This window comes from Curtobacterium sp. SP.BCp, assembly GCF_051903255.1.
Taxonomy (GTDB): Bacteria; Actinomycetota; Actinomycetes; order Actinomycetales; family Microbacteriaceae; genus Curtobacterium.
In genome coordinates, this window is sequence record NZ_CP194338.1 from 946,713 (window position 1) to 1,004,383 (window position 57,671).

Sequence of the window (57,671 nt, forward strand, 5' to 3'; positions counted from 1 at the left end):
GAGCGGGAGCGCGCCCGACCGACCTGCCCGAGCGACGGTACGCCGACTCGGGGATGCAGTGGGGACCGGACGGACGCGCGACGGCCGCCGACGACGCCCCGGCGGACTCGCTCACGATGGCCGACCTCGGCGAGGTCGTGGACGACGTCCGTGCCGCGATCCGGTCGACGATGGCGGACGCCGTCGTGAGCTACGCGGACGACGGCGGCTACGGGCACCCCGACCACGTGCGGGTGCACCACGCGGCCCGGTACGCGGCGCGCGCCGAGGAGGTCCCCTTCTCGATGATCGTCACGCCGGAGTCCGGGCAGGCCGACCTGACGGTCGACGTCCTCCCGGTGCGGGCGAAGGTCCGTGCCGCGCTCGAGCAGTACCGCTCACAGCTGACGGTGGACCCGGTCGACCCGTCCGACCCGATCGCGCTCTCGTGGATGATGCCGCACGGCGAACGGCAGCACGCCCCCGCCGTCGAGGCCTTCCGCCACGACGCCGACCCGGTGCCACCGGCACCGCAGACCTTCGCCGAGTTCTCGCCGCAGGGCAAGGCCACCGCGGTCGTCGTGTCGTTCGTGCTCGGACTCGTCGCGGGTGGCCTGGGCTCCGTCACCCACCAGCAGACGATCGGCACGTTCCCGATCGGCGTCTTCCTGCCGACGCTCGTCGTGGTCGGGCTGCTCGCGGGCATCCGACTGCTGTACCGCTCGCGGGTGCTCGTCGTGGCGGTCTGGCTCGGCATCGCGCTCGCGACGACCTTCCTGCTCCAGCTCGTGCTCGCGAACGCCGCGGGCTACACGTGGATGATCGCGCCGACGGCCGTCGCGTTCGTCGTGCTCGTCTGGCCGGACTTCGGCGACACCCGTCGTCCGGGGTCCGCGGCCGCCGTGCCCGCGGAGTCCGCTCCCGGCGCGGCGGGGTCGGCTGGCGGCCTGTCCGGATCCGCCCAGGGCCGCGAGTAGGATCGACCCGTGACGTACGTGATCGCTCAGCCCTGTGTGGACGTCAAGGACCGCGCCTGCATCGACGAGTGCCCGGTCGACTGCATCTACGAGGGTGACCGCTCGCTGTACATCCACCCCGACGAGTGCGTCGACTGCGGAGCCTGCGAGCCGGTCTGCCCGGTGGAGGCGATCTACTACGAGGACGACCTCCCCGAGGAGTGGGCCGACTACTACAAGGCCAACGTCGAGTTCTTCGAAGAGGTGGGCTCGCCCGGCGGCGCCGCGAAGGTCGGAGTGATCCACAAGGACCACCCGGTCGTCCTCGCCGAGCCCCCGCGCGGCTGACCCGGACCCGCCCGTGGCGCTCGACCTCCCCGACTTCCCCTGGGACCAGCTCGTCCCGTTCAAGCAGCGCGCAGCAGCCGTCGAGGGCGGCATCGTCGACCTCAGTGTCGGCTCGCCCGTCGACCCGACGCCCGAGCTCGTCCGCCGCGCCCTCGCCGAGGCCACCGACGCGCACGCCTACCCGCAGGTCGCCGGCACCCCGGCCCTGCGCGAGGCGATCGCCGACTGGTACGGCCGCCGGCAGGGCGTGACGCTCACGGCCGAGCAGGTCCTCCCGACGATCGGCTCGAAGGAGTTCATCGCCGGACTCGCGCTCTGGCTCGGCATCGGCCGCGGTGACACCGTCGTCTTCCCGGAGGCCGCCTACCCCACGTACGAGCTCGGTGCTGCCCTCGTCGGCGCGACCGCACTCGCCTCGGACGACCCCGCTGCGTGGCCGGCGACGACGAAGCTCGTGTGGCTGAACTCCCCGGGGAACCCCGACGGTCGCGTGCTGTCGATCGAGCAGCTGCGGGCCGCGGTCGAACGTGCCCGCGAGCTCGGCGCCGTGATCGTCGGCGACGAGTGCTACGCCGAACTCGGGTGGGAGCCGCCGTACGACACCGCGCCGACGCCGACCATCCTCGACCCGCGCGTCGTCGGCGACTCGGTCTCGGGCGTCCTCAGCGTCTACTCGCTCTCGAAGCAGTCGAACCTCGCCGGGTACCGCGCCGCGTTCGTGGCCGGCGACGCCGAGTTGCTCGCCGAGGTCCTCGCGGTCCGCAAGCACACCGGGATGATGCCGCCGCTGCCCGTGCAGCAGGCGATGATCGTCGCGCTCGAGGACGAGACGCACGTGCAGCAGCAGAAGGCGCGGTACCGGGCGCGCCGGAACATGCTCCGACGGGCACTCGACGGCGCCGGCTTCCGCGTCGACCACAGCGAGGCCGGACTCTACCTCTGGGCGACCCGCGGTGAGCCCGCGTTCGACACCGTCGCGTGGCTCGCCGATCGCGGGATCCTCGTCGCCCCCGGGACGTTCTACGGTCCCGCCGGGGCCGAGCACGTCCGTGTGGCCCTCACCGCGACCGACGAGCGCATCGCCGCGGCCGCGCAGCGGCTCGCGAGTGCGCGGCGCACCAGCCGGGTGGACGCGGACTGAACGGTGCCCGTCGGGCGGGTGTCGTGCCTCCCGGCAGTCGCCACCACGCAGTGCGCTACCAGCGCAATCCGTGGTTCCCACCAATCCCGGAGCACCTGGGTGTGCACGACCGACAGTGGGCGCGATTAGGCTGTCACCGTGACTGACACTGCCAACGACGCTCAGAAGACGGCCACACCGCCCACCACGCCCGTCCCCGTGAGCCCGGCTGCGGAGCAGCAGACCGAGACCGCGACGCTGACGTTCCCGGGCGGCTCGGCGGAGTTCCCGATCCTGCCGAGCGTCGACGGCGCGTCCACCGTGGACATCTCGACCTTCAAGAAGCAGACGGGGATGAACACCCTCGACTACGGCTTCGTGAACACCGGCTCGACGAAGAGCGCGATCACGTACATCGACGGCGACCAGGGGATCCTGCGCTACCGCGGCTACCCGATCGACCAGGTCGCGTCGAACTGCACCTTCCTCGAGGTCGCCTGGCTCCTCATCTACGGCGAGCTGCCGACAGCCGCCGAGCTCGAGTCCTTCGACGCCCGCATCCGCCGCCACACGCTGCTGCACGAGGACCTCCGTCGTCTGTTCGACGCCCTCCCGCACTCGGCGCACCCGATGTCGGTCCTGTCGAGCGCCGTCAGCGCCCTGTCGACGTACTACGAGGACGACATGAGCGTCGACGATCCGGAGAAGGTCGAGCTGCAGACCGTGCGGCTGCTCGCGAAGCTCCCGGTGATCGCCGCGTACGCGCACAAGAAGTCGATCGGGCAGGCGTTCCTGTACCCGGACAACTCGCTGTCGTTCGTCGACAACTTCCTCCGGCTGAACTTCGGCACCATGGCCGAGACGTACGAGCCGAACCCGGTGCTCTCCAAGGCGCTCGAGCGGCTGCTCATCCTGCACGAGGACCACGAGCAGAACGCCTCCACCGCGACCGTGCGGCTCGTCGGCTCCACGAAGGCGAACATGTTCGCGTCGATCTCCGCGGGCATCAACGCGCTCTACGGTCCGCTGCACGGCGGAGCGAACGAGGCCGTGCTCGAGATGCTCCAGCAGATCAAGGACTCCGGCGAGCCGGTGTCGCGCTTCGTCGAGCGGGTGAAGAACAAGGAGCGCGGGGTGAAGCTCATGGGCTTCGGGCACCGCGTCTACAAGAACTACGACCCGCGCGCCAAGCTCGTGAAGGAGTCCGCGCACGAGGTGCTCGAGGCGCTCGGCGTGCAGGACGACCTGCTCGACATCGCGATGGAGCTCGAGGGCATCGCACTCGAGGACGAGTACTTCGTCAGCCGCAAGCTCTACCCGAACGTCGACTTCTACACGGGCATCATCTACAAGGCGATGGGCTTCCCGCCACGGATGTTCACGGTCCTGTTCGCGATCGGGCGGCTGCCGGGGTGGATCGCCCAGTGGCGGGAGCTCAACAACGACCCGCTGAACAAGATCGGGCGCCCGCAGCAGCTGTACGTGGGGTATCCCGAGCGGGATCTGCCGGCGCGCTGACGGGCCGCGGGCGGCGCGGCGCTGCCGGAACCAGGTTCCGGACACAGCACCGTGCCCCTCCGCGGTGCTGTGTCCGGAGCCTGGTTCCTCGCGCCGGTCGCCGCCCCGCGGTCGAGCGGTCGCGCCGCGGTCGAGCGGCTACGTCGCTCCGAGCTGTGCCCTTGACGGTGCTGACGCGGCGGCGCACGGTGACGCCATGGACACAGCACTCGCTGCGTACTGCAGCTACCGGGACGCGGACGCCGGCCTCGCTTGGCTGACCGCGGTGGGGTTCACCGTCGTCGCGCGACAGGACGGTGATGACGGTCGACTCGTGCACGCCGAGGCTCGCTGGGGCGAGGCTGTGCTCATGATCGGTACGGCGGATTCCGGGTACGTCACGCCGCCACTCGTCGGGACGTCGACCGGTTCGGGCTGCTACCTCGTGGTCGACGACGTCGACGCGGTCTTCGACCGAGCGGTGCTCGCGGGCGGGACGCCGGTGTTCCCTCCTGAGGATGCCGGCTGGGGTGCGCGACGCGCCCGCGTGCTCGACCTGGAGGGCCACGAGTGGAGCTTCGGGACCTACCGTCCGGGCGGCGCCTGAGGGTGATTCCTGGTCATCCACTCTGCTGCGAGGTCGAGGGCGGTGTCCGAGTCCGGCGTGCCCGGACGGTTGAGGAATGCGTGTCGGGCACCCGACAGCACGTGTCGTTCGACGTCGACACCGGCGGTCCGCAGTTCCGTCACGAACCGATCCTCGGACGGACGCATCGAGTCGTGTTCGGCGTCCACCATCAGGACGGGCGGGAACCCCGTCAGGTCCTGCCCTCCGGGGAACGCGGTCTCCGTCGGGGCCCCGCGACCCACGAAGTTGCGGTTCGCCCGGTCGAGCAGCGCGGGGTGGTGGGTCACGCGACGATGGCCCCGGACGGAGCTCGCGACGGCGGGGTCGCGCGGGGTCACTGCGTGGAAGAAGCCGTAGGCCAGGAACAGGCCGTCGGGTCGGGACTCCGCAGGCAGCGTCCGGGTGACGGCCGCGGCGAGGCACGCTCCGGCGCTCGCTCCGCCGAGGAGCAGCGGTCGTTCGTCCAGGGTCCGGAACGCCGTCAGCACGGCGCGGACGTCGTCAGCGGCGACCGGGTGACGCTGCCGGCCGCGGGGCCCACGGCGCCCGACGAACGGCAGGCCGGGCAACGGTGCGAGACGGTAGTCGACCGTGACCACGTCGATCCCGCGGTCCGCCAGGGTCGTCGCCACCGCGTGTGACTCGGGGAGGACGAGGTCGCCGCGGAAGAACCCGCCGCCGTGCAGCCACACGAGGGTGACCGCAGATCCCGACCCGTGGCGCCGGACCGGGACCGGACCGTGTGGGCCCTCGATCGTCGCCCCCACGGGCATCGGCTAGGCGTGCAGGGCGGTGTTCAGCTGGATGCCCTGGCCCTGCCGCTGGAGGGCCTCGACCGCACCGGTGACCGAGTTGCGGCGGAACAGCACGTTCGGGGTGCCCGAGAGCTCCGCGGCCTTGACGGTCTTCGGGGTGCCGTCCGGGTTCGGGGCGGCGCCGACGAGGACGACCTTGGTGCCCGCGGTCACGTAGAGGCCGGCCTCGACCACGGAGTCGTCGCCGAGGGAGATCCCGAGGCCCGCGTTGGCGCCGAGGAGCGCCCGAGCGCCGAGCGACACCCGGTGCGTCCCGCCGCCGGAGAGCGTGCCCATGATGGAGGCTCCGCCACCGATGTCCGTGCCGTCGCCGACGACGACGCCCTGGGACACGCGCCCCTCGATCATCGCGTCGCCGAGGGTGCCGGCGTTGAAGTTCACGAAGCCCTCGTGCATGACCGTGGTGCCGGGGGCGAGGTGCGCGCCGAGACGGACCCGGTTCGCGTCGCCGATGCGCACACGGTCGGGCACGACGTAGTCGACCAGGCGCGGGAACTTGTCGATCGCGTGCACCGCGATGCCCGCACGCTGGAGGGACGGACGGAGGCGTGTGAGGTCGGCGGGGGAGACGGGGCCGGCGTTCGTCCACGCGACGATCGGCAGGTGCGCGAAGACACCGTCGAGGTTGACCTCGTTCGGGCGGACGTGCAGGTGACTGAGCAGGTGCAGCCGGAGGTAGGCGTCCGGCGTGCTCGTCGGGGCCGCGTCGATCGTGACCTCGGTGGTGACCGCCTCGATCCGGACGGCGCGTCGCGGGTCGTCGCCGACGTGTGCCAGCAGTTCCTCGGGGAATGCGGCGTCGGACGGCCGCGCGCCGAGGTGCGTCTGCGGGTACCAGGTGTCGAGCGTCGTGCCGTCGGCGGCGATCGTCGCGAGGCCGTGGCCCCAGGCGGTGGTCGGGCGGGCGGAGGCGGTCGTGTCGGTCACGTGGACAAGGGTAGCGAGGTGCGAGCGGCGACCACCGTCCGGCCGGACGGCCTGTGGAGAACGCGCCACGGGCCTCCCGTCCGGCACGCGCGGAACGGGATCGGCGCCTCCGCACCGGCCTGGAGGCACGCCCCTGTGAACGGATCCCTCGCCGTCCACGGGGCGGCCGGCTCGGCGGCGACCGGCAAGGGTCGGCCGGTAGGCTGCCCGCATGCCGGAGCAGCTCGACCTCACCGCCTCGTCCATCGACATCACGCGCGCCATCTGCGACATCGAGTCGGTGTCGGGCAACGAGGGCGCGCTCGCCGACGCCGTCGAGGCGGCGCTCACGCCCCTGCCGCACCTCGAGGTCGTCCGGGACGGCGACGCGATCGTGGCGCGGACGAACCTCGGCCGTGACCGCCGCGTCGTCATCGCCGGGCACATCGACACCGTGCCGCTGAACGACAACCTGCCCACCGAGTTCCGCACGACGGAGGACGGCACCGAGATCCTCTGGGGCCGCGGCACGGTGGACATGAAGGCCGGCGTCGCCGTGCAGCTCAAGCTCGCGTACGACCTCGCCGAGCCGACCAACGACGTGACCTGGGTCTTCTACGACCACGAAGAGGTCAGCGACTCGCTGAACGGTCTCGGCCGACTCGCGCGGACCCGACCGGAGCTCCTGGCCGGTGACTTCGCGATCCTCGGCGAACCGTCCGGTGCGCAGATCGAGGGCGGGTGCAACGGCAACCTCCGTGCGGAGATCCGTACGTTCGGCAAGCGGTCGCACAGCGCCCGGAGCTGGATCGGCGACAACGCGATCCACAAGACGGCGCCGATCCTCGCGACGCTCGCGGCGTACGAGCCGCGGACGGTGACGGTCGACGGACTCGACTACCGCGAGGGGCTGAACGCGGTGGGCATCTCCGGCGGGATCGCCGGCAACGTCATCCCGGACGAGGCCATGGTCCACGTGAACTACCGGTTCGCGCCCTCCCGCAGTGCGGACGAGGCCGTCGCGCACATCCGCGAACTCTTCGACGGCTACGACGTGCAGATCGTCGACCTCGCCGCCGGAGCCCGTCCGGGCCTCGACGCACCGCTCGCGCAGGAGTTCGTCGCCGCGGTCGGTGGTCCGGAGCCCCGCCCGAAGTACGGCTGGACAGACGTCGCACGCTTCTCGGCCCTCGGCGTCCCCGCGGTCAACTACGGTCCGGGAGAGCCCGTCTTCGCGCACCACGACGACGAGCAGGTGCCGCTCGCGCAGATCACCGCGGTCGAGGACGGCCTCCGTCGGTGGCTGACCGCCTGACCACCGGCGGGACCCTCCGCTCCCGGTCTGACGCAGCCGTCCGGTGGCGAGCCCGCTACCGAGCGGTGCCGTGGTGGGCCCGCATCACCGTCGTCTACGTCCTCGCACGGATCGTGACGGGCGCGATGATGCAGGGCTTCGCGGCCGTGCAGTCGGCGAACTCCTTCACGTCGGACCACCCGTCGTACCTGTCGTTCGCCGCGATCTGGGACGGTGCCTGGTACCGCGTCATCGCCACCGGCGGGTACCCGTCGGCGCTGCCGGTGGACGCCGCCGGACACGTCACCGAGAACGCGTGGGCGTTCATGCCCGCCTACCCGTTCCTCGTGCGCGGTCTCATGCTGCTCACGGGGGCGTCGTTCGAGGCCGTGGCTGTCTCGGTGTCCCTCGTGGCGGGCCTCGGTGCCGCACTGGTCTTCCGGCGGCTCGTCGGACGCTTCCTCGATGCGCCGCGGGCGACGTTCGCCACGGTGCTGCTCTGCGTCGCACCGACGTCGGTGATGTTCCAGGTCGCCTACGCCGAGTCGATGGGACTGTTCCTGCTCTTCGTCGCCCTGCTGCTCGCGGTGGACCGTCGCTGGTGGACCATGCTGCCGGTGGTGCTCCTGCTCGGCATGACGCGGCCGACGGGGCTGGCGTTCGCGTTCTTCCTCGCGCTGTTCCTGGCCGTGTGGTGGTTCCGTCCCGCCTGGGTCCGCGAGGGCGTTCGACCCACGCTCCGCACCGGTCTGCCCCCGTTCGTGGTCGCCGTCGTGTCCGGGCTCGTCGGGCTGGCGTGGCCGGCGATCGCCTGGGCCGTCACCGGGGTGCCGAAGGCCTACACCGACACCGAGCTCGCCTGGCGGTCGTCCTACGTCGGCTGGGGGGAACTGCTCCCGTTCTCACCGTGGGTCGAGGGCTTCTCGTGGTGGCTGCGGTACCCCGGCGGCTGGCCGGCAGCGCTCGCGATCCCGCTCGGCCTCGCGGCGATCGCGGTCCTCGTGTGGGCGCCCGCGGCACGTCGGGTGGGGCTCGAGCTGCGTCTGTGGGTCGTGGCGTACGTCGTCTACCTCCTCGCGGTGTTCTTCCCGCAGTCGAGCACCTGGCGCATCCTCATGCCGATCGCGCCGCTGCTCGCGGTCGTGGCACTGCCGCGGTCCCGGGTGTACCGGGTCGTGCTGGTCGTCGTCGCGCTCGTGCTGCAGTGGGTGTGGCTGTACGCGAACTGGTGGGTGGACGGCTACGACTGGACGCCGCCGTGATCGGTGCCGTCCGGCGGGGCTCGACGCGGAGCGGCCGGGAGCGCATACTGGACCCGGCTCCGGTGGCCTGCCTCCTGCGACGAACGGTGAACACCGGCGAGGTATCGTCACGACCCTGCTGATCACCCTCAGGTCCGCGACGCCCGGCAACGCAGGACCCGGTGACGATCGCTGGAGAGGTCTGTCGTGATCACCATCGAAGAAGCCAAGCGGCTCGCCCGCGAACTCTCGTCCGTGTCGGACGTCGGACACTCGCGCGTCCTGGAGGCAGCGGCGCACGCGTCGGGGTTCCGTGACTGGAACACGATGGCAGCGGCCGCCCCGGGCGCGGTGCCGGGGCCGGCGGCCGGGGCCGACGCGCCCCTCGTGGTCCCGGTGCTGCGGGTGTTCGACCACGCCATCGCGGGGTCGTTCTACTGCGACCACCTCGGCTTCACGTGGCAGTGGGAGCACCGCTTCGAGCCGGACCTCCCGGTGTACGCCGAGGTCTCCCTCGACGGACGCGCGCTGCACCTCAGCGAGCACCACGGCGACGCCGCCCCCGGTGCCGGGGTCATGATCACCGTGCCGGACCTCCGGGCCTACCGCGCCGGGTTGCTCGCCCAGGCGCACCCGAACTCCCGCCCGGGCATCGAGCGGAACGCCTGGGGCCTGACGATGCTCGTCACGGACCCGTTCGGCAACCGCCTGACCTTCTGGGAACGCTCGGCCCCGGACCCGACCTAGTCCGCCTCCAGAGCCGTCTCGTGCCGCTCTTCGCGCTCGATGTCGGAGAGCGGTACACCGTCCTCCGGGCGCCACGCGGCGGCGGCGTTCACCATCGCGTTGACGGTGGCGATGAACGGCACCGCGAAGAAGGCTCCGACGACGCCGGCGATCGTCGTGCCCGCGGTGACGCCGAGGACCACGCCGAGCGGGTGGACCTTGACGGCGCTGCCGGTGAGGAACGGGTGCAGGACGTGGCTCTCGAGCTGCTGCACGAGGACGATGATGCCGAGCATGATGAGCGCCGGCACCCACCCGTTGAACACGAGGGCGATCACCACCGCGACGATGCCCGCGACGATCGCTCCGACGACGGGGACGAACGCGCCGAAGAACACGATGACGCCGATCGGGATCGCCAGCGGGATCTGGAGGATGAGCGCGCCGATGACGACGCCGAGCGCGTCCGTGACCGCGACGACGAGCTGCACGCGGATGAAGCTCGTGAGGGTCTTCCAACCGGCGTGCCCGGCGACGTCGAGCCGAGCTCGCGCACGACGGGGGAAGATGCGGACGACCCACTGCCAGATGCGCGGGCCGTCGATGAGCACGAACAGGGTCGTGAAGACGATGATGAACAGACCCTCGAAGACGTGGATCGCGCCCGAGCCCGCCGCGAGGAACCCGGAGAAGATCGACGATGCGTGCGACTGCAGGTAGTCCGCCCCGTCCGAGATCCACTTGTTGACCTGCGTCGCCGTGATGCCGAACGGCTCCGAGGCGAGCAGCGACTGCAGCGAGGAGATGCTCGCGTGCAGGCGCTTCTCGAGCGAGGGCAGGTCGTAGCGGATCTGCGCCGTCACGATGAGGCCGAGACCGCCGATCGCCACGACGACGGACACCAGGCTGGTGAGGATCGCTACCCACTTCGGCCAGCGGTGACGGCGGAGGAACGACGACATCGGCACGAGCAGGGCGCACAGCAGCAGCGCGATGAGGAACGGCACGATGATGTCCTGCAGGAGGATCACGAGCAGGACCAGCACGGCCAGGGCCGCGCCGACGACGAGCAGACGCCACGAGAACGCCGCCGCGATCCGCATGCCCGCGGGCACCGCGTCGTCGGTGGGCGCGGGGTCGCTTCCGCGGAGCATGGAGCGGATGTTCGGCATCCGCATAGGTTAGGGAGCAGAACCGCGAGAACGTCGCGTTTCACGACCCCCAACCTGGGCGGTTTCGCAGTTGCCCCTCCGATACGGGATAATGGGCAGGCATGTACTGCACGAAAGGGGACATCTGATGGCAGCCATGAAGCCGAGGACCGGTGACGGGCCGATGGAGGCTGTTAAGGAGGGTCGACTCATCATCGTGCGGGTTCCGCTCGAGGGTGGAGGCCGCCTGGTCGTCTCGGTCAACGATGCCGAGGCCAAGGAACTCCACGACGCACTCGCCGAGGTCGTCTCGGCCTAGTCCGTCGAAGCACTGAACGACGAAGCCCGGAGCGCGTACGCTCCGGGCTTCGTCGCGCGTCCCGTCGGTGGTACCGGGCAGGATGTTCCCGTGCGCAGGTCCCACATGCCGATCACCCGGGTCGAGGAGTTCGACGACCCGGGCCCGATGCCCCGTGACGTCTGGCCCGCGACTTTGCCGCCCGTCCGGCAGCTGCTCGACGAGGGCCTCGACCTCGACCCCGTGACCGTGTTCGTCGGCGACAACGGCGTCGGCAAGTCCACGATCGTCGAAGCGATCGCGCTCCAGTTCGGCATGGGGCCGGAGGGTGGTGGGACCGGGTCGCAGCACTCGACCCGCCCGTCCGAGTCGACGCTGTGCGAGCACATCCGCCTCCGTCGCGACTTCGGTGCACCGAGGGGCGGGTTCTTCCTGCGTGCCGAGACCATGCACGGCTTCTTCACCTACCTCGAGGAGCACCCGAACCTCAGCCGCCCCGAGCCGGTGTTCCACGAGCGCAGCCACGGCGAGTCCTTCCTCGACTTCGTGATCGACCGTGCGCGGTGGCCCGGGCTCTGGATCCTCGACGAGCCCGAGTCGGCGCTGTCGTTCTCCGGGTGCCTCGCGCTCATCGGGCTGCTGCAGTCGATCGTCGAGAGTGGCGTCGGGCAGGTGATCCTCTCGACGCACTCTGCGGTGCTGGCCGCGTTCCCGGGAGCGACCATCCACGAGGTGGGGGAGTGGGGCCTCCGTCGGACGGCGTGGGAGGACCTCGACCTGGTGCGGCACCAGCGGTCGTTCCTCGAGTCGCCGGAGCGCTACCTGCGCCACCTCAGCGACGACGACTGACCGGACCCGGGCGGCCGATCGCAGAGCCCCCCGGCGAACGCAGACGCGCCGCTACGCCGTGAGCTTCGTCAGCTGCAGCAACCCGTCGCCCGCGGGCGACAAGGCGCTCCGCACTGCACCCGAGGTCGACACCTCGGTCAGCAGCAGCCGGAAGTCGGTCGTCGCACGGTCCCGCTTCACGGGGTCCGCGACACGTCCCCGCCACAGCGCGTGCGGCACGAGCACGGTCCCGCCGAGCCGCGCGAGCCGCAGCCCGTGCTCGACGTACTCGATCACGTGCTCCGGGTCGGCGTCGACGAGCACGACGTCGTACGAGGCCTCGTTCATCCGCGGGAGCACCTGGTTCGCCCGGCCGGGGATGAGCCGGATGCGCGCGGGAGCGGTGCCGGCCGCGATGAACGCGTCACGCGCGGCCTGCTGGTGGTCCACCTCGACGTCGATCGTGGTGAGCGTGGCCTCGGGCGCACCGGCGAGCAGGTACAGCCCGGAGACGCCGAGTCCGGTGCCGATCTCGATCATGCTCGTCGCCCGTGAGGCCGCGGCGATCACGCTGACCTGCGCGCCGATGGCAGGGGAGATCGCCTCGACCCCGAGCTCCAACGAGTGTTCACGCGCGCGGGCGATCGTCTCGGGCTCGGCGACGATGTCCTCGGCGAACTTCCAGTTCGACTCTTTCTCTGACACGCACACTCCGTTCGGGTGCCAACTCTACGGGTGTTGCGCGGGGAGGACGGGTTACGCTCGTACCGTGTTCGACGGCTTCGAGAAGTTCCTGGTCATCGGGATCATCGGTGTCCTGATCGTCGGGCCGCAACGCCTGCCCGGTTACGCCGCGAAGCTCGCCGAGTTCGTGAAGGCCGTCCGCCGGTTCGCCGACACCGCGAAGGAGCGGATGCGCGACGAGATGGGCCCGGAGTTCGACGACATCGAGTGGCAGAAGCTCGACCCGCGGCAGTACGACCCGCGGCGCATCATCCGCGACGCCCTCCTCGACAGCGGGGGCAGCGTGGCCGCGGTCGAGACCGCGCAGGTCACCGCGTCGAAGGTGCGGGCGACGGCGCCCGTGGTGCCGCTCGCCGCGGGCGAGGCCGCGCCTTTCGACGACGAAGCCACCTGATCGCGCGGGCTGACGGCCCGTCAGGTGACCGGAAGACGGACTGGAGGCGCGGTGCCAGCTGGCACCGCGCCTCCTGTCCGTTGACGGGTCGCGTCTACTTCAGGTCCGCGAGGAACCGGTCGGTCCACGCCAGTGCCGGTGCGCTCGGGACCGAACTGCACGTCGCCATCGCCGTGGTCGAGGAGCACGGGGTGTCCCGGTCGAGCGACCACACGTGGACGCCGGCGAGGCCGTTCGCCTTCGCGTAGGACGTCAGCGTGTCGACGTCGGCGAGGGTGAAGACCTCGTCGGAGGCGTCGTTCACGCCGAGCATCGGGGTGACCTCGATCTTCGACGGGGCGATGCCGTAGGTGTGCTCGAGGTTGGTGACGGCCTGGATCGCCGACTGCCCCATCTCGCAGGTCGAGCCCGAGAGCACGCAGTTCGCGGCGGTCGCGCGGCCGAAGTCCATCGTCATGAGGTTGACCGTGTAGTGCGTCAGGCTCGCCGCCTTGATGGCCTTGACCACGGCGTCACCGGTGCTGTTCAGGCCGCCGTACGATCCGTCGGACGCGGCGAGGGTCGCGAGGGTGAACGAGAACCGCATGCCCGGGTACTTCGACTGCGCGAGCGCCGCGGCGTTCACGAGGTTCTGCACGTCGGCGACGGACTGCCCGCTCTCGATGTCGAAGTCCACGCCGATCATGTGGGAGGTCGCGTACCGGGCGATGAACGACTGCAGTGCCGTCCCCGAGCACGTGAACGAGCCCGCGGCCCCGCCGGTGCTCACGATGTAGTTCACCCCCGCGGCGTCGAGCTTCGGGATGTTGGCGCTCGCGAACGCGTCCGCGGCGACCCCGCCCCAGTTCTCGCTGCCGCAGGTGCCGGTGGCGAAGGCGAGGGTGATCGCCTTCAGGCCCGGTTCGCGGGTGGAGACGAGGCTGTTCGACGAGCCGGCGACGGGGATGCGCGTCCCGGTGACCGCCGTGTTCATGACGTTCGTGTTCCAGTCGAGGTTCACCGTGACGTCCTTGTACGGGCTGAACACGAGGCCGCTCGCGGTCCCGCCGCTGCCGCCGGTCCCGCCGCCGCCGCCGGTCCCGGTGCCGCCGCCGGTCCCGGTGCCGCCGCCGGTCCCGGTGCCGCCGCCGGTCCCGGTGCCGCCGCCGGTCCCGCCGCCCGTGCTCGTGCCGCTGCACGCGCCCGTCGACGTCCACGGCTGCCCGCTGCCCGTCGCGCCCGAGTGGGTCGCCGGCTCGTCGCCCTGCGTCCACCAGTTCGCGGTGTAGTTCGCGCCGTTCTCACTGACGGTGGCGCCGCCCGAGTACGCGGTGCCCGCGCTCCACGCGGTCGCGCAGGTCGGCGTGGCCGCCGTGGCCGGAGCCGCGGCGACGGCCCCGCCCGCCAACGCGGCCGCGACCGCCGCGACGATCCCGATCCTGGTCCTGGTCATGTTGATCACACGGTTCTCCTGTCCTCGGCCCGGCGACGTTGCCGAGCGGGGTGGAGCTCCTGCGGACCCGATTCCGCAGGAGCATTGTGGAATACCCCTGCACAATGCACCCGTGTGGAACGACCTGTCCATGAAAGGACGTACAGCCGGAGGTTCAGTCCTTCGTCGCGACGATCGTGAAGGTCGCGGGGATGCGGTCCCGATCCGCGCCCGGCCACGCGAAGTTCCCGTCCCCGGTCTCCTCCATGCGCGCGCTGAACCGCCACGGGAGTGTCCGGCCCTCGTCCAGGAAGCGCAGTCGGAGTCCGGTTCCGAGGAGCGCGTTCACGATCTCGGACAGCGGGTGCGGCCACTCGTACGTGCGGGTGTTCGCGACCGTCCCGTCGCCCGCGTACGTTCCGGCGTCGTCCCACTGCTGGGCCGTCCCGTCGGCGAAGTACCGGTGTCGTGCGACGAGCTCGTCGGCGTCCTCGTCCAGGGCGTACAGCGCCGGGTGGCCGTCGCGGATGAAGAACACCCCGCCCGGACGGAGGAGTGCAGCGACCTGGGCAGCCCAGCGGTCGAGGTCGTCGAGCCAGCAGATCGTCCCGATGCTCGTGTACACGACGTCGAAGTCGCCGGTGACCGCGGCCCGGGCGTCGAGGACGTCCGTCTCGACCCAGGTGGCCTCGACGCCGAGGCGGTCGGCCAGGGCACGGGCGGAGGCCAGGGCGGCAGGGGAGAAGTCGACGCCGGTGACCCGAGCACCCTCGCGCGCCAGCGACACCGTGTCCGTACCGATGTGGCACTGCAGGTGGCAGAGGTCGAGCCCGTCGAGGGAGTCCCCGGGGAGCCAACGGGCGAGGACGGGCAGGTCCTCGCGGACGACGCCGGAACGGTGGTCGGGGTCGCTGAGCGCGTCGATGTCGTAGGCGCCCTCGTGGATCGGGACACGGTCGTCCCAGTTCGCGCGGTTCGTGTCGCGGGCCTGGTCCCAGTCGACGCTGACGTGATCAGTGCTCATGGACTCGACCCTACCGAGCGGACGGTCCGACCCTCGGCGACCGTCAGCCGACGGACAGCCCGAGCTTCCGCCCCGCGAGGCCACGGCCCATCGTCGTCACCCGGTCCGCGATCGCTCCGAGGGCCACCGCTGCCGGATCGTCCGGCGCGCCGGTCACGACCGGCACCCCGGCGTCTCCGCCCTCCCGGAGCGGCACCGACAGCGGCACGCTGCCGAGGACCGGCACCGGGGTGTCCTGCCCGCGCGAGAGCCGAGCGGCGGTCTCGGCGCCGCCGCCCTCGCCGAAGAGGTGCAGGACCGAGCCGTCGGGCTGGACGAGCCCGGCCATGTTCTCGACGACGCCGATCACCCGCTGCCCGGTCTGCCGTGCCACGACCCCGCTGCGCTCGGCCACGTCCGCGGCAGCCGCCTGGGGCGTGGTCACGACCAGGACCTCGGCGTGGGGGAGCAGCTGGCCGACCGAGATCGCCACGTCGCCGGTGCCGGGCGGGAGGTCGAGGAGCAGCACGTCGAGGTCGCCGAAGAAGACGTCGGTGAGGAACTGCGACACCGTCCGGTGCAGCATCGGCCCCCGCCAGGACACCGCGGTGGAGACGTCGTCGACGAACATGCCGATCGAGACGACCTTCACGTCGTGGGCGACCGGCGGCAGGATCATGCTGTCGACCCGGGTCGGTCTCGGGGCCACGCCAGCGGCGTCGGTGAGGCCCATGAGTCCGGGGATGCTGAAGCCGTGCACGTCGACGTCGACGATGCCCACCCGCTGTCCCCGGGCTGCGAGCGCGACGGCGAGGTTCGCCGTGACGGTGGACTTGCCGACGCCGCCCTTCCCGCTCGTCACCGTGATCACCCGCGTCAACGAGTCCGGCGTGAACTGCACGCCGCGCGGGCGACCGGCACGGAGCCGCTCGGTGAGGGCAGCCCGGGTCGCCGGGGACATGACGGAGACGTCCACGTCGACCGCGGTCACGCCGTCCACGGAACCGGCGGCCGCACGGACGTCGCGCTCGATCGTGTCGGCGGCCGGGCACCCCGTGATCGTGAGCTGCAGGTCGACGCGCACCGAGCCTCCCGGCTGGACGTCGACACCACGGATCATGTCGAGCTCCGTGACGGGCCGGCGGATCTCGGGGTCCACGACGCGGCCGAGCGCCGCGAGGACCGCGCCGCCCAGCTGCTCGTCGGATCGGCCGGGGTCAGCCACGGGCCGCGGTGCCGGGCTCGTCGGCGAAGCCGGCGGAGTCCGCGTCTCGCCGGTCGAGCTCCTCGAGCAGCGACCGGATCTCGGCGCGGATGAAGTCCTTCGACGCCATGTCCCGCATCGCGAGGCGCAGCGCGACGACCTCGCGGGCGAGGTACTCGGTGTCGGCGAGGTTCCGCTCCGCGCGCTGTCGGTCCTGCTCGAACTGCACGCGGTCACGGTCGTCCTGCCGGTTCTGCGCGAGCAGGATGAGCGGAGCCGCGTACGAGGCCTGCAGCGAGAGCACGAGGGTGAGCGCGGTGAAGCCGATCGCCGCCGAGTCGAACTGCCACGGCTTCGGCGCCACCGTGTTGTAGATCATCCAGACCGCACAGAAGAGGGTCAGGCCGACGAGGAACCACGGCGTGCCCATGGCCCGTGCGATGCCCTCGGTGGCGCGACCGAACGTGTCGCCCCGACCGCGACGGCGGGTCGGGAGCACACGGGTGCGCATGCCCTTCGGGGAGTCGAGGCGCTCCTGGCGGGTGTCATCCGTTCGGGCCACTGGTGGTCCTCCTTCCCGTGGTCACGGGCGTCTTGCGCGAGCGTTGGCGAGGCAGGGGTGAGGGTTCTCCCTCACCCTGACTTCGCCAGTCGTCGGGCAGGACGTGGTCGAGGACGTCGTCGATCGTCACCACCCCGACGAGACGGTGGGCGTCGTCGACCACGGGGACGGACAGCAGGTTGTAGGTCGCCATGATCCGCGTGACCTCCGCGGCGCTGGCGTCGACCCGGACCGGTTCGGTCTGCTGGTCGATGAGCGTGCCGAGCCGCTCGTTCGGCGGGTAGCGGAGCATCCGCTGGAAGTGCACGAGCCCGAGGAAGCGACCGGTCGGCGGCTCGTACGGCGGGAGCACGACACAGACGCTCGCGCCGAGGGCCGGTGCGAGCTCGTGGCGTCGGACGAGCGCGAGCCCCTCGGCCACGGTCGCGTCGGCCGAGACGATCACGGGCTCGGTCGTCATGAGACCACCGGCCGTGTCGGGCTCGTACTCGAGGAGCATGCGGACGTCCTGCGCCTCCTCCGGCTCCATGAGCTGGAGGAGGGCCTCGGAGCGGTCGTCCGGGAACTGCGCGAGCACGTCGGCGGCGTCGTCCGGCTGCATCTGGTCGAGCACGTCGGCGGCGCGGGCGTCCTCGAGGCGGCTCAGGATCTCGATGCGCTCCTGGTCGGGCATCTCCTCGAGGACGTCGGCGAGCCGGTCGTCCGGGAGTTCCTCGGCGACCTCGAACCGGCGCTCCTCGGGCAGGTCGAGCAGCGTCGACGCGAGGTCGGCCGGCAGCAGGTCGGAGTAGGCGGCGATGACGTGCTCGGCGGACTGTGCCTCGCCGGGGAGTTCGTCCTCGGTGACCTCGTTCCAGGTCGCGAACGTCGTCGGGCCCTTGCCGAACGGGGACGGCGTCGTCTTCGGCTTGCGGAGGAAGAGCTGCGACACCTCCCAGTCGCCCTGCCCGCGATCCTCGATCGCGACGTCCTCGATCGTCGCCCGGATGCGTTGGTTCTTGATGAGCACCTTGCGTCCGAGCATCTCCGCGATCACGCGGACCTCGCCGCCGCGCTGCTCGAAGCGGCGCATGTTGACGAGGCCGGTGGTGATGACCTGGCCGGCACCGATCGACGTGATGCGGCCGACGGACACGAAGATGCGGCGCTTGCCGGGGACCTCGACGATCAGCCCCACGACGCGCGGGGAGTCGACGCGTCTGTAGACGACCAGGACGTCCCGGACGCGGCCCACGCGGTCGCCCGCGGGGTCGAAGACGGAGCACCCGGCGAGGCGGGCGACGAAGACCTTCGTGGCGCTCACCCGACCAGCGTAGCCGTTCGGTCCTGCGCCGACGCCGCCGCACCTGTGCAGGCTCACCGATCGGACCGGCCGCCCCCGGGTACGAGCCCGGTCGGCGGCTTCCCTGGGAGCGCACGTGCGATTGCAAGGTGTCCGGTGGATGATGGCTGAGTGAGCAATCAGAGCCCCTTCGGCGGCCGGACGGCCCAGGCATTCCCGACGCTGCCGCGTGGCGACGTCCTCGGCACCTACGACAGCTACCCGGAGGCGCAGCGCGTCGTCGCGAAGCTCGCCGAGTCGGACTTCCCGGTCGCCAAGATCGCGATCGTCGGCAACGACCTCAAGACCGTCGAGCGCGTCACCGGCAAGATGACCTACGGCCGCGCCGCCATCGCGGGCGCGCTGTCCGGCCTCTGGCTCGGCATCTTCTTCGGCATCGTCCTCACCCTCTTCTCGCCGACCGCCGGCGGCCTCATCATCGCCGCGGCCATCATCGGCGCCGCGTTCGGCATGCTCTACGGCATCGTCTCGTTCGCGATCACGAAGCGGCAGCGGGACTTCACGAGCGTGCACCAGGTGCTCGCGACGAACTACCAGATCGTGGTGGACCCGCAGCTGACCGGGCAGGCGCAGAAGATCCTCGGGCAGTTCGGTGCGACGCAGTCCACCCACTGGGACTCGCCGTCGTCCTCGTCCTCGCAGGGTGCGCCGGTGAACCGGCAGGAGCCCTGGCGGCCCGAGCCGCGCCAGCAGCAGGAACCGTGGCGGCCTGACCCGCGCCAGCAGCAGGCGCCCTACGGCGGGCACGCGACGCCCCACCAGCAGCCTGGAGGCACGCAGCAGTCCGGTACGTCGGCCCCCGGCGCGCAGACGGGAGCGCCGCGGTACGGCACGAACGACGGCCCGCGGTACGGCGAGGTGCCGTCCGGCGCTCCGGTCGGTCCTGCCGCCGGGCAGCCCGGGGCCCCGTCGAGTGCTCCGGCTGGCCCCCCGCGCTACGGCACGAACGACGGTCCCCGGTACCAGCCGCCGGCAGCCGGGGCCGACCGCCCCGCCGAAGCGGCACGTCCCGGCGAGCAGCCCCAGTTCGGCGAACGGGTGACCCCCACGTCCGCGCCCTCGTCGGCGCCGGAGCAGGGCCGTGGCGACGGGGAGCGACGTCCGGGTGACGAGGAGTCTCCGCGCTCCTGACGGGTGCCTCGCCGCCGGGACGACGTCGCTGGTCGCACGACGTGCCGTGCGCCGAACGTGTCGGTCGCGCGATGTGTCGGCCCGCCCGGAGTCGAGCGGCATGTCGTGCGACCAGCCGCGGGGCGCGGGCGCGAGCCTGCGCTGGGTCGGCGTCCCGCTGTTGGCACGGAGCTGGTCGCACGGCGTGCCGCGCGCCGGACGTGTCGGTCGCGCGATGTGTCGGCGCGCGCGGAGCCGAGCGGCATGTCGTGCGACCAACCGAGGACGCGGACGCGGACGCGGACGCGGACGCGGACGCGGCGCCAGTCAGCCCGACGCGACCCGGGGTTACAGGACCTTCGAGTAGCAGACGGAGGTCGGCACGCCCGCGTACGGCCCGAAGTTCGCGATCCGCGTGAAGCCCTCGCGTTCGTAGAAGCCGATCGACCGCTTCTGCTCCGTGCCCGTCTCGAGCACGAGCGCCGGTGAACCGAGGTCGAGCGCTGCCTCTTCCAGGCGACGGAGGAGTGCGGTCGACACCCCGGCGCCGCGCGACTCCGGCCGCACGTACATCCGCTTGATCTCCGTGATGCCGTCCTGGACGACCCGCAGCCCACCGCAGCCGAGCGGCGTGCCCGAGGCGTCCCGCGCGACGAAGAACACCGCGATCGACTCGGCCGTGGGCTTCTCACCCGGCTCGGTGTCCTGCCCGTAGGCGCGGTCGATCTCCAGGCGCTGCGCGGCACGGAGGCGCTGGGCGTCCGGGGAGTCGAAGTGCTCGACCTCGATGTCGAGGTCGTCCGTCGTCGGCGTGTGCTCGGGCGTGGTCACCCGCTCAGGCTAGCGGCCGGAGCGGGCGATCCACCCCTCCACTTCCGAGGGGGTCCGGGGGATCCCGATCGACAGGTTCTCGGCGCCGTCCTCGGTCACGAGGATGTCGTCCTCGATGCGCACACCGATGCCGCGGAACTCCTCAGGCACCGTCAGGTCGTCCTGCTGGAAGTACAGGCCGGGCTCGATCGTGAACACCATGCCGGGCTGCACGACGCCGTCGATGTACATCTCACGGCGGGCCTTCGCGCAGTCGTGCACGTCGAGTCCGAGGTGGTGGCTCGTCCCGTGCACCATGTACCGGCGGTGGAACTGGTTCTCGGGCTGCAACGACTCGTCCGCAGTGCCGGGCAGGAAGCCCCACTCGGCGGTCTTCCGGGCGATGACCTCCATCGCGGTGGCGTGCACCTGGCGGAAGGTGATGCCCGGCTTCACGATCGCGAACGCCGCGTCCGCCGCTTCGAGCACGGCTTCGTAGACCATCCGCTGCACCTCGGTGAAGGTGCCGCTCACCGGCAGGGTCCGGGTGATGTCGGCGGTGTAGTACGAGTCGACCTCGACCCCAGCGTCGATGAGGATCAGGTCGCCCGGCTGCACGGCGCCGTCGTTGCGGGTCCAGTGCAGGATGCAGGCGTGGTGCCCGGACGCCGCGATCGTGTCGTACCCGACGGTGTTGCCGTCCGCGCGGGCACGGCGGTTGAAGGTGCCCTCGACGATGCGCTCGCCGCGGGGGTGCGCCAGCACGGCGTCGAAGTCGGCGATGACGTCGTCGAAGCCGGCCTTCGTCGCCGCCACGGCCTGGCGGAGCTCGTGCACCTCGTACGCGTCCTTCACCAGGCGGAGCTCCGAGAGGTCGCGGGCGAGGACGTCGTCGGTCGCCGGGGCGCCGTCCTGCTCGGGTGCGCCGCCGACCGCGCTGCCGAGGCGCTCGTCGAAGGAGCGGGTCAGGTCGGTGTCGGCGTCGCGGACCACGAGCACGGTGGCGTCGAGGCCATCGACGACCGCGTCGAGGTCGCCCAGGTCGGCGGTGGCGACGCCGAGGTCGGCTGCGACCTCGGCCAGGGACGGACGCGGCCCGACCCAGAACTCGCCGATCTCCGGGTTGGCGTAGAACTCTTCGGAGTCGCGGCCCGCCGTCGCCCGGAAGTACAGGGTGGTGTCGTGCCCGGAGCCGTTCGGTGTCATCACGAGCACGGAGCCGACGACCGTTTCGGAGCCCCAGCCGGTGAGGTGCGCGAACGCGGAGTGCGGTCGGAACGGGTAGTCGCAGTCGTTCGAGCGGACCTTCGCCTGGCCGGCCGGCACGACGATCGTGCGGCCGGGGTGCAGCTCGGAGATGCCTGCCCGACGTGCGGCGGCGTGCGCGGCCTGCTCGCGGGGTTCGGGCAGCGGGCGCTCACGCTCGGCCCACTGCGACCCGATGTAGTCCTTGAAGGTCGAGGAGCCGGGGGTCGTGGAACGGTTGCTCGTCGCGCGGGGAGTGGTGTCGGCCATGCACCCATCCTCGCACCGTCCCGACCACCGCGGCCTGTACGCGTGCTCACCTGTGGATACCATTGGCGACGTGCCCGATCCGTTCATCGACCTGCACACGCACTCGAGCGTGTCCGACGGCACCGAGCGCCCCGCCGAGCTCGTCCGGGCCGCCGCAGCCGCCGGGTTGGACGGCGTCGCACTGACGGACCACGACACCACCGCTGGCTGGGACGAGGCGATCGCGACCGCCCGCGAGCTCCCGGTCACGCTCCTGCCCGGCCTCGAGCTCAGCACCCGCATCGGGTACCGCAGCGTGCACGTGCTCGGGTACCTCGTCGACCCGACCGACCCCGCGCTCGTCGCCGAGACCACCCGCATCCGCGACGGCCGCCTGGCCCGCGCGCGCCGCATGGTGGAGCGCATCGGCGCCGACCACCCGCTGACCTGGGACGACGTGCTCGCGCAGGCGAGCGAGGGTGCGACCATCGGACGCCCGCACATCGCGGACGCCCTGGTCGCCCGCGGCCTCGAACCCGACCGGAGCGCGGCGTTCCGCGGCATCCTGCACCCGGCCTCCGGGTACTACGAACCGCACGAGGCTCCGTCGCCACTGCGCGGTGTCGAGCTCATCCGCGGTGCCGGCGGCGTCCCGGTCATCGCGCACCCGGCAGCGTCGTCGCGCGGCATCGTCATCGACGAAGAGATGCTGCGCGCGCTCGTCGGCGCGGGGCTCGGCGGCCTCGAGGTCGACCACCGCGAGAACGTCTCCCACGGCAAACGCACCCTGCTCGACTGGGCGGTGCGCTTCGACCTGTTCGTCACCGGGTCGAGCGACTACCACGGCACCGGCAAGCCGAACCGACTCGGTGAGCACCGCACGTCCCGCGCTGCGTTCGACGCGATCGTCGCCGAGGCCACCGGTTCCGCACCCGTCTCCGGTCCGGGCGCCCGCCTGGCCTGACCCGGCAACCCGGTCCCTTCCCGACCCCGGTGGGCGGGGACGACGAAGGGTCCGTCGCGTCAGCGACGGACCCTTCGTCCTGGAGGCGCTACTCGCCCTCGCCGGCGGCCTGCGGTGCCGAGGCGGTCGCCTCGGACGAGCCGGCACCGCTGCGGCGACGACGCCGACGGCGGCGCTTGGCGGCCCCGTCACCGGAACCGGCCTCGGCGGTCGCGCCGTCCGTGGGGGGAGTGGTGGGCGCCTGCGTGTCGGACGGTTCCGTCGTGGCCGGAGCCGAGCCTCCCGAGCGGGTGCGACTGCGCGAACGCGACCGCGAGCCGCCGGAACGACCCTCGCCCTGCTGACCGCCGCGCTGGCGGTCGCCACCCTTGCCCTCGCCGGTGCCGGCCGACGCGGCGTGCGCCGACGAACCGGGGAGGCGGCCCTTGGTGCCGGCGGGGATGTCGAGGTCGGCGAAGAGGTGCGGGGACGACGAGTAGGTCTCGACGGGTTCCGGGATGCCGAACTGGAGCGCCTTGTCGATGAGCGTCCACTTGTGCAGGTCGTCCCAGTCGACGAACGTGACCGCGATGCCGGTCTTGCCGGCGCGACCCGTGCGGCCGGCACGGTGCAGGTAGGTGTCAGGGTCGTCCGGGATCGTGTGGTTGATGACGTGCGTCACGTCGTCGACGTCGATGCCGCGGGCCGCGACGTCGGTCGCGATGAGGACGTCGCGCTTGCCGGCCTTGAAGGCGGCCATGGCGCGCTCACGCTGCTCCTGGTTGAGGTCGCCGTGGACGGCGGCGGCGTTGAAGCCGCGGTCCTTCAGCTCCTCGACGAGCTTCGCGGCGGCGCGCTTCGTCCGCGTGAAGATCACGGTCTTGCCGCGACCCTCGGCCTGCAGGATGCGGGCGATGACCTCGTCCTTGTCGAGCGAGTGCGCGCGGTAGATGACGTGCTTGATGTTCGCCTGCGTCAGGCCCTCGTCCGGGTCGGTCGCGCGGATGTGCACCGGGCGCGACATGAAGCGACGGGCGAGTGCGACGATCGGGGCGGGCATCGTCGCCGAGAACAGCATCGTGTGCCGCACGGCCGGGACGGCCTGGAAGATGCGCTCGATGTCCGAGAGGAACCCGAGGTCGAGCATCCGGTCGGCCTCGTCGAGGACCACCTCCTGCACGTGGGAGAGGTCGAGGAGGCGCTGGCGCTGCAGGTCGATGAGGCGGCCCGGGGTGCCGACGACGATCTGCGCGCCGGCCTTGAGCTGCTCGATCTGGCCCTCGTACGCCTTGCCGCCGTAGATCGACACGATGGTCGTCGGGCGGTTCGAGGTGGCCAGCTCGAGGTCCTCGGTCACCTGGACCGCGAGCTCGCGGGTCGGGACGACGACGAGGGCCTTCACGCCCGGCTCCGGAGCGGCTCCGAGGCGCTGGATGAGCGGCAGGCCGAAGCCGAAGGTCTTGCCGGTGCCCGTCTTGGCCTGACCGATGATGTCCTGGCCGGTCAGGGCGAGCGGGATCGTCTGCTGCTGGATCGGGAAGGGCTCGATGATGCCCTTCGTCGCGAGCGCGTCGACGATGTCCTGCTCGATGTTGAGGTCTGCGAAAGTCAAAGAATCACCCTAGTCCTGGTGGAAGTCCCGACCAGTCTACCGACGCGGACCGGGGTCCCGGGTCCGGACCCCTATGCTGCTGGCGTGGTCTCTTGGTGGAACCGGAAACGTGCTGCGCGGCTGGCTGCCGCCTGGCTCGCCTCGCGCAACCCGAAGAAGGCGTCCGGTGAGCGGCTCCGGCTGGACGACGTCAGCCCCGAGCTCGACGTCTACCTCGGTCAGGCCGCGTACCTGCAGCTGTCGATGTACGAGACGATGGGCCGCGCCGGGGCAGCGGCGCCGACGCTCTCCGGACGGCTGGTCACGGGCGTGCTCGCGACGACCGCGCTCGAGCGACACCGGACCATCGTCGCCGAGATCGAGCGGAACGGGCAGGACCCGGCCGAGCTCATGGCGCCGCACCGCGAGGCGATCGACCGCTTCCTCGAGCGGACGAGCGGTGCCGACTGGTACGAGTCGATGCTCACCGGCTACGTCACCGCCGGCATCCTCAACGACCTGTTCGACGACCTCTTGCGCTCGCTCCCGATCGACGTCCGGCAGCGGCTCCGCACGGTGTTCGACGCGCGTGAGGAGGCGGCGGTCGTGGAGGAGCTGACCGCGCACATCGAGGCCGATCCCCGCGTGGGGTCGCGACTGGCGATGTGGGGCCGGCGACTCGTCGGGGACACCCTGCTCGTGGCGCGGTCGGCGCTCGCGTCGCACGCCCGGGAGGACCAGTCGCGGCTCGAGCCGGTCTGGACGGAGCTCATCGCAGCGCACAGTCGGCGGATGGACGCGCTCGGCCTCACCGCCTGAGTCGCACAAGAGCGCCGGCGGCTCTGCTGAGTTCGCCGGCGGAGCGGTCGGCCGCGGCGCGGCTCAGCGGTTCAGGCGCCGTTCGCCCGGACGCGCTCGTAGTACGCGTCGTCGGCTGCCCGGCGACGGCTGCCGAGCACCCACGCGACCACGGCCGCCGCGACGGCCGCGCCGACGAGTGCCGCGACCCAGATCCAGCCGCCGTCGTACGGCCACCCGGCCCAGGTCAGGGCCTCCCAGAGCACGGCCGAGGCGACGCCGCCGACGACCGGACCCACCAGGACGCCCCGGCTCGCGCGCCACGGCAGCACGACGTGCGCGACGGCCCCGACGAGCAGGCCGCCGAGCACGGCGAAGAGCAGCTCCACGTCAGGCGACGAAGCCGATGCGACGAGCCTCTTCCGCGCCGACCTCGACGTACGCGAGCGACGCGACCGGCACGATGAAGCGACGGCCCTTCTCGTCCTGCAGGGAGAGGTGCGTGGCCTTCGCCGTGAGGGCCTCCGACACCGCCTGCTCGATCTGGTCAGCGGTCTGCGCGCTCTCGAACGCGATCTCGCGCGGGCTGTTCATGATGCCGATCTTGATGTCCACGACCACAGCGTAGCGGGGCGGTCCCCGGCTGCTCCGGCCGTTCGCCGCGGGCGCACACCACCCGCGCGGAACGGTCCACGGCGCCGTGTCGGGCGTCGGCGGTGTCGGCCGTCGTGGGTACCGTACGAGCGTGCCCCGGACCACCCTCACGCCCACCCCCGACGACACGGGCGTCGCGCGTGCGCTGGCCCCCGACGCGGCCCAGGACGCCGTGCTCGCGCTGCCCCCGGACCGGCACGCCGCGGTCATCGGCGCCCCGGGCACCGGCAAGACCACGACCCTGGCCCGGCTCGTCGCCCAGCGCCTCCGGGCAGCGGACGCGATCTCCTCGGACGGGTACGCCACGGTCCTCGCGCTCACCTCGGCGCGCACCGCCGCGACGGCCCTGCGCGACCGCCTGGCGACCGCGGTGGACCGCGTGGTCCCCGGGGCCCTCGCCCGCACGGTGAACTCCCTCGCGTTCCAGGTCGTCACGCACGCCGCCGTCGCACAGGGGCAGGAGGTCCCGACGCTCCTCACCGGCGGCGAGCAGGACCGGATCATCGCCGACCTCCTCGCCGGGCACGAGTCCGACGGCACGGGCCCGGACTGGCCGGAGCCGATCACGGCCGTGGTCCGCGAACGCGCCGGGTTCCGCACGGCACTGCGCGACGTGATGATGCGTGCCGTCGCCGCGGGGATCGAGCCGGACGAGATGCGCGAACTCGGCGACGAGACCGGCCACCCGGAGTGGCGCGCGGTCGGGGACTTCGTCGACGGGTACCGCGCCGCGCTCTCGGCCTTCCGCGCGACCAGCCTCGACGCCGCCGAGCTCGTCGCGTACGCCACCGCCGCCGTCCTCCGCGGGCAGGTCCCGCCGGCGGTCGCCGCACTCCGGACCGTCGTGGTCGACGACACGCAGGAGCTCGTCGAGGGCGAGATCGCGCTGCTCGGCGCGCTGGCCCGCTCGGGCGTGCAGGTCGTGGCCTTCGGCGACCCGGACATCGCGGCGTCCGCGTTCCGCGGCGCCGTGCCGGACGTGCTCGGTCGGCTCGGCGCACGGCTCGGCGTCGCCGACGTCGAGCAGGTCGTCCTCGGGACGGTCCACCGGCACGCCGCACCGGTCCGGGCCCTCGTCACCGGCATCACCGCACGGATCGGCGCGGCGGCGGCCGGTCGGCAGCGCTCCGCGGTCGCCACGGTCGCCGACGCCCGGTCCGACGCGGTCGTGCACGTGCAGGGCGCGAGCCGTGCGGCGCTCGTCGTCGCGATCGCCCGGCGACTCCGCGAGCACCGGCTCCTCGACGGCGTGCCCTGGCACCGGATGGTCGTCGTGACCCGCAGCGGCGCCGCGATCCCCGAGCTCGTCCGGGCCCTGTCCGTGGCCGAGGTGCCCGCGACCGCGGGGGCAGCGCCCGTGCGGGTCCGCGACGACTCGGCAGCGCGGTCACTCCTCGACGCGGCGGCCGTCGCCCTCGGGGTGCTCCCGCTCGACGCGGACCTCGCCACCGCGTTCGCGACCGGGCCGCTCGGCGGCCTCGACACCCTCGCGATGCGGCGGCTGCGGCTCGCCCTCCGCCGCGAGGAACTGGCGGGTGACGGCACGCGCACCGCCGACGAGCTCCTCGTCGAGGCGCTCGGCGCTCCGGAACGCCTCGCGACGATCGACGCCGGGTTCGCGCGGCGGGCCACCCGGCTGGCGAAGAGCCTCGTGCAGGCCCGCGCCGACGCCGAGGCGGACGCCAGCATCGAGGAGATCCTCTGGGGGCTCTGGGAGCGCAGCGGTCTCGCGGAGGTCTGGCGGTCGCAGTCCGAGGCCGGCGGCGTGGGCGCGGGGGAGGCCGACCGGCACCTCGACGCCGTGGTCGGGCTCTTCACCGCAGCGAAGCGGTTCGTCGAGCGCACGCCGGACGCGCCAGCGCGGGTGTTCGTCGACGACCTGCTCGACGCGGACCTCCCGGAGGACTCCATCGGACCCGACCGGACCGCCGGCCGGGTGCGCGTGCTCACCCCGTCGGCGACCGTCGGCCTCGAGTGCGACGTGGTGGTGGTCCTCGGGCTGCAGGACGGCGTGTGGCCGAACACCCGGGTCCGCGGCAGCCTGCTCGACCCCGACGGCATGGTCCGCGCGGCCGAGGGCACCGAGCGCTCGGCCGTGGACGACCGCGCCGCGGTGATCGCCGACGAGCTCCGCCTCTTCGCCCGCGCGGTGTCCCGGGCGACGAGCCAGGTGGTGATCGGCACGGTCGCGAACGACGACGAGTCCCCGTCGCCGTTCGTCCGCCTCGTCCCGGAGCCGCCGGACCGCGCCGCGACCGTGCACCCGCTGTCGCTGCGCGGTCTCGCCGGTTCGCTCCGACGACGGGTCGTGGCCTCTGGTGACCCGGAGGCCGCGTCCGCGCTCGCCCGTCTGGCCGAGGCCGAGGTCCCCGGCGCCGACCCGGACGACTGGTACGGCACGGCGGAACCGACGACCGACGCACCGCTCGTCGACCTCGACGCCGAGCCGGCGCCGGAGTACGAGGGCGGACCGGTGGTCGCGCCGACCGTGAGCGTCTCGCCGTCGCGCATCGGCACGTTCGAGGAGTGCCCGGTGCACTGGTTCGTGCAGACGTTCGGCGGCGGCGCCCCGAGCCCGGCGATGGGCATCGGCACGATCGTCCACGACGCCATGGAGCACGCCACGAGCGTCGACGTCGAGTCCCTCTGGGCGCACGTCGAGTCCCGCTGGGGCGAGCTCACCTTCGAGTCCCCCTGGATCGCCGACCGCGAGCGCGCCCGCACCCGCCGGATGATCGAGGGGCTGAGCGACTACCTCCGCACCTTCGCCGCGGCCGGCCGGCGCCTCCTCGGTGCCGAGACCGCGTTCTCTCTCGTGACCGGCCCGGCACGGATGCGCGGCAGCATCGACCGCATCGAGGTCGACGCCGACGGACGCATCAGCGTGGTCGACCTCAAGACCGGTCGGTCGATGCCCAGCGAGAAGAACGACATGCCGGAGCACCCGCAGCTCGGCGCGTACCAGCTCGCGGTCGAGGACGGCGCCGTCGAGGGCGTCCCGGCGGGTGCGCCGATGGCGGACGCCCGGCTGGTGTTCGTGCAGAACGCCCGGAGCACCCACGCGTACTCGGAGCGGACGCAGCACGCGTTCGACCCCGACGCGCGTGAGGCCTACCGGGAGCGCCTGCACGGGGTCGCCCGCGGGATGGCCGGTCGGACGTTCCTCGCGAACGTGGACGACCACTGCGAGCAGTCCCGGACCGGCGCCGAGTGCCGGATCCACGTCGTCGGGGAGGTCACCTGGTGAGCACGGAACAGGTCGCCGTCGCTGTCGCACGCAGCGCCGACGAGATCGCCGACGCCCTCGGCCGTCCCCGTCCCACCGCCCAGCAGCGCGCCGTCATCGAGTCGCCGCTCGCCCCCGCCCTCGTCGTCGCCGGGGCCGGCAGCGGCAAGACCGAGACCATGGCGTCCCGGGTCGTGTGGCTCCTCGCCAACGGTCTGGTCCGCCCCGACGAGGTCCTCGGCCTGACCTTCACCCGCAAGGCCGCGGGCGAGCTCTCGGTGCGCATCAACGACCGCATCCGGGCCCTCGAGGACGTCGGCCTGATCACCCCCGGTGACGCGTTCGAGGCCCCGACCGTGTCGACCTACAACGCCTTCGCCAACTCGGTGTTCCGCGAGAACGCACTCCTGGTCGGCCGGGACGGCGAGTCGCAGGTCCTCACCGAGCCCTCTGCCTGGCAGCTCGCCCGCCGGGTCGTGGTCGAGGCCCGGGACGACCGGCTCGCCGGCCTGGACCGCGACGTCGACACCGTCACGGCGGCCGTCGTCGCCCTCGCCGGAGCAGCGTCCGAGCACCTCGTCGAACCCGAGCAGCTGCGGCGGTTCGCGATCGAGTTCGCGGAGGTCCTGGAACTGCCGGGCAACCGTGGCAAGCCCTACGCCGACGTCGCGAAGGCCGTGGCGGCGGTCGGCGGCCTGGAGCCCCTCGCCGACCTCGTCGAGCGGTTCCGTCGGCAGAAGGTCGACCGGGGGTTCGTCGAGTTCTCCGACCAGATCGCCCTGGCGCTCGCCGCGGCCGAGTCGGCGCCCCGCGTGGTCGACGACCTCAGGAGCCGGTTCGGCGTGGTGCTCCTCGACGAGTACCAGGACACGTCCGTCGTCCAGACCCGGTTCCTCGCACGACTGTTCCGGGGGCACCCGGTGATGGCGGTCGGTGACCCGCACCAGTCGATCTACGGCTTCCGGGGCGCGAGCGCGGCGAACCTCGGCCGGTTCCCGCGTGACTTCGGCGGTGACGACCAGCCGACCCCCGTGACCTTCCCGCTGTCGACGAGCTGGCGCAACCCGGTCGACGTCCTCGCCGCCGCGAACGCCGTCGTGTCGCCGCTGTCCGAGGCCTCGGACGTCGCGGTCGAGCGGCTCTCCCCGCGACCCGGTGCCGACGACGGTTCGGTCGAGGTCGTCTTCGCCGAGACCCTGCCTGAGGAAGCCGCGTCGGTGGCGCAGTGGTTCCGTGCTCATCGGCGGCGGGATCCCCGTGCGTCGATGGCGCTGCTGCTCCGGGCCCGGAAGGACCTCGCGGCCTTCACCGGGGCGCTCGGCGAGCTCGGGGTGCCGTTCCACGTGCTCGGCACCGGCGGGCTGCTGCAGCGTCCGGAGATCGTGGACCTCGTCGCGTGCCTCCGGGTGCTGCACGACCCGGCGGCCGGCAACGACCTCATCCGGTTGCTCGCGGGTGCTCGGTGGCGGGTCGGCGCCGCGGACATCGCCGCACTGCACGACCTCGCGAAGTGGCTGTTCGGACGCGACCACACCCAGCAGCGGCTCGACGACGACCTGACCGCGGCGTTCCGGGCGTCGGTCGCCGCGGGGGAGCACGGCTCGGTCGTCGACGCGCTCGACTTCGTGGCGACCGCGCCCGACGAGCACGGGGCCCTCGACCGAATCTCGCCGGCCGGACGGTCACGCATGCGCGCGCTCGGTCAGCAGCTCCAGGCCCTGCGGCAGCGTGCTCGGGGGGACCTCGTCGACTTCGTGACGCTCGTCGTGCAGGAGATGCGGCTCGATGTCGAGGTCGCCGCGCACGAGCAGGGCAGCCAGGCGTTCCTCGACGCCTTCCTCGACGAGCTCGCCGGGTTCGTCACCACCGACGACCGTGCCGACCTCGGTGCGTTCCTCGGCTGGATCGACGCCGCCGCCCGACGGGACGACATGGGACCGCGGTCCGAGGAACCCGAGGCCGGGACGGTCCAGATCCTGACGATCCACGGGTCGAAGGGCCTCGAGTGGGACGCCGTCGCGGTGCCGCGCATGGTCGAAGGGGGCCTCCCCGCGCGGCCGCAGGAGGGCTCCTCTGGTTGGATCGGCTTCGGCCGGCTGCCGTACGAGTTCCGCGGCGACGCCGACGAGCTGCCCCGGTTGGCGTGGCGCGGGCAGGAGACCCAGAAGGACGTCCGCGACGCGATCGAGGCGTTCAAGGCCGAGATGCAGATCCGCAACGAGGACGAAGAGCGACGCCTCACCTACGTGGCGCTCACCCGGGCGAAGCACGACCTGCTCGTGTCCGGCTCGTTCTGGTCCGGCGGTGTGAAGCCGACCGCGCCGAGCCGGTACCTCGTCGACCTCCGGGACGCCGGGGTGATCGCGGCCGATGCCGTTCCGGAGCAGTCGCACCACGAACACGACCCGCTGGGCGAGTCCGGTGCGACCCAGTCGTGGCCGCACGTGCCGTTCGGCCAGCGGGCGGCGCGGGTGCACGCCGCGGCCGACCGTGTCCGGAACGCGAACCCCGGTGCCGCCGGCCGGTTCGCCGCGGACATCGACCTGCTGCTCGCCGAGCGGGCCGCGGTCCGCAGCGCCCGGCACGCCGTGGTGGTGCCGCACCGCGTGCCCGCCTCCGGGTTCAAGGACTACCTGTCCGAGCCGGACCGGGTCGCCGAGCGGCTCCGACGCCCGATGCCGGAGCGGCCCTACCGCGCGACCCGGCTCGGCACGCTGTTCCACCAGTGGGTCGAGCAGCGTGCGCGCGCGGGCGGCTCGCTGGAGACGCTCGACCTGTGGGAAGGCGAGGCGGATCTCGACACGGACGACCTGCCCGACGCCTCGCCGACGGCACCCGTCACCGACGACGACGCCCGGCGGCTCGCGGCGTTCCAGGAGACCTTCGCGCGCTCGCGGTGGGCTGAGCTGACGCCGGTCGAGGTCGAGCGCGAGATCCACATCCCGTTCCTCGGGCACAGCGTGATCTGCAAGCTCGACGCCGTGTACGAGATCGACGGGCGGGCGGAGGTCGTCGACTGGAAGACCGGCAAGGCGCCGAGCGGACGCGACGACCTCGCGAAGCGGCAGTTGCAGCTCGCGCTGTACCGCGTCGCCTACGCGGAGTTCACGGGGCGGCCGCTCGCCGAGGTCGATGCGGTGTTCTACTTCGTGGCCGACGACCTCGAGGTGCGACCGACCGGGCTGCTCGACCGCGCCGGTCTCGAGCGGGCCTGGCGCGACGCGGTCGGCTGACGATCCCGCGTCGCGCCCCGCGCGCAGGGCGTGGAGCACCGGACGGGAGGCACGGTGCGGGCCGGCACCGAGCCTCCAGGCCGTCAGGTGGTGGCGTCAGCCGTGTCGACGCTCGGTCGACGACAGCAGCTGCTCGACCTCGCCGATCTCCATCGTCTCCGGCGAGACCGACTGCAGCGGTGCCGCGCTCGGTGCGTGCACCGCGTCGACCAGCCGGTGCATCATCGCGACCGCGTCGTCGACGACCTCGGTGCTCTTGACCTGCACGCCGTGCAGCAGCCACTGCGCGGTCTCGAGCTCGTGGTGCACGCGGGCGCGCTGCGCGAGCTGGCGGTCCCGGCCGCCACCGTTCGCCTCGTACGCGCTGAGGACGGTGTCGAACGCCTCCGCGCGACCGGCGAGCACCCACGCGAGGTCCTTCGCGGGGTCGCCGAGCCGCAGCTCGCCCCACCCGAGGACACCCGACACGGCGTCGCCCTCGACGAGGACCGACTCGGTGCCGAACGAGCCGTGCACGACGGTCGGCGTGAACTGCCAGAGCTGCTGGTCGCGGGCCGCGCCCTCCCAGCGCTCCTTGAGCGCCGCCGGGACGAGCTTCGTGGCGACCGCACGGTCCATCACCGAGACCGCGGAGCGCAGCACCTCGAAGGGGGTGAGCGACGGCAGGCCGGCGTCGGTGACGAAGCTCGTGGGGAGCTGGTGGACGGCGGCGACGGCGCGGCCGACGGAGGTGGCGAGGTCGGGCCGGTCCGCGAGCGACCGCAGCGTCGGGTGCGTGCCGGGCACGTAGGTGGTCACGATGGCGCGGGTCGACCCGATCGGCGCCTGGCCGCGGTACTCGGCCACCGCGAACGGGAGGCGCGTGCGGATCCCGGCGCTCAGCGCACGGATCGCGACGAGGTCGGCGGACTGCCGCGCCTCGGCGCGCTGGTTGCGTGGTCGTCGGATCGCGAGCGCGGTGCCGTCGGCGTCGCGGAGGACCGCCGACTCGTAGTCCCCGGACGCCGCCGAGCCGAGCGTGCGCGTGCCCGTGACGACGAGCCCGGGCACGGCCGTCGTCGCCAACGCGGCTAGAGTGAACTGGGATCCCGCCATGCCCATCAGGGTAGGTCCGTGTCGTCGCCATCCGGGCGCGCCACGCTGACCCGGGCGCTCCCGGCCGAAGCCGCTGATCTGAGGAGCCCTCCGCCGTGACCGTCGAGTTCGCCGCCAGACTGCCGCTGTCCCGGAACGAACTCGACCGCGATGCCGAGTTCCGCACCACGCCCGACCTCGACCGTGTCCTGCGCGAGGACCCCTCGACCCGGTACCTGCCGCTGCGTGGAGCCGAGATGCTCCGGAACGCCGACGGCACGCTGCGCTTCGTGTCGGCGGCGGACGTCCCTGCGGACACCGTGACGCTCTACCTCGGGCGTGCGATCACCGACGCGGCCGACGCCCCGGCCGGCACCCGGTTCGTCGCGGCCTTCGTCGACGCGGACACCGCACGGACGATCGAGCCGGACGAGGACGCCTGGGAGAGCCTGCGCATGTTCGGCACCGAGCTGTCCGCGCGGGACCAGGGCCTCGCGGTCGAGGCGGTCGCGATGGCGAACTGGCACGCCGTGCACGGCTTCTCGCCCCGCACCGGGTCCCCGTCGGAGGTCACCACGGGCGGCTGGGTCCGCCGCGACCCGGAGGGGCACGAACTCTTCCCGCGGACCGACGCGGCGATCATCGTGGGTGTGACGGACGCGGACGACCGCATCCTGCTCGGCTCGAACGCCGCCTGGGACGCCGACCGCTACTCGCTGCTCGCGGGTTTCGTCGAACCGGGGGAGTCCCTCGAGGACGCCGTGCGGCGCGAGGTCTGGGAGGAGTCCGGCGTCCGCGTCGAGGAGCCCGAGTACCTCGGGTCGCAGCCGTGGCCGTTCCCCGCGTCCCTCATGCTCGGGTTCCGCGCCCGTGCGGCCGACGGCGACCCGACCACGGCGCGGCCGGACGGCGTGGAGATCCTCGACGTGCGGTGGTTCTCGCGCGACGAGATCCGCGAACGCGCCGGTGACACCCTGCTGCTGCCCGGTCGGACCTCCATCGCCCGCGCCATCATCGAGGAGTGGTACGGCGGGCCGCTGGACCTGCCGTGAACGGGGTCGGCGCGGGCCGCACTCCGAACGCCCCAGCCGTCGGTCCGGCGTCGCCGTCGCCGGACGAGCTGCTCGCCGCACTCGACCCGGAGCAGCGCACCGTCGCCCGGACGCTGCTCGGCCCCGTCGCGGTGCTCGCCGGTGCCGGTACCGGCAAGACGCGGGCGATCACGCACCGGATCGCGTACGGCGTCGCGACCGGCACCTACTCGCCGAACCACGTCCTCGCCCTGACCTTCACCACCCGGGCCGCCGGCGAGCTCCGGTCGCGACTCCGAGCGCTCGGCGCCGGCACGGTGCAGGCACGCACGTTCCACTCGGCGGCGATGGCCCAGCTCAGCTACTTCTGGCCGGACACCGTCGGCGGCCACGCCCCGCGGCTCGTCGACAAGAAGGGACGGGTGATCGCGCACGCCGCGGACACCGTCGGACTGCACGTCGACACCCCCGTGCTGCGGGACCTCGCCGCCGAGGTCGAGTGGCGCAAGGTCCAGATGCTCACGCTCGACGAGTACGAGGCCGCCGCTGCCGAGCGCACCATGCCGCGGGACACCACCCCGCGGCGGGTGGTCGACCTCATGCGCGCCTACGAGCAGCTCAAGGACGACCGTCGGCAGCTCGACTTCGAGGACGTGCTGCTCGCGACGCTCGGCATGGTCGAGTCGGAGCCCCGGGTCGCGTCCTACGTGCGGCAGCAGTACCGCTTCTTCGTGGTCGACGAGTACCAGGACGTCTCGCCCGTGCAGCACGCACTGCTCCGCGCCTGGCTCGGCGGCCGGGACGACGTGTGCGTGGTCGGCGACGCGAGCCAGACGATCTACTCGTTCGCGGGGGCGTCGAGCGGGTTCCTGCTCGGGTTCGGGTCGGAGTTCCCGCGTGGTTCCGTCCTGCGGCTCGAGCGGAACTACCGCTCGACACGCGAGGTCGTGCACGCCGCCAACACGCTCATGCGCGGGCAGCCGGGTGCGCTCGACCTCGTCGCCCAGAGCACGTCCCCCGGGCCGGAGCCGGCCGTCGTCGCCTGCGTCCACGACGGTGACGAGGCGCAGACCGTCGCGCGGACGATCGGTGACGTCGTCGCCGGTGGTGCGGCCTTCGGTGACGTCGCGGTGCTCTTCCGGGTCGGCGCGCAGTCGGCGGCACTCGAGTCGGCGCTCGGCCGTGCTGGCATCCCGTACCGGGTCCAGGGCGGCACCCGCTTCTTCGACCGACCCGAGGTGAAGCTCGCGGTGCACCACATGCGGGGCGAGGCCGTCCGGCAGACCGACGACGAGCTGACACGTCGTGTGGGTCTCGTGCTGCAGGTCAGCGGTTGGACGCCGACACCGCCGGAGGGGACCGGCGCGGTGCGCGAGCAGTGGGAGGCGCTGCAGGCGATCATGGGTCTGGCCGAGGACGCCCCCGCCGGCACGACGATGCAGCAGTTCACCCAGGACCTCGTCGACCGCGCTGCCACGCACCACGAGCCGGAACTCGACGCCGTGACGCTCGCGACCCTGCACTCCTCGAAGGGACTGGAGTGGCCGCACGTGGTGATCGTCGGCGCCGCCGAGGGGCTCCTGCCGATCTCGCACGCCACCACCGACACCGAGGTCGACGAGGAACGACGCCTGTTCTACGTGGGCCTCACCCGAGCGCGTCGCTCGGTGACGGTGACGTGGTCGCGGCAGGGTTCGGTGCGCGGGGGCAGCCGGGCGCCGAGTCGGTTCCTGGCAGCGCTCGACACGCACAGCGTGGATGGGGCGGCACCGAGCGGCGTGTGACCGCCAGGTCGGACCGGTCGAGGACGAGCTGGTCCCGGTGGTCCGCGTCCCCGGGACGACCGCGGGCGACGGTCGCACTCGGCAGCCGTCCGAGCACGACCCGCACCGCGGCGACCGCGACCGCCGCCGTGCGCCAGGGGCCGAGGGCGGCAGCAGGACGCCCCCACACCTGCGCGGCGACGGCGGGCCACGCAGGGTCCTCGTCCGAACGGCCGTACTCGAGGCACTGCAGGCACGGACCGCGGTCGTCCGACACCACCGGACCGATCCGGACCGTGCCGTCGCCCACCACCACCGCCAGGTGCGGGACGTCGCGCCGCGTCCACGACGCCCGAAGCGCAGGGTCGACCACGTGGTCGGCGACGACGACGGCGAACGCCAGCGGAACGTCGTCGGGCTCCGTGTCCGCGGTCGGCCGGTCGCGCGCGGTCGGGGAGGGCTCCGTCCGGACCACCTCCGTGCCCTCGCCGGCGAGTTGTGCGGCGATCATGTCGGCGAGCGACCCCTTCCCGTGCACCTGCACGCGGGGCGAGGGCGGCGGCAGGACTTCGACGACGGCGGGGGAGGCGGCCGCGAGCACGGACGCCGCGACCTCCGGTCGGCAGCCGAGCGTGTCGGCGAGCGCGGTCAGCGCGTCGCGGCCGGTCTCACGGCGCAGCGCGCAGAGGAAGCGCTCCTCGGCCGTCGTGGGCACGGGGATGACGGCCCGTGGCGGGTCGACCCCGAGCTGCACGGTCGCCGGATCACGCCACACGAACTCGAGCGTCGGGTCGATGCGGATGCCCATGCACCCACCGTCGCGCACCCGGGCCGTGCTCGGGGCGGGCGGTGGCGATCTGTGGAGAACCCGCGCCGCTAGGCCTTCGGCCCCGCGCTGCCCTCGTCGCCGTCGGTGTCCGCGCCGCCCTCGTTCCCGTCGGTGTCCCCGCTGCCGTCGGGGTCCGCGACCCGGCCCTGCTCGTCCTCGTGCGGACGGCTGCCGGTGCTGTCGTCGAGGAGGTCCTGCAGCGCCTTGTCGAACTCGTCGTCCTCCGCGGAGAAGCCCGGGTTCTTCAGGCGGAGCACGAGCGCGTCCGGGGCGTCGATGTCCTCGGACGTCGGCACCGCGTCGAAGTGCGACCACAGGGCGTCCCGGCCCTCGGCGCCGAGTTCGTCGGTGACCCGCTGCCACATCGCCGCGGCCTCGCGGAGACGGCGCGGCCGGAGCTCGAGCCCCACCAGCGTGGCGAACGCCGACTCGGCCGGACCGCCGGCCGCTCGACGCCGCCGGACCATCTCGGCGATCGCGTCCGCGCGGGGGAGCCGGGCGGTGGCTGCCGCGGTGACGGTGTCGACCCAGCCCTCGACGAGCGCGAGCATCGTCTCGAGGCGGGCGAGTGCGGCGTCCTGCTCGGGCGTCCGCGGGGGGATCAGCGCGCCGGACGCGAGGGCGTCGCGGAGCTGCTCCTGGTCGGTCGGGTCGATGTCGGCGGCGAGCTCCTCGACGCGGTCGAAGGGGATGTGGATGCCCTTCGCGTAGTCGGTGATCGAGGAGATGATGTGCAGTCGCAGCCACCGGGCCGAGCGGAAGAGCCGGGCGTGCGCGAGTTCGCGGACGGCCAACCAGATGCGGACCTCGTCCTCGGGGACGTCGAGCCCCTCGGCGAACTCCGCGACGTTCTGGGGGAGGAGCGCCGCGACCTGCTCGTCGAGCAGCGGGACGCCGACGTCGCCGCCGGAGACGACCTCCTTCGAGAGCTGTCCGACGACCTGCCCGAGCTGGATCGCGAACAGGGCACCGCCGACGCCGCGCATCGCCTTCGAGACGTCGCCGAGCATGGCCTTGAGCTCCTCGGGCGCGCGCTGGTCGATCGCCTCGGTGAGGGCGTTCGCGATGCTCGAGGCGACCGGCTCCGCGATCTGCGTCCACACCGGAGCGGTGGCCTTCGCCCACTGCTCGCGGGTGTAGAGGCTCGGGGTGGCCGTGAGCTCGGCGACGGTCGTGACCTCGTCGAGCCACAGCGCCGCGACCTGGAACGCCTCGTCCGACGCCTGCGAGGTCGCGGGGTCGACCGCGTGGCCGCCCTCCCGCGCGATCGCCGTCGCACGCTCGGCGGTGACCGAGAAGTCGATGCCGTCACCACCCGACTGCGCGGCCCGCTGGAGCTGGCTCATCAGGTTGGCCACGAACGCCGGGTCGTCGGGGAGCCCGGCCGCACCGGCGAGCTGCGACGGGTCGATCTGGCCCTCCCCGGACAGCAGCTTGCGCAGCATCTCCTGGAAGTCGTCGTCCGGCCCCGGCTGCGGTTCATCAGGCATGCCGACTACGCTAACCGCTGCTCACGGGCACCGACCTGGGACGCTCCCGTGGGAACGCCCGAACCGCTGCGCCGAGGGCGAACACCCCCGTGGAAGGACCCTGCGTGACGCTCTTCGCCCCCGAGCCCCGTCGTCGATCGCGTGCCCGGACGCTCGGTTGGGCGTTCGTCATCGGCGCCGTCGTGCTCGGCCTCCTCGCCAGCTTCCTGCCGAGCCCGTACCTCATCGAGGTGCCCGGTCCGGTCTACAACACCATCGGCACGCAGGAGCAGGGCCAGGGCAAGGACGCGAAGGAGGTCGAGCTCATCCAGATCTCCGGGCGGAAGACCTACCCGACGTCCGGTGCGCTCGACATGCTGACCGTCGGCGTCCAGGGCGACGCCACGCACCGGCCGAGCTGGACGAGCGTCATCCGCGCGCTGTTCACGAAGTCCCAGGCCGTGGTCCCCGCGTCGCAGATCTACCCGCCCGGCACCACGAACGAGCAGATCAGCCAGCAGGACACCGCCGACATGCAGCAGTCGCAGCAGTCCGCCGTCGCCGCAGCCCTCGTCCAGCAGGACATCCCGGTGCCGACCGAACTCGAGGTCGGGACCGTCCAGAAGGGGTCGGCGGCCGACGGCACGATCGAGAAGGGCGACGTCATCCGCGCCTTCGACGGCACGCAGCTCACCGAGGACGTCGACGCGTCGAGCCTCCGTGCCGCCGTGGCGAAGCACGGGACGAGCAGCCCGGCGACGGTCACGATCGAACGCGACGGGACGGAACGCCAGGTCCGGGTCACGCCGCGCGAGCAGGACGGCACCGCGCTCCTGGGCGTCGGCGTCGTCGAGCGCTACGACTTCCCGTTCGACGTGAAGATCACCCTGCAGGACGTCGGCGGCCCCTCGGCCGGCATGATGTTCGCGCTCGGGATCATCGACGAGATCACCCCCGGCAAGCTCAACGGCGGCAAGCACGTCGCCGGTACCGGAACGATCACGGCGCAGGGGCAGGTCGGGCCGATCGGCGGCATCCGCCAGAAGATGTACGGCGCGAAGGACGCGGGCGCGACGATCTTCCTCGCTCCGGCGGACAACTGCGACGAGGTCGTGGGGCACGTGCCGGACGGGCTCGACGTCTACAAGGTCGGCACGCTCGACCAGGCGGTCACCGACCTGCAGACCATCGCGGCGGGGAAGAGCACCGCGGGGCTCGCGCGCTGCACGTCCTAGACCGGCCACACGGTCCACGCGACGTGTGCGCACGTCGCGATCCGCGCCTCCAGGCGGTCTGCCGGGAGGCAGTGGTCGCCTTCCTGAGTCCCCGTACAGTTTCACTGTCGGTCGCGACCAATAGGATCGACGCACTGACGGCCCGCCGCGCCGGGCCCGCCGGTCCGACACGTCTGGAGCACATCAAGTGACGACCACCTCGTCCACCTCGGGTCCATCCTCCTCTGGGCGGCGCTCGCCGCGGGTCCCCATCGTGGTCACGATCATCGTGCTGGCGGCACTGGTGATCGCCTTCTTCATCTTCGCCAGCCTCTACACCGACTACGCGTGGTTCGCGCAGCTCGGGTTCCAGCAGGTCCTCACCACGCGGTGGATCGCCGGCACGCTGATGTTCGTCGCCGGGTTCCTCGGCATGGCGGTCCCGGTGTACCTCAGCATCGCGCTCGCGTTCCGGTTCCGGCCGGTCTACGCGAAGCTCAACTCGCAGCTCGACCGCTACCAGCAGGTCATCGAGCCGCTCCGGCGCGCGGTCATGATCGGCATCCCGGTCGTCCTCGGCGTCTTCGCGGGGCTCTCGACGTCCGGGCGCTGGAGCATGGTGCTCGAGTACTTCAACCGGACCCCGTTCGGCAAGAAGGACCCGCAGTTCGGCCTCGACATCGGGTTCTACGTCTTCGAGCTGCCGTTCTGGCGGTCGATCGTCGCGTACTCCTCGGCGGTCGTGCTCATCGCCGGGCTCGCGGCGCTCGCCGCTCTCTACCTCTACGGCGCCATGCGCTTCGGCGGGCGTGAGGTCCGCATCTCCCGCGCCGCCCGCGTCCAGCTGGCGGTCACGGCCGCCGTGTACATCGCGCTCCAGGCGGTCAGCCTCTGGCTCGACCAGTACGCGACCCTCGCGAAGAACAACTCGCTCATCACCGGTGCGCAGTACACCGACGTCAACGCGGTCATCCCCGGCCGCGAGATCATGGCGGGCATCGCGGCGATCGTCGCGATCCTCTTCATCGTGACCGCGGTCATCGGGCGCTGGCGCATCTCGATCGTCGGGACCGGGCTGCTCCTGGTCGCCGCGATCGTGGTCGGGGGCATCTACCCCTGGATCGTCCAGCGTCTCCAGGTGAAGCCGTCCGAGGGCTCGTACGAGTCGTCGTACATCCAGCGGAACATCGACGCGACGCGGGACGCCTACGGGGTCGCCACCACGCAGGAGCAGAACTACGACGCGAAGACGAGCGCGTCCTCGGGTGCGCTGGCCTCCGACGCCCAGACGACGGCGAACATCCGCCTGATCGACCCGAAGATCGTCTCGGACACCTTCAGCCAGCTCCAGCAGTACCGGCAGTACTACAAGTTCCCCGACACCCTCGACGTCGACCGTTACGACATCAAGGGCCAGACCGAGGACACGGTGATCGCCGTGCGCGACATCAACCTCGACGGGCTCAGCGCCAAGACGAACACGCAGTACAACCGCACCTTCGTGTACACGCACGGCTACGGTGTGGCTGCGGCGTACGGCAACCAGCGTGCGAGCGACGGCAAGCCGGTGTTCCTCGAGTCGGGGATCCCCTCGAGCGGAGCGCTCGGCGACTTCCAGCAGCGCGTCTACTTCGGTGAGAACTCGCCGCAGTACTCGATCGTCGGTGCGCCGAAGGGCTCCAAGAACATCGAGCTCGACTACCCGTCCGGGTCCGAGGAGAGCGACGACGCGAACAGCGGCGGCAACGCCACGACGACGTACGCCGCGAACGGCGGACCGAGCATCGGCAACTTCTTCAACCGCCTCGTCTACGCGGCGAAGTTCCAGTCCGAGCAGATCCTGCTGTCCCAGCGGGTGAACGCCGACTCGCAGATCCTGTACGACCGGAACCCCGTGCAGCGCGTCCAGAAGGTCGCGCCGTACCTGCAGACCGACCAGGACGCGTACCCGGCCATCGTCGACCACCGCATCGTGTGGATCGTCGACGGCTACACCACCACGAACGCGTACCCGTACTCGCAGAGCGCGAGCCTGCAGGCGAGCATCAGCGGGGCCGAGTCGTCGGCCTACAGCACCGACCAGGTCAACTACATCCGGAACTCGGTGAAGGCGACGGTCGACGCGTACACCGGCAAGGTGACGCTCTACGCGTGGGACACCTCGGACCCGCTGCTCAAGACGTGGCAGAAGATCTTCCCGACGTCGCTCGAGCCGGTGTCGTCCATGAGCGCCGAACTGCTCGACCACGTGCGCTACCCGACCGACCTGTTCAAGGTCCAGCGGTCGATCCTCGCGACCTACCACGTCACCGACGCGAACTCGTTCTACTCGGGTGACGACGCCTGGCAGACGCCGCAGGAGCCCACCAAGGAGGCGAACAGCGACTCGTCGTCCTCCGACTCGTCGGCGATCACGAACACGACGACGAACGGTCTCGGTGTGCAGAGCACGACGACGACCAACGCCGACGACCTGCAGGACCCGTACTACCTGACGATGAAGGTGCCCGGGTCCGAGACGAAGTACTCGCTCTACACCACGTACATCCCGCAGCAGTCGGGTCGTGGTGCGGACAGCCGGAACGTCCTGACCGGGTACCTCGCGGTGGACTCGGACGCCGGCGGAGCGGGCAAGGGCAAGAAGGCGTCCGGGTACGGCAAGCTCACGCTGCTGACCATGCCGAAGACCGACAACATCCCCGGTCCGCTGCAGGTGCAGAACCTCTTCAACTCGGACACGAACGTGTCGCAGGAGCTGAACATCCTGAAGCGGGGCAACTCGACCGTGAAGCAGGGCAACCTGCTGACGCTCCCGGTCGGCGGCGGCTTCCTCTACGTCCAGCCCGTGTACGTCCAGTCGACGTCGAGCGGTTCGTACCCGCTGCTGCAGAAGGTCCTCGTGGCCTTCGGTGACAAGATCGCGTTCGAGGACACCCTCGACCAGGCGCTCGACACGCTCTTCGGTGGCAACTCCGGAGCGAATGCGGGTGACCAGGGTGTCTCGGACGGCTCGTCGGACTCGGGTTCTGGGTCCGGTTCGTCCGACTCGGGGTCCTCGGACTCCGGTTCGTCCGACTCCGGATCGACCGGTTCGGGCTCGACGGACTCCGGTTCGTCCGGGTCGGGCAGCACGGACAACGCGGCGCTGCAGAAGGCCCTCGACGAGGCGAAGCAGGCGCTGTCCGACCGTCAAGAGGCGTACGCGAACAACGACCTCGTGGCCGCTGCCGAGGCGGACCAGCGACTGCAGGACGCGATCGAGGCCGCGACGAAGGCCGAGGGCGGCAACTGACACGCCGTGGCGGGGCGCTCGATTTGCACCCCGCCACGGGCCCCGCTAGGCTGTTCGATGTGCCGCGGGGTGGAGCAGTTCGGTAGCTCGCTGGGCTCATAACCCAGAGGTCGTAGGTTCAAATCCTGCCCCCGCAACCAAGCGTCACACGAAGGCCCCGGTCCGGATGGACCGGGGCCTTCGTCGTTCCCGCGTCACCCGTCCTCGCAGCGCTGATCGGTGCGGGCAGTACGCTCGCGGCATGGGCTCCCTCACGATCGCCGCCGCACAGTTCGCGCCCGTGGACGACCCGGCCGCCAACCTCGACACGATCCGGACCTTCGCGGAGCAGGCAGTCGAGCGGGGCGCGCAACTCCTCGTGACGCCCGAGTACAGCTCGTACTTCACGGCCGACATCGACGACCGGTTCGTCGCCGCCGCGCAACCGCTCGACGGATCGTTCGTCACCGGCCTGCAGCAGATCGCGCGCGACACCGGGCTCGCGCTCGTCGTCGGTGTCGCCGAGACCGCTGACGCCCCAGGGCGGTTCCGGAACACCCTCGTGGCCGTGCGGCCCGACGGCACGCTCGACGTGGCCTACCGGAAAGTGCACCTGTACGACGCGTTCGGGTCGCGGGAGTCGGACCGGATCGACGCGGGAGACCCGGAGCAGCTGGCCGTGTTCGAGCTCGCCGGCGTCCGCGTCGGGCTCGAGACCTGCTACGACCTGCGCTTCCCGGAGGTCACCCGACGCCTCGCCGATCCGGAGCTGGGTGCCGCGGACGTGGTCGTGCTCCCAGCGGAGTGGGTCCGGGGTCCTGGCAAGGAGCACCACTGGCGGACCCTGCTCACAGCGCGCGCGATCGAGAACACCGTCTGGGTCGTGGGGGTGGGGCAGACACCGCCGATCGGCGTCGGGGGGTCGGTCGTGCTCGACCCGTCCGGGGTCGCGGTCGCCGCAGCCGGCGTGACACCGGGTCTGCTCGTCGCGACGATCGACACCGACACGACGACCGCGGTGCGGTCGGTGAACCCGTCGCTGTCGCTGCGGCGCTACGCGGTCGTGCCCCGGGACTGACCCGGAGTCGTGCGTGGCTCGTCGGAGGCGAGCCGTGCCTCCAGGCCGTGACCGCCGCGACTGCGGTGACCGCCGCGACTGCGGTGACCGCCGCGACTGCCGTCACCGGTCCGAGGATCGCGACCGCCGCGCCGGCGCTCAGCCGGTGGGGGCGAGGGCCGCGAGGCGGGACACGGCGTCCTCGAGCACGGAGCGCCGCTTGCAGAACGCGAACCGCACGAGGGAGCGGTAGCTCGCTGCGTGCTCGGGCCGGACGAACGCCGACACCGGGACGCCGACCACTCCCGCTCGCTCGGGCAGGGCGATGCTGAACGCGCGGGCGTCCTCGAAGCCGAGGGGCGCCGCGTCGGCGATGACGAAGTAGCCACCGTCGGGGCGCATGACGTCGAAGCCGGCGCTCCGGAGCCCGGCGGCGAGGAGCTCGTGCTTCGCCGCCAGTGTCGACGCGATGCCCGTGAAGACCTCGGTCGGCAGTCGGAGCCCGGCCGCGACCGCCGGTTGGAACGGCGACCCGTTGACGAAGGTGAGGAACTGCTTGACCGACGTGATCGCGTCGACGAGCGCCGGGGGAGCGGTCAGCCAGCCGATCTTCCAGCCCGTCGTGCTGAAGGTCTTCCCAGCGCTCGAGATCGTGACCGTGCGGTCGCGGGCCCCGGGGAGCGTGGCGATCGGCACGTGCGGGGTGGCGAAGGTGAGGTGCTCGTAGACCTCGTCGGTGACGATCAGGGCGTCGTGGCGCTCGGCGAGTTCGACGACCGTCCGGAGGACCTCGGCGGGGAGGACGCGGCCGGTCGGGTTGTGCGGGGTGTTCACCAGCACGACGCGGGTGCGGTCCGTGAACGCCGCGCGGAGGGTCGCCTCGTCGGGCAGGAAGTCCGGTGCCGTGAGCGGGACGGTGACGTGGGTGCCGCCGGCGAGCCGGACCAGGGCGCCGTAGGCGTCGTAGAACGGCTCGAACGTGATGACCTCGTCGCCGGGCTCGACCAGGGCGAGGAACGTCGCCGCGAGGGCCTCGGTCGCCCCGGCGGTGACGAGGACCTCGCGGTCGGGGTCGACCTCGAGGCCGTACCAGCGCGTCTGGTGCTCGGCGATCGCGAGCCTGAGGTCCGGGGTGCCGCGACCCGGCGGGTACTGGTTCGCGCCGTCCCGGATCGCCTGGACGGCGGCGTCGAGGACCTCCTGCGGACCGTCCTCGTCCGGGAAGCCCTGTCCGAGGTTGATCGCGCCGGTCGCGGCGGCGAGGGCGCTCATCTCCGCGAACACGGTGGGTGCGGGCACGCCGTCGGGGCCGAGGAGCATCGCTCCCTCCGCTGCACGCAGCCAGGGTCCGTCGAGTCGCATGGTGGTCCTCCGCCGTGGGTCGTCGTGCCGGTCTCCACCCAACCTAGCGGCGGGGCCGACGACTCCCCGGGAAGCGCCCACAGCGCACGCATACGATCGCCATAGGTCGCGTGCAGCCCGGCCAGGACCGGCGCTCAGGTGCGTGCGACAGACTGCACGAGCTTGAGAGGAGCACGTCCAGCATGAGCGACAACACGCCCCACGGGCAGGCCGACGACGACCGCCGCGCTGAGGAGACCACTTCTGCGGAGACGAACGGTGCCGAGCGCACCACGAACGGCTCCGCCCCCGACGAGCACGGCCAGGCGGACCACACCGACGTGATCGAGCCGGCGGCCGCGAACGAGACCGACGTGTTCCCGCGCGCGGACGACCAGCAGACCTCGCAGTACACGGCGCCCTACCCGTCGGTGGGCGACGGCCGTCAGGGCGCGTACGGGCAGGACGCGGGCCGGTACGGGCAGGGCGGCCAGTACGGCTCCGGCCAGACGAGCCAGTACGGCTCCGGCCAGGCGGGCCAGTACGGGTCCGGCCAGACGAGCCAGTACGGCCAGACGGGCCAGTACGGCTCGGGTCAGACGAGCCAGTACGGCCAGACGAGCCAGTACGGCTCGGGTCAGCCGAGCCAGTACGGCCAGACGAGCCAGTACGGCTCGGGTCAGCCGAGCCAGTACGGCCAGACGAGCCAGTACGGACAGCAGGGTCAGTACGGCTCGGGACAGTACGGGTCCGGCCAGCAGGGCCAGTACGGGCAGCAGAACCCCTACGGCACCCACGGCTCGGCGTACGGCCAGCAGACCGACCCGTCGCAGCAGCACGGCCAAGACCGCCCCCGCTACGGCGAGTACGCCCAGCAGACCGGTTCCGCCGCCGCTCCCGCCTCCGCCAGCGCGTACGCGTCGGCCCAGGCCCCCGGCTCCGCGACCGGCGCTCCCGCGTCCGCCTCGTCCTTCGGAGACGTCGACGGCTCGAACCAGCGCAACGGCCACTACTTCGCCGATTCCGCCACCGCAGCACCGGCGGGCACGAAGGCCGAGGGCCGCAACCGCCTCGTCCTGCCCCTCGTCGCCGGCATCGTCATCGCCGGTCTGGTCGGCGGCGGCGCCGGCTGGCTCGCGGGCTCGGCGACGGGCGGCAACGGCACCCCGACGAGCAGCGCCGCGCAGGGTGGCAACCTGACGGTCAACGACTACAACAACGCCACCGTGGTCACCGCCGTCGCCGCGCAGGCCACACCGTCCGTGGTGACGATCAACGTCTCCGCGAGCAGCGAGGCCGGCACCGGCTCGGGCGTCGTGTTCAGCAAGGACGGCTACATCGTCACGAACACCCACGTGGTGACGCTCGACGGTGACAGCGGGAACGGCAAGATCACCGTCACGACCTCGGACGGCAAGATCTACGACGCCAAGCTCATCGGCACCGACCCGACGGTCGACCTCGCGGTGATCAAGATCGACGCGACGGACATGAAGCCGATCTCGTTCGCGGACTCGTCCGACCTCAACGTCGGTGACACCGCCGTCGCGATCGGTGCGCCGCTCGGCCTGTCGAACACCGTCACGGACGGCATCGTGTCCACGCTGAACCGGAGCATCCAGGTCACGTCGAGCGCCCCGAACCCCGGCGGCGACTCGAACGAGGGCGGCAACGGCAGCCAGGGCGGCCCGTTCGACTTCTGGGGCAACGGCGACAACGGGTCGAGCTCCTCGGCGAACTCGACGGTGTCGCTGCCGGTCATCCAGACCGACGCGTCGATCAACCCGGGCAACTCGGGTGGTGCGCTGCTCGACTCGAAGGGCAAGCTCATCGGCATCAACGTCGCGATCGCGTCGGCCGGCAGCTCCTCGTCCGAGTCGCAGTCCGGCAGCATCGGCGTCGGCTTCTCGATCCCGTCCAACCTCGTCAAGCGCGTGGCCAACGAGATCAAGGACAACGGCTCGGCGACGCACGGTCTGCTCGGCGCCGGGGTCGCGGACTCGACCGACGCCTCGAACGCCACGCAGATGGGCGCGCTGATCAAGTCGGTGACGTCCGGTGGAGCGGCCGCGAAGGCGGGCCTCAAGGCGGGCGACGTCGTCACGAAGATCGGCTCGGCCACCGTCTCCGACGCGACCGACCTGACGGCTCAGGTGCGCTTCTTCGCCGGCGGCACGAAGACCGAGATCACCTACCTCCGTGGCGGGAAGTCCTACACGGCGGACGTGACCCTGGGAACGTACGACAGCAAGGGCTGACGCGACCGACGGTCGGCCTGGAGGCCCGGTGCCAGCTGGCACCGGGCCTCCAGGCCGACCTGGCGGTGCCCGGCTTGATAGGCTCATGGTCGCTCTGCGGGGCGGCACCGCTCGCGGTGCGCCCCGCGCACCAAGCCACCACCCCGAGGGACGCATGCAGCCAGACGGACAGCCCCTGCCGGGCGTCTCGTACGTGATGCCCGTGCTCAACGAGGTCACCGAGGTCCGTGCTGCCGTGCAGAGCCTGCTCGACCAGGACTACGCCGGTCCGTTCGAGGTCATCCTGGCGCTCGGGCCGTCGATCGACGGCACGAACGAGCTCGTCGCGGAGATGAGCGCGGCCGACCCGCGGATCCGGGCGATCGAGAACCCGGTGGGGTCGACCCCCGCCGGGCTGAACGTCGCGATCCGCGCGTCCGAGCACCCCGTCGTGGTCCGGGTCGATGCGCACTCGGTGCTGCCGCGTGACTACACCCGCATCGCCGTCCGTGTGCTGCAGGAGTCCGGCGCGGACAACGTCGGCGGGATCATGCACGCCGAGGGGCGCACGCCGTTCGAGCGAGCCGTCGCCCTCGCGTACGGCAGTCGGGTCGGGCTCGGGGGCACGCCGCACCACGTCGGCGGGCAGGCCGGACCGGCCGAGACCGCGTACCTCGGCGTCTTCCGTCGCGACCGGCTGTTCGAGGTCGGGCTCTTCGACGAGGGCATCAAACGTGGCCAGGACTGGGAGCTCAACCGGCGGCTGCGGCAGACCGGCGGCACCGTCTGGTTCACCCCGGAGCTCGTCGTCACCTACCGGCCGCGGCCGAGCCTGAAGCGGCTCGTGCGGCAGTTCGTCGCGACGGGGCTGTGGCGCGGGGAACTCGCCCGGCGGTTCCCGGCGAACAACGGGTTGCGCTACTTCGTCCCGCCGGCGATGGTCGCGGCGATGGCGGTCGGCATCGTCGCCGGGGTCGTCGGGATCGTCGGCGCCGCCACGGGCACCGGTGCGGCGTGGGCGCTGCTCGGGTTCGTGGTCCCCGCCGTGTACGTGCTCTTCGTCGTGGTCGGCGCCGTCGCCGTCGCTCGGCGATCAGGGGCGGCGACGCTCCTCTGGCTCCTCGTCGTCCTGCCGTGCATCCACGTCGGCTGGGGGATCGGGTTCATCATCGGCTTCCTGACCAGGACGTCCGAGCTCACGACGCACACGGGACGGTGACCGACATGACCGACGACGCCACCACGGGACGCGCCGCGCGGCCGACCTCGATCGCCGAACTCCGCGCGGTCGCACAGCCGGACGCCGTGCGGATGCGGGCGAACGCCGAGCACTGGACGGCCTCGCTGTACCTCCGGGACGTCTCGCCGTACCTGACCTGGGTGCTGCTGAAGACCCGGGTGAGCGCGAACCAGGTCACCGGACTGATGATCCTCGTCGGCTGGAGCGTCGCGGCCGCCCTGCTGATCCCGGGCATCTGGGGCGCGGCGCTCGCGCTCGTGCTCGGGCAGCTGCAGATGCTGGTGGACTGCAGCGACGGCGAGGTCGCCCGGTGGCGCGGGACGCACTCGCCCGCCGGGGTGTTCCTCGACAAGGTCGGGCACTACACGACCGAGGGGCTGATCCCGATCGCCCTCGGCATCCGCGCCGCCACGTGGCCGGTCCACGACGCGGACTGGATGTGGACGACGATCGGCTGCGCGCTCGGGCTCGTGATCGTCCTCAACAAGGCGCTGAACGACATGGTGCACGTGGCCCGCGCCAACGCCGGGCTCGAGAAGCTCGTCGACCGCCGCGACGCCTCGACCGCGCCGTCCGGCCGCCGACTCGCGACGCTCCGCAAGGCCGCTCGCTTCCTGCCGTTCCACCGCCTGTACCACTCGGTCGAGCTGAGCATCCTCGCGTTCGTGTTCGCGCTCCTCGGACTCGTCATCGGTGACACGACGGCGTCGCGGATCCTCGTCGGGGCGCTCCTGCCGCTCGCGGTCCTCGCGACCGCCGGGCACTTCCTCGCGATCATCGCCTCGAAGCGGGTCCGCGCATGATGCCCGGGACCGTGCGTCGCCACGCGGTCCCGCACCGGGAACGACCCCGCGTGGCCGTGGTGAGCCTGTCGCAGGGCACGCGCCCCGACGACCTGCGGCGGGGCCTCGACAGCGTCCTCGCGCAGCAGGACGTCGAACTGGACGTCGTGTGCGTCGGCAACGGGTGGGAGCCGACCGGGCTGCCCGAGGGGGTCCGTGCGCTCGCGCTGCCCGAGAACGTCGGCATCCCGGCCGGGCGGAACGCCGGCGCCGAGGTCGTCCACGGCGACTACGTGTTCTTCCTCGACGACGACGCCTCGGTGCCGTCGCCGACCTTCCTGCGCGACGCGATCGCGCTGTTCGAGCACGACCCGTCGCTGGGGCTCGTGCAGCCCCGCGTCGTCGACCCGACCGGTGCCGCGAACCCGACGCGTTGGATCCCGCGCATCCGCAAGGGCTCGCCGTCGGAGTCGTCCCCGGTGTTCTCCGTGTGGGAGGGCGCCGTCGTGCTCCCCACCGACGTCTACCGCACGGTCGGTGGCTGGGGAGGGCCGTACTTCTACGCGCACGAAGGCATCGAGCTCGCCTGGCGCGTGTGGGACGCGGGCCGACGGACCTGGTACGCGGGGGACCTCGTCGCGCACCACCCTGCGATCGATCCCGCACGGCACCGTGAGTACTACCGGCTGAACGCCCGCAACCGGGTGTGGCTCGCCCGGCGGAACCTGCCCCCGGTGCTGCGGCCGCTGTACGTCGGCTCGTGGGCGGCGATCCAGGTCGCCCGCTGGTGGCGGCACCCCCGGCGTCTGGCGACGTGGTTCGGAGGCGTGCGCGAGGGCTGGACCACGGACTGCGGACCGGCGGCGACCATGGGGTGGTTGACCATCGGGCGGATGACGCTCGCCGGCCGCCCCCCGATCATCTGAGGAGACCGATGTCGATCACCAGCGACGTGCGCACGGCCGTCCGGCTCGTGCAGCGACTCCTGAAGTCGCGGCAGAACAGGAACGCCCTCGCGCGACGACTGCAGCAGGAGCCGCCGCTCGCGCCGCGGTCCGCCGAGATCGTCGTCTACTTCGCCGACGGTCCCGTGAACCTGTACCAGCTGCGGCAGTGGTACGGCCCCCTGGCGGAACTGCACCGCGAGCACCCGGTCGCGATCATCTCGCGGAGCCCAGGTGCCATGCTCGCCCTGCTCGAGGAGTCGCCGGTGCCGGTCGTGTACGCGCGACAGGTGGTGGACCTCGAACGGTTCGTGGACGAGCAGGCCCCGAAGATCGTCCTCTACGTCAACCAGAACGCCCGCAACTTCCAGATGATGCGGTACGGGCGCATGTGGCACGTCTTCGTGAACCACGGCGAGAGCGACAAGATGTACATGACGACGAACCAGTTCAAGGCGTACGACCACGCCCTGATCGCCGGTGACGCCGCTCGTGACCGCCTGGCCGCCGCGCTGTGGGACTACGACCTCGACGCCCGGACGACCGCGATCGGCCGCCCCCAGGCCGACCACTTCGCCGCGGAGGTCCCGTGGCCCGCGGACAGCCGCACCGTCGTGCTGTACGCCCCGACGTGGGAGGGCGACCGTGCCGCCGCGGCCTACGGCTCGATCGCGAGCCACGGCACGACGATCGCCGAGCGGGTGCTCGCGTCGCCGGCGCACCGGTTCGTCTACCGACCCCACCCGCGCTCGGGCGTGCTCGACGCGGAGTACAAGGCCGCCCACGAGCGCATCATCGCGGCGATCTCGGCCGCGAACGCCGCCGACCCCTCGGCCCACCACGTGTACGACGACGGCCCGACGCTCGGCTGGCAGCTCGCGGGTGCCGACGTGGCCATCACGGACATCTCGGCGATGATCTACGACCGGCTCGCGGTGGGGAAGCCGCTCATCGTGACGCGGCCGGTGTCACCGGAAGCCGACGTCGACGAACGTGGGTACCTGGGCGACGCGAACTGGCTGCAGGCGTCGGAGGCGGCGGACGTCGTCGAGCGGATCGACGCCGCCGCGAACGACGCCGAGGAGCTGGCACGCCTCCGGCACTGGGTCGAGCGGTACTTCGGCGACACCACGCCCGGGGCGGCCACCGCACGGTTCCACGCGGCCGTGGAGCAGCTGCTCGAGCGGTGGCGCACCGTCGCGGCCGAGCACGACGGGCGCTGACCCGGGCGTCCGTCCGGGCCCGGCCGCCACGGCACGTCAGCGTCCGGTGGCGTGGGCGACGAGCGGCACCTGCCACAGGTACTCGGTCCGGTCGGGTCGCCGCCACCGGAGCACCACCGCGCCGGTGTCGTCCGGCGCCGCTCCGAACACGGCGATGGACAGTGCCCGACCCGGTTCGAGCCGACGGACGGCCATCGGTGGCGCGTAGCCGGTCCCCAGGTGGGTGAGCGTCAACCCGTCGACGGGCTCCGGCCCGGTGTTCACGAGGGTGTAGCGGCGCGGGGCGTCGGTGCGGTCGAGGTGGAACGGGACACGGTACGCGGTGGCGGTGGGGTGCATGCCACGAACGTTAGGTGGGGGTACCGACGTCGGTGCGGTCGGGGAGACCGTGGACCCCCGGCGTTGTGGAGGGAGGCCGTGGTGCGTGCCGTTGTGGAGGGGTGCCGGGCCCTGCTCAGGAGGCGTAGTCGGCGCTGTAGCGTGCGAGGGCCTCGTCGATCGGGCCGTCGAACTGCAGCTGCCCCTTGTCGAGGTAGAGCCCGCGGTCGCAGAACCGGCGCAGGTCCTTGTCGCTGTGGGAGACGAAGAACAGCGTCCGCCCTCCGGCCAGGAGCTCGTCGATCCGCTTGTAGCACTTCTCGCGGAACCCCTTGTCGCCGACGGCGAGGACCTCGTCCACGAGCAGCACCGGTTCGTCCAGGCGGGAGATGACCGAGAACGCGATCCGCACCTTCATGCCGCTCGACAGGTGCTTGTACGGGGTGTCGACGAAGTCGCCGATCTCCGCGAACGCGATGATCTCGTCGAAGGCGTCGCGGATCTCCGCTCGCGACATGCCGTGCAGGCCCGCCGTGAGGTAGACGTTGTCCCGCACCGTCAGGTCGCCGACGAACCCGCCGGTGATCTCGATGAGCGGTGCGACGCCGGCGCCGACCTGCACGCGGCCCTCGTCGGGGAGCATCACCTGTGCCACGAGCTTGAGCAGGGTGGACTTGCCCTGGCCGTTCCGACCGACGACGCCGATGGCCTCGCCGGGTCGGACGTCGAAGGAGACGTCGCGGAGCGCCCAGAACTCGTCTCCGCGCTTCCGACGGCTGCGTCCGGCGAAGAGGTCCTTGAAGCTGCGGCTCGCCCGACGGTTCCGCTTGAACCGGATCCCGGCGCCGCGGACGGAGATCACGGGCGTCGTGGTGGTGCTGCGACGTGGCTGGTCGGTGGCGGTCATCAGAGCTCCTTCAGGACGCGGTGCTCGCTCCGCTTGAAGACGACGACGCCGACGACGAGGACGACCACGGTCACGACCGTCGACGAGGCCACCTCAAGCCAGTTCAGCTGGCTCGGGAAGAAGGCCGAGCGGTAGATCCCGATGATCCCGGAGAGCGGGTTCAGCGCCATCAGGTCACGGAACCGCACGGGGAGTGCCGACGTGCCGTAGATGATCGGCGACGCGTAGAACAGGAAGCGCAGGACCAGCTTGACCGCGCGTTCGAGGTCGCGGAAGAAGACCACCAGCGGCGCGACGATGAGGCCCAGACCGTAGATGAGCGCACACTGCAGCACGATCGCCAGGGGGTAGAGCAGGACCTCCCAGTGGAGGTGTGCACCCGTCGCGAGCACGAAGATCGCGAGGACCGGCAGGCTCAGCACGAACTCGATGCCCTTGGACGCGTCGATCCGGGCGACCCAGATGCTCCGGGGGATCGTCGTCGAACGGATGAGCTTGGCCTCGCTCGTGAACGCGCGGGTCGAGTCGGACACCGCGCCCGTGAACCACATCCACGGCAGGAGTGCCGAGAGCAGGAACACGATGTACGGCTCCTCGCCCACCTTGCCGCGGTGGAAGACCTGGGTGAAGACGAACCAGTAGATCGCCGACATCACGAGCGGGTCGAGGATCGACCAGAGGTAGCCGAGCGCCGACGTCGAGTAGCGGACCCGGAGGTCGCGGACGGTCAGCAGCCAGAGGGCATGGCGATAGCGCCGACCGGCACTCCGGCTGGCCATCGGGGCAGCAGCCGCGGGCACGGTCGGCGCACTCGCTGTGGTCACGGTTTCCCTCCGGGCGGAACCGCCGAGGGGACGGGGATCGTTCAGGCGAACAGGTTGTTCGCGCGCTCGAGGTCCTCGGCGAAGTCGATCTCGACCGCGTAGAGGTCCGAGATGTCGACCGGCGACCAGCGTAGCCCGTCCTCGGCGATGGCCGCCTCGATGCCGCCCTCGAAGTACTCCTGGTCGTCCACGCGGCCGAGCTGGCGGATGAGTGCCTGCTTGTCGGCGGCGGAGACGTAGTTGATGCCGACGGCTTCGCCGAGGCCACCGACGACCTGCTTCGAGAGCTTCTCGATGAAGCCCTCGGCGTCGACGGTGTACTTGACCTCTTCGTCGGAGACCTTGTCGGTGTTGACGCTGACGAACGAGCGGTCCTCGTCGATCATGTCCGCGGCACGGACGAGCGCGCGCGGGTCGAAGACGACGTCGCCGTTCATCCAGAGCACACCGCTCTTGCCGGTGGCCTTGAGCGCACGGAGGAGGCTCTTCGAGGTGTTCGTGGAGTCGTAGGACTCGTTGTAGACGAAGTTCGCCTGGGGGAAGGCCTCGACGATGTACTCCGACTTGTAGCCGACGACGATCGTCACGCGGGCGCTCGAGCCGAACGCGGCGCGGATGTTGTCGAACTGCTGCTGCATGATGGTGCGGCCGTCGGAGAGCTCCGTCAGCGGCTTCGGCAGGCTGCGCCCGAGGCGGCTGCCCATCCCCGCGGCGAGGATGACGATCTGCGTGGTCATGCTGGTCCCTTCTGGTGTCCGCCCGCGCGCCGATGGGCACGGGCGGGCCTGGTCGAGTCTGCTCCCGCAGGGTCCGGATCCGCCGTGAACCCTGCGCTTCTCGGATCAGACTCCCAGCGCGGGCTGCATCACGTTGGGCGGCCCGAGCGGGTTTCCAAGTGGTGAACACTTCGGCGTGTCCCGGTGAATGATACGGAACGACCGGGCCGGCGGGGTACACCCGGAGCCGCTTCGTTCTCGTTTCGTGACCCTCGCACGGGCGACGTCGGTGACGGTCCGGTCACGGTCTCCACCGGTCGTCGCACCGTTGGTACGGTGGGGCGATGGCCGCAGGAGCAGACGACGAGGACGTGTACGCGACGTCCGACGCTGCCTGGCTGACCGAGGCCGAGAGCGACATGGGGGACGGGGATGCGCGTGACGCGCCCGCTGGTGACGAGATGACCGACGACACGACCACGATCGAGGCCGACGGCGTCGAGACCCCGACGGTCGAGGACACGACCGGCACTGCAGCGGAGGATGCGACCGGCACGGCAGCGGACGACGCTCCCGACACGCGCGACGAGGCCGGCGACACGCGCGACGAGGCCGGCGACACGCGCGACGAGGCCGGCGACACGCGCGACGCCGCGCTCCCTGCGTCGGCGAAGACGACGTCGAAGCGGCCGTCGGGGTCTCGCGGCGCCAAGGGGCGGGTCAAACGCCCGGCCGGCGCCCCGGACGGCCCGCCGCAGCGCGACGGAGCGACGGCCCGCGCGACGTCGTCCCGGACGACGTCGAGCAGCACACCGCCGAGCGATGCCGCCCCGAGCAGCGACACCGCCGCGGGCAGCGACACCGCCGCAGGCAGCAGCGACGCCGGCCGGGGCAGCGACACCGCCGCGGGCAGCACGCCGTCGAAGAAGCGCGCGCCCCGGGCCACCGCCAAGCGCCCCGCGGCCGCCGCACCGAAGCAGCCCGTGGTCCTCCGCGCCGAGGGCCTCGTGAAGCGCTACGGCCAGACCCTCGCCGTGGACGAGGTCGACCTCGAGATCCGCCAGGGTTCGATCTTCGGCGTCGTCGGCCCGAACGGTGCCGGCAAGACCACGACGCTCTCCATGGTCACCGGCCTGCTCCGTCCGGACGCCGGCACCGTGACCGTGCTCGACCACGACGTCTGGGCCGACCCGACCGCCGCCAAGCGCAGCCTCGGCGTCCTGCCCGACCGGCTCCGGCTGTTCGACCGCCTCACCGGTGCACAGCTCCTCTACTACTCGGCCACGCTCCGGGGCCTCGACGGCGCCACGGCACGGGACCGCAGCGCCGACCTCGCCGAGGCGTTCGGTCTCGGTGAGGCCCTCGGTCGCCAGGTCGCGGACTACTCCGTCGGCATGGCGAAGAAGATCGCGCTCGCCGCGACGCTCATCCACTCGCCGCGGGTGCTCGTGCTCGACGAGCCGTTCGAGTCCGTCGACCCGGTGAGCGCCGCGACCATCACGGAGATCCTGCGTCGCTACACGGCGGGTGGCGGCACGGTCGTGCTCTCCAGCCACTCGATGGAACTCGTCCAGCGCACGTGCGACTCGGTCGCGATCATCGTCGGCGGCAAGGTCCTCGCCTCCGGCACGATGGCCCAGGTCCGCGGGCGCAAGAGCCTCGAGGACAAGTTCGTCGAACTCGCGGGCGGCCGCGTCGTGGCAGAGAGCATGGAATGGTTGCACAGCTTCTCCGCCTGAGGGCAGACCTGCTCGCGGGCGGCGTCCGGGGGAGTGCACGTCGCTCGGTCCTGGTCGTCCTCGGGAGCCTCGTCGGGCTCGTCGTCGCGGTGGCGATCGCCGTCGTGGCCGCCGGTCTGCGCACGGTCGACCCGGAGTCGGCACGCGCGGTCGTGGTCCCGGTCGGCACCCTCGTCACGTTCGGTTTCACGGTCGTCCCGCTCGTCGCGGGGCACGGCGACCAGTTCGACCCGCGCCGCTTCGCCGTGTTCGGGATCGGCCGGAAGGACCTCGCGGTCGGGTTGTTCGTCGCCGGCCTCGTCGGCGTGCCGGTGATCGCGGTGGCGATCGTCGCCGTGGGCCAGTCCGTCACGTGGATGCGCGGCGGCGGCACGGCGGTGCTCGGGGTGGTCGGTGGTCTCCTCGCGATCGCGACGTGCGCCCTGCTCGTCCGGGTCGCGTCCACGGCGGGGTCCCGCCTGATCGGGCAGCACCGCACCCGTGACGCCGGCTGGCTCGTCGCGCTCGTCATCGCGGTCCTGGCCGTGCCCACCGTCTCGCTCCTGGTCGACAGCGGCTGGATCGACCCGGCGGGCGCCGAGACGCAGCGGGTCGCGAACGTCGCCGGCTGGACCCCGTGGGGTGCAGCGTGGGCCGTCCCCGCGGACGTCGCGGTCGGCGCGGTCGGCGCGGGCGTCCTCAAGCTGCTCGTCGCCGTCGTCACGGTCGCCCTCCTCGCCTGGGCCTGGTGGGCACAGGTCGGCCACGCCCTCGAGACCGTCGAGTCCCGGACGCGCAGCCGTCGGTACCGCGGGCTGGGCTGGTTCGACCGGCTCGGCTCGACGCCGGTCGCCGCCGTCGCCGCACGCGCCCTGACCTACTGGGGACGCGACCCCCGCTACCGCACCTCGTACCTGGTGCTCGTCTTCGTGCCGATCGTCGTCATCCCGCTCGGCGTCGCCGGCGTGCCGTGGCACTGGACGGCGCTCGTGCCGCTGCCGCTCATGGCGCTCATCGCCGGGTTCCTGCCGCACAACGACGTCTCGTACGACAACACCGCCGTCTGGCTGCACGTCGCGTCGGGCGCGCCCGGCTGGAGCGACCGGCTCGGTCGGGTCGTCCCCGTGCTCGTGGTCGGGATCCCGGCGCTCGTCGCGGGTGCAGCGGTGTCCGCGCGGCTCTTCGGTGACTGGGTGGCGTTCCCGGTGCTCATCGGGATCGGCGCGTCCGCACTCCTGGCGGGCCTCGGTCTGTCGAGCATCGTCTCCGTCCTGCTGCCCTACCCGACGGTGCGTCCGGGTGACCACCCGTTCCAGCAGCCGCAGGCCGCCGGCGTGACCGCGACGGTCGCGCAGTCGGTGATGGTCATCGGGACCGTGGTCTTCTCGATCCCTGCAGTGTGGCTCG

At 72.0% G+C, this 57,671-nt stretch carries 49 protein-coding genes and 1 tRNA gene (2 of these 50 cut by a window edge); 29 read left to right on the forward strand and 21 right to left on the reverse strand.

Annotated features, from left to right (window positions below):
* The 5 genes from ACRQ4C_RS04785 to ACRQ4C_RS04805 all read left to right on the forward strand — a co-directional run.
* Positions 1-956 carry the 3' portion of a PIG-L family deacetylase gene (locus tag ACRQ4C_RS04785; protein ID WP_439690317.1) on the forward strand. 277 nt of this gene lie to the left of the window's left edge, so the window shows 956 of its 1,233 coding nt (coding positions 278-1,233); its start codon lies off the left edge, out of view; the stop codon is at positions 954-956.
* A 9-nt stretch (positions 957-965) separates the two neighbouring features.
* Positions 966-1,283, forward strand: coding sequence for a ferredoxin (gene fdxA / locus ACRQ4C_RS04790; protein ID WP_071292706.1), 318 nt, complete (start codon positions 966-968; stop codon positions 1,281-1,283).
* A gap of 13 nt (positions 1,284-1,296) precedes the next feature.
* Positions 1,297-2,424 carry a succinyldiaminopimelate transaminase gene (gene dapC, locus ACRQ4C_RS04795; protein WP_439690319.1) on the forward strand — a complete coding sequence of 376 codons (1,128 nt, stop codon included), beginning with the start codon at positions 1,297-1,299 and terminating at the stop codon, positions 2,422-2,424.
* A gap of 198 nt (positions 2,425-2,622) precedes the next feature.
* Positions 2,623-3,921 (forward strand): citrate synthase, encoded by a 1,299-nt coding sequence (locus ACRQ4C_RS04800; protein WP_290134278.1) that lies wholly within the window; start codon positions 2,623-2,625, stop codon positions 3,919-3,921.
* A gap of 196 nt (positions 3,922-4,117) precedes the next feature.
* Positions 4,118-4,507 carry a VOC family protein gene (locus ACRQ4C_RS04805; RefSeq protein WP_439690320.1) on the forward strand — a complete coding sequence of 130 codons (390 nt, stop codon included), beginning with the start codon at positions 4,118-4,120 and terminating at the stop codon, positions 4,505-4,507.
* Here ACRQ4C_RS04805 and ACRQ4C_RS04810 read toward each other — a convergent pair.
* Entirely contained in the window at positions 4,486-5,295 is an 810-nt protein-coding gene (locus ACRQ4C_RS04810) for an alpha/beta hydrolase (protein ID WP_439690321.1), read from the reverse strand. The two genes, ACRQ4C_RS04805 and ACRQ4C_RS04810, sit on opposite strands and share 22 nt — an antisense overlap.
* A 9-nt stretch (positions 5,296-5,304) precedes the next feature.
* On the reverse strand, positions 5,305-6,270 hold the full coding sequence (gene dapD, locus ACRQ4C_RS04815; RefSeq protein ID WP_439690322.1) for a 2,3,4,5-tetrahydropyridine-2,6-dicarboxylate N-succinyltransferase: 966 nt from the start codon (positions 6,268-6,270) through the stop codon (positions 5,305-5,307).
* A 211-nt stretch (positions 6,271-6,481) separates the two neighbouring features.
* Between dapD and dapE the strand changes: the two genes are divergently transcribed.
* The 3 genes from dapE to ACRQ4C_RS04830 all read left to right on the forward strand — a co-directional run bounded on the left by dapE (position 6,482) and on the right by ACRQ4C_RS04830 (position 9,531).
* On the forward strand, positions 6,482-7,564 hold the full coding sequence (gene dapE, locus ACRQ4C_RS04820; protein WP_439690323.1) for a succinyl-diaminopimelate desuccinylase: 1,083 nt from the start codon (positions 6,482-6,484) through the stop codon (positions 7,562-7,564).
* Positions 7,549-8,805, forward strand: coding sequence for a hypothetical protein (locus ACRQ4C_RS04825; RefSeq protein ID WP_439690325.1), 1,257 nt, complete (start codon positions 7,549-7,551; stop codon positions 8,803-8,805). The genes dapE and ACRQ4C_RS04825 overlap by 16 nt, the downstream gene beginning before the upstream one ends.
* Before the next feature lie 186 nt (positions 8,806-8,991).
* Entirely contained in the window at positions 8,992-9,531 is a 540-nt protein-coding gene (locus ACRQ4C_RS04830) for a glyoxalase superfamily protein (protein WP_439690326.1), read from the forward strand.
* Here the strand turns inward: ACRQ4C_RS04830 and ACRQ4C_RS04835 are convergent.
* Positions 9,528-10,682, reverse strand: coding sequence for an AI-2E family transporter (locus ACRQ4C_RS04835; RefSeq protein ID WP_439690328.1), 1,155 nt, complete (start codon positions 10,680-10,682; stop codon positions 9,528-9,530). The genes ACRQ4C_RS04830 and ACRQ4C_RS04835 overlap by 4 nt on opposite strands.
* A gap of 127 nt (positions 10,683-10,809) precedes the next feature.
* Here ACRQ4C_RS04835 and ACRQ4C_RS04840 point away from each other — a divergent pair, with 127 nt between their 5' ends.
* Together ACRQ4C_RS04840 and ACRQ4C_RS04845 are read left to right on the forward strand one after the other, a co-directional pair.
* A complete protein-coding gene (locus ACRQ4C_RS04840; protein ID WP_017887054.1) occupies positions 10,810-10,980 on the forward strand; it encodes a DUF3117 domain-containing protein in 171 nt (56 codons plus the stop codon).
* Between the two features lie 90 nt (positions 10,981-11,070).
* Positions 11,071-11,808, forward strand: coding sequence for an AAA family ATPase (locus ACRQ4C_RS04845; protein WP_439690330.1), 738 nt, complete (start codon positions 11,071-11,073; stop codon positions 11,806-11,808).
* Positions 11,809-11,859: 51 nt separating this feature from the next.
* Here the strand turns inward: ACRQ4C_RS04845 and ACRQ4C_RS04850 are convergent, their stop codons facing one another.
* Positions 11,860-12,492 (reverse strand): O-methyltransferase, encoded by a 633-nt coding sequence (locus ACRQ4C_RS04850; RefSeq protein ID WP_290132500.1) that lies wholly within the window; start codon positions 12,490-12,492, stop codon positions 11,860-11,862.
* A gap of 64 nt (positions 12,493-12,556) precedes the next feature.
* Here ACRQ4C_RS04850 and ACRQ4C_RS04855 point away from each other — a divergent pair, with 64 nt between their 5' ends.
* Complete coding sequence (locus ACRQ4C_RS04855) at positions 12,557-12,925, forward strand: Sec-independent protein translocase TatB (RefSeq protein ID WP_439690331.1); 369 nt, start codon at positions 12,557-12,559, stop codon at positions 12,923-12,925.
* A gap of 94 nt (positions 12,926-13,019) precedes the next feature.
* Here the strand turns inward: ACRQ4C_RS04855 and ACRQ4C_RS04860 are convergent, their stop codons facing one another.
* The 5 genes from ACRQ4C_RS04860 to ACRQ4C_RS04880 all read right to left on the reverse strand — a co-directional run bounded on the left by ACRQ4C_RS04860 (position 13,020) and on the right by ACRQ4C_RS04880 (position 18,408).
* Positions 13,020-14,357 carry a carbohydrate-binding protein gene (locus ACRQ4C_RS04860; RefSeq protein ID WP_439690333.1) on the reverse strand — a complete coding sequence of 446 codons (1,338 nt, stop codon included), beginning with the start codon at positions 14,355-14,357 and terminating at the stop codon, positions 13,020-13,022.
* 154 nt (positions 14,358-14,511) lie between these two features.
* Positions 14,512-15,360 (reverse strand): class I SAM-dependent methyltransferase, encoded by an 849-nt coding sequence (locus tag ACRQ4C_RS04865; RefSeq protein ID WP_439690334.1) that lies wholly within the window; start codon positions 15,358-15,360, stop codon positions 14,512-14,514.
* Between the two features lie 43 nt (positions 15,361-15,403).
* The gene (locus ACRQ4C_RS04870) at positions 15,404-16,564 is read right to left on the reverse strand and encodes an Mrp/NBP35 family ATP-binding protein (protein ID WP_439690336.1); all 1,161 of its coding nucleotides are present in this window, start codon (positions 16,562-16,564) and stop codon (positions 15,404-15,406) included.
* Positions 16,557-17,054, reverse strand: coding sequence for a DUF1003 domain-containing protein (locus ACRQ4C_RS04875; protein ID WP_290134277.1), 498 nt, complete (start codon positions 17,052-17,054; stop codon positions 16,557-16,559). The genes ACRQ4C_RS04870 and ACRQ4C_RS04875 overlap by 8 nt, the downstream gene beginning before the upstream one ends.
* A 34-nt stretch (positions 17,055-17,088) precedes the next feature.
* Positions 17,089-18,408, reverse strand: a complete 1,320-nt coding sequence (locus tag ACRQ4C_RS04880) for a magnesium transporter MgtE N-terminal domain-containing protein (RefSeq protein ID WP_290132495.1) — start codon at positions 18,406-18,408, stop codon at positions 17,089-17,091.
* 150 nt (positions 18,409-18,558) lie between these two features.
* Between ACRQ4C_RS04880 and ACRQ4C_RS04885 the strand changes: the two genes are divergently transcribed.
* On the forward strand, positions 18,559-19,578 hold the full coding sequence (locus ACRQ4C_RS04885; protein WP_439690337.1) for a general stress protein: 1,020 nt from the start codon (positions 18,559-18,561) through the stop codon (positions 19,576-19,578).
* 327 nt (positions 19,579-19,905) lie between these two features.
* Here the strand turns inward: ACRQ4C_RS04885 and ACRQ4C_RS04890 are convergent, their stop codons facing one another.
* Together ACRQ4C_RS04890 and ACRQ4C_RS04895 are read right to left on the reverse strand one after the other, a co-directional pair.
* Complete coding sequence (locus ACRQ4C_RS04890; protein ID WP_290132493.1) at positions 19,906-20,388, reverse strand: GNAT family N-acetyltransferase; 483 nt, start codon at positions 20,386-20,388, stop codon at positions 19,906-19,908.
* A gap of 9 nt (positions 20,389-20,397) precedes the next feature.
* Positions 20,398-21,882, reverse strand: coding sequence for an aminopeptidase P family protein (locus ACRQ4C_RS04895; protein ID WP_439690338.1), 1,485 nt, complete (start codon positions 21,880-21,882; stop codon positions 20,398-20,400).
* 70 nt (positions 21,883-21,952) lie between these two features.
* On the opposite strand from ACRQ4C_RS04895, the gene ACRQ4C_RS04900 reads away from it, so the two are divergent.
* On the forward strand, positions 21,953-22,825 hold the full coding sequence (locus ACRQ4C_RS04900) for a PHP domain-containing protein (protein ID WP_400410090.1): 873 nt from the start codon (positions 21,953-21,955) through the stop codon (positions 22,823-22,825).
* Positions 22,826-22,913: 88 nt separating this feature from the next.
* Here the strand turns inward: ACRQ4C_RS04900 and ACRQ4C_RS04905 are convergent, their stop codons facing one another.
* On the reverse strand, positions 22,914-24,416 hold the full coding sequence (locus ACRQ4C_RS04905; protein ID WP_439690339.1) for a DEAD/DEAH box helicase: 1,503 nt from the start codon (positions 24,414-24,416) through the stop codon (positions 22,914-22,916).
* A gap of 84 nt (positions 24,417-24,500) precedes the next feature.
* Between ACRQ4C_RS04905 and ACRQ4C_RS04910 the strand changes: the two genes are divergently transcribed.
* Entirely contained in the window at positions 24,501-25,214 is a 714-nt protein-coding gene (locus tag ACRQ4C_RS04910; RefSeq protein ID WP_400410086.1) for a ferritin-like fold-containing protein, read from the forward strand.
* A 71-nt stretch (positions 25,215-25,285) separates the two neighbouring features.
* On the opposite strand, the gene ACRQ4C_RS04915 is transcribed toward ACRQ4C_RS04910, so the two are convergent.
* Positions 25,286-25,582 carry a hypothetical protein gene (locus ACRQ4C_RS04915; protein ID WP_439690340.1) on the reverse strand — a complete coding sequence of 99 codons (297 nt, stop codon included), beginning with the start codon at positions 25,580-25,582 and terminating at the stop codon, positions 25,286-25,288.
* Position 25,583: 1 nt separating this feature from the next.
* Positions 25,584-25,808, reverse strand: a complete 225-nt coding sequence (locus ACRQ4C_RS04920; protein ID WP_400410082.1) for a DUF3107 domain-containing protein — start codon at positions 25,806-25,808, stop codon at positions 25,584-25,586.
* A 130-nt stretch (positions 25,809-25,938) separates the two neighbouring features.
* Between ACRQ4C_RS04920 and ACRQ4C_RS04925 the strand changes: the two genes are divergently transcribed.
* Positions 25,939-29,094, forward strand: coding sequence for an ATP-dependent helicase (locus tag ACRQ4C_RS04925; protein ID WP_439690341.1), 3,156 nt, complete (start codon positions 25,939-25,941; stop codon positions 29,092-29,094).
* On the forward strand, positions 29,091-32,306 hold the full coding sequence (locus ACRQ4C_RS04930) for a UvrD-helicase domain-containing protein (RefSeq protein WP_439690342.1): 3,216 nt from the start codon (positions 29,091-29,093) through the stop codon (positions 32,304-32,306). Before ACRQ4C_RS04925 ends, ACRQ4C_RS04930 begins: the two co-directional genes overlap by 4 nt.
* Before the next feature lie 96 nt (positions 32,307-32,402).
* Here the strand turns inward: ACRQ4C_RS04930 and ACRQ4C_RS04935 are convergent, their stop codons facing one another.
* On the reverse strand, positions 32,403-33,401 hold the full coding sequence (locus tag ACRQ4C_RS04935) for a phosphotransferase (protein WP_290132484.1): 999 nt from the start codon (positions 33,399-33,401) through the stop codon (positions 32,403-32,405).
* Positions 33,402-33,496: 95 nt separating this feature from the next.
* Here ACRQ4C_RS04935 and nudC point away from each other — a divergent pair, with 95 nt between their 5' ends.
* Together nudC and ACRQ4C_RS04945 are read left to right on the forward strand one after the other, a co-directional pair.
* Positions 33,497-34,432, forward strand: a complete 936-nt coding sequence (nudC, locus tag ACRQ4C_RS04940; protein WP_439690343.1) for an NAD(+) diphosphatase — start codon at positions 33,497-33,499, stop codon at positions 34,430-34,432.
* On the forward strand, positions 34,429-36,195 hold the full coding sequence (locus tag ACRQ4C_RS04945) for an ATP-dependent helicase (RefSeq protein ID WP_439690344.1): 1,767 nt from the start codon (positions 34,429-34,431) through the stop codon (positions 36,193-36,195). Before nudC ends, ACRQ4C_RS04945 begins: the two co-directional genes overlap by 4 nt.
* Before the next feature lie 855 nt (positions 36,196-37,050).
* Here the strand turns inward: ACRQ4C_RS04945 and ACRQ4C_RS04950 are convergent.
* A complete protein-coding gene (locus ACRQ4C_RS04950) occupies positions 37,051-38,493 on the reverse strand; it encodes a zinc-dependent metalloprotease (RefSeq protein WP_439690345.1) in 1,443 nt (480 codons plus the stop codon).
* Between the two features lie 104 nt (positions 38,494-38,597).
* Between ACRQ4C_RS04950 and ACRQ4C_RS04955 the strand changes: the two genes are divergently transcribed.
* From ACRQ4C_RS04955 to ACRQ4C_RS04970, 4 genes are all read left to right on the forward strand, one after another.
* Entirely contained in the window at positions 38,598-39,707 is a 1,110-nt protein-coding gene (locus tag ACRQ4C_RS04955; RefSeq protein WP_290132480.1) for a YlbL family protein, read from the forward strand.
* Between the two features lie 253 nt (positions 39,708-39,960).
* Entirely contained in the window at positions 39,961-42,978 is a 3,018-nt protein-coding gene (locus ACRQ4C_RS04960) for a UPF0182 family membrane protein (protein WP_439690346.1), read from the forward strand.
* 63 nt (positions 42,979-43,041) lie between these two features.
* Positions 43,042-43,118 (forward strand) — tRNA-Met (locus ACRQ4C_RS04965).
* A 101-nt stretch (positions 43,119-43,219) separates the two neighbouring features.
* Positions 43,220-44,035, forward strand: coding sequence for a carbon-nitrogen hydrolase family protein (locus tag ACRQ4C_RS04970; protein ID WP_439690347.1), 816 nt, complete (start codon positions 43,220-43,222; stop codon positions 44,033-44,035).
* Positions 44,036-44,173: 138 nt separating this feature from the next.
* Here the strand turns inward: ACRQ4C_RS04970 and ACRQ4C_RS04975 are convergent, their stop codons facing one another.
* Positions 44,174-45,376 (reverse strand): aminotransferase class I/II-fold pyridoxal phosphate-dependent enzyme, encoded by a 1,203-nt coding sequence (locus ACRQ4C_RS04975; RefSeq protein WP_439690348.1) that lies wholly within the window; start codon positions 45,374-45,376, stop codon positions 44,174-44,176.
* Between the two features lie 182 nt (positions 45,377-45,558).
* Between ACRQ4C_RS04975 and ACRQ4C_RS04980 the strand changes: the two genes are divergently transcribed.
* The 5 genes from ACRQ4C_RS04980 (at position 45,559) to ACRQ4C_RS05000 (ending at position 51,781) form a co-directional block, all read left to right on the forward strand.
* Entirely contained in the window at positions 45,559-47,613 is a 2,055-nt protein-coding gene (locus ACRQ4C_RS04980) for a S1C family serine protease (RefSeq protein WP_439690349.1), read from the forward strand.
* Between the two features lie 154 nt (positions 47,614-47,767).
* Positions 47,768-48,811, forward strand: a complete 1,044-nt coding sequence (locus ACRQ4C_RS04985) for a glycosyltransferase family 2 protein (RefSeq protein ID WP_290132475.1) — start codon at positions 47,768-47,770, stop codon at positions 48,809-48,811.
* A gap of 5 nt (positions 48,812-48,816) precedes the next feature.
* A complete protein-coding gene (locus ACRQ4C_RS04990) occupies positions 48,817-49,635 on the forward strand; it encodes a CDP-alcohol phosphatidyltransferase family protein (RefSeq protein ID WP_290132474.1) in 819 nt (272 codons plus the stop codon).
* Entirely contained in the window at positions 49,632-50,540 is a 909-nt protein-coding gene (locus ACRQ4C_RS04995) for a glycosyltransferase family 2 protein (RefSeq protein WP_439690350.1), read from the forward strand. Before ACRQ4C_RS04990 ends, ACRQ4C_RS04995 begins: the two co-directional genes overlap by 4 nt.
* A gap of 8 nt (positions 50,541-50,548) precedes the next feature.
* Positions 50,549-51,781 (forward strand): CDP-glycerol glycerophosphotransferase family protein, encoded by a 1,233-nt coding sequence (locus ACRQ4C_RS05000; protein ID WP_439690351.1) that lies wholly within the window; start codon positions 50,549-50,551, stop codon positions 51,779-51,781.
* 36 nt (positions 51,782-51,817) lie between these two features.
* On the opposite strand, the gene ACRQ4C_RS05005 is transcribed toward ACRQ4C_RS05000, so the two are convergent.
* The 4 genes from ACRQ4C_RS05005 to ACRQ4C_RS05020 form a co-directional block, all read right to left on the reverse strand.
* Entirely contained in the window at positions 51,818-52,120 is a 303-nt protein-coding gene (locus ACRQ4C_RS05005; RefSeq protein WP_290132472.1) for a hypothetical protein, read from the reverse strand.
* A 115-nt stretch (positions 52,121-52,235) separates the two neighbouring features.
* Positions 52,236-53,006: an ABC transporter ATP-binding protein gene (locus tag ACRQ4C_RS05010; RefSeq protein WP_290132471.1), complete on the reverse strand. Its 771-nt coding sequence runs from the start codon at positions 53,004-53,006 to the stop codon at positions 52,236-52,238.
* Positions 53,006-53,785 carry an ABC transporter permease gene (locus ACRQ4C_RS05015; protein ID WP_439690875.1) on the reverse strand — a complete coding sequence of 260 codons (780 nt, stop codon included), beginning with the start codon at positions 53,783-53,785 and terminating at the stop codon, positions 53,006-53,008. The genes ACRQ4C_RS05010 and ACRQ4C_RS05015 overlap by 1 nt, the downstream gene beginning before the upstream one ends.
* An 86-nt stretch (positions 53,786-53,871) precedes the next feature.
* Entirely contained in the window at positions 53,872-54,567 is a 696-nt protein-coding gene (locus tag ACRQ4C_RS05020) for a phosphocholine cytidylyltransferase family protein (RefSeq protein ID WP_290132470.1), read from the reverse strand.
* Positions 54,568-54,890: 323 nt separating this feature from the next.
* On the opposite strand from ACRQ4C_RS05020, the gene ACRQ4C_RS05025 reads away from it, so the two are divergent.
* Complete coding sequence (locus ACRQ4C_RS05025) at positions 54,891-56,285, forward strand: ABC transporter ATP-binding protein (RefSeq protein WP_439690352.1); 1,395 nt, start codon at positions 54,891-54,893, stop codon at positions 56,283-56,285.
* A protein-coding gene (locus ACRQ4C_RS05030) for an ABC transporter permease (protein WP_439690353.1) crosses the window boundary here: on the forward strand, positions 56,261-57,671 show its 5' portion. It continues 161 nt past the right edge of the window; 1,411 of the gene's 1,572 nt are visible here — the first part of the coding sequence; it begins with the start codon at positions 56,261-56,263; its stop codon lies beyond the right edge, outside the window. Before ACRQ4C_RS05025 ends, ACRQ4C_RS05030 begins: the two co-directional genes overlap by 25 nt.

What these genes read in the sequence shown, in the direction of transcription:
- ACRQ4C_RS04805 (WP_439690320.1), top strand. Translation starts at nt 4,118, where the DNA reads ATGGACACAGCACTCGCTGCGTACTGCAGCTACCGGGACGCGGACGCC.
- dapE (WP_439690323.1), top strand. Translation starts at nt 6,482, where the DNA reads ATGCCGGAGCAGCTCGACCTCACCGCCTCGTCCATCGACATCACGCGC.
- ACRQ4C_RS04835 (WP_439690328.1), bottom strand. Translation starts at nt 10,682, where the DNA reads ATGCCGAACATCCGCTCCATGCTCCGCGGAAGCGACCCCGCGCCCACC.
- ACRQ4C_RS04840 (WP_017887054.1), top strand. Translation starts at nt 10,810, where the DNA reads ATGGCAGCCATGAAGCCGAGGACCGGTGACGGGCCGATGGAGGCTGTT.
- ACRQ4C_RS04860 (WP_439690333.1), bottom strand. Translation starts at nt 14,357, where the DNA reads ATGACCAGGACCAGGATCGGGATCGTCGCGGCGGTCGCGGCCGCGTTG.
- ACRQ4C_RS04865 (WP_439690334.1), bottom strand. Translation starts at nt 15,360, where the DNA reads ATGAGCACTGATCACGTCAGCGTCGACTGGGACCAGGCCCGCGACACG.
- ACRQ4C_RS04875 (WP_290134277.1), bottom strand. Translation starts at nt 17,054, where the DNA reads ATGCGCACCCGTGTGCTCCCGACCCGCCGTCGCGGTCGGGGCGACACG.
- ACRQ4C_RS04895 (WP_439690338.1), bottom strand. Translation starts at nt 21,882, where the DNA reads ATGGCCGACACCACTCCCCGCGCGACGAGCAACCGTTCCACGACCCCC.
- ACRQ4C_RS04935 (WP_290132484.1), bottom strand. Translation starts at nt 33,401, where the DNA reads ATGGCGGGATCCCAGTTCACTCTAGCCGCGTTGGCGACGACGGCCGTG.
- ACRQ4C_RS04950 (WP_439690345.1), bottom strand. Translation starts at nt 38,493, where the DNA reads ATGCCTGATGAACCGCAGCCGGGGCCGGACGACGACTTCCAGGAGATG.
- ACRQ4C_RS04970 (WP_439690347.1), top strand. Translation starts at nt 43,220, where the DNA reads ATGGGCTCCCTCACGATCGCCGCCGCACAGTTCGCGCCCGTGGACGAC.
- ACRQ4C_RS04975 (WP_439690348.1), bottom strand. Translation starts at nt 45,376, where the DNA reads ATGCGACTCGACGGACCCTGGCTGCGTGCAGCGGAGGGAGCGATGCTC.
- ACRQ4C_RS04980 (WP_439690349.1), top strand. Translation starts at nt 45,559, where the DNA reads ATGAGCGACAACACGCCCCACGGGCAGGCCGACGACGACCGCCGCGCT.
- ACRQ4C_RS04985 (WP_290132475.1), top strand. Translation starts at nt 47,768, where the DNA reads ATGCAGCCAGACGGACAGCCCCTGCCGGGCGTCTCGTACGTGATGCCC.
- ACRQ4C_RS04990 (WP_290132474.1), top strand. Translation starts at nt 48,817, where the DNA reads ATGACCGACGACGCCACCACGGGACGCGCCGCGCGGCCGACCTCGATC.
- ACRQ4C_RS04995 (WP_439690350.1), top strand. Translation starts at nt 49,632, where the DNA reads ATGATGCCCGGGACCGTGCGTCGCCACGCGGTCCCGCACCGGGAACGA.
- ACRQ4C_RS05000 (WP_439690351.1), top strand. Translation starts at nt 50,549, where the DNA reads ATGTCGATCACCAGCGACGTGCGCACGGCCGTCCGGCTCGTGCAGCGA.
- ACRQ4C_RS05005 (WP_290132472.1), bottom strand. Translation starts at nt 52,120, where the DNA reads ATGCACCCCACCGCCACCGCGTACCGTGTCCCGTTCCACCTCGACCGC.
- ACRQ4C_RS05010 (WP_290132471.1), bottom strand. Translation starts at nt 53,006, where the DNA reads ATGACCGCCACCGACCAGCCACGTCGCAGCACCACCACGACGCCCGTG.
- ACRQ4C_RS05015 (WP_439690875.1), bottom strand. Translation starts at nt 53,785, where the DNA reads ATGGCCAGCCGGAGTGCCGGTCGGCGCTATCGCCATGCCCTCTGGCTG.
- ACRQ4C_RS05020 (WP_290132470.1), bottom strand. Translation starts at nt 54,567, where the DNA reads ATGACCACGCAGATCGTCATCCTCGCCGCGGGGATGGGCAGCCGCCTC.
- ACRQ4C_RS05025 (WP_439690352.1), top strand. Translation starts at nt 54,891, where the DNA reads ATGGCCGCAGGAGCAGACGACGAGGACGTGTACGCGACGTCCGACGCT.